This window comes from Pseudarthrobacter cellobiosi (genome assembly GCF_023913755.1).
Classification (GTDB): domain Bacteria; phylum Actinomycetota; class Actinomycetes; order Actinomycetales; family Micrococcaceae; genus Arthrobacter; species Arthrobacter cellobiosi.
Genome location: NZ_JAMXBJ010000048.1, coordinates 230687 through 281969 on the forward strand (window position 1 = coordinate 230687; position 51283 = coordinate 281969).

The window sequence follows — 51283 nt, forward strand, 5'->3', positions numbered from 1 at the left end:
CTGAACGCCTCTCCCGTACCGTCCCGGGCCGAGATGCGCGCCATTGTGGCCGACACGGCCCGCCAGATGGGAGTTAACCCCTCCCTGGCCCTCGCCTTCGCGCACCAGGAGTCGGGCTTTGACCAGCGTGCGGTTTCACCCGCCAACGCGATCGGCACCATGCAGGTCATACCGTCCTCCGGGCAGTGGGCCTCAGACCTCGTAGGGCGGAAGCTGAACCTGCTGGACCCCTACGACAACGCAACGGCCGGCGTGGCGATCATCAAGCGGCTTATCGCCACCAGCAAGGACCTGGACACAGCAATTGCGGGGTACTACCAGGGCCAGTACTCTGTCAGCAAATATGGCATGTACGACGACACCAAGGCCTACGTAGCTGCCATCAAGGCGCACCAGAAGAACTTCGGCTAAAGCCGCCGCGCCATGATTCCCCGGGCCTGCTGAAGCCGGCCCAAGGGGGTAACGATAAGGGTCCGGACCGCACGTCGGTTCGGACCCTTTTCCATGCGGGATTAGGATCGTAGGGTGCAGGAACAAGTGTCAGACCGTCTCGTTGGAACGCTGGTGGACAACCGCTACGCCGTTCGCTCCAAACTCGCGCGCGGCGGCATGTCCACCGTATATCTGGCAACCGATCTCCGGCTGGAGCGCGATGTTGCCCTCAAGGTCCTCCATCCCCATCTCGCCACCGACGAGACGTTCCTGGACAGGCTGGGCCGCGAGGCGAAAGCCGCCGCGAAGCTGTCCCACGCCCACGTTGTGGGGGTCCTGGACCAGGGTAACGACGGCCAGACGGCCTATCTGGTGATGGAACACATCAAGGGTCACACCCTCCGGGACGTCATCAGATCCAAAGGTGCGCTGCCTCCCCGCCTGGCCCTAGCCCTGATTGATCCGGTAGTGCAGGGCCTCGGCGCGGCCCATGCCGCGGGGCTGATCCACCGGGACGTGAAACCGGAGAACGTCCTGATCGCCGACGACGGCCGGATCAAGATCGGCGACTTTGGACTGGCCCGTGCGGTAACGACGTCCACGAGCACCGGGACGCTGATCGGTACGGTGGGATACCTTTCCCCCGAGCTTGTGCTGGGAAAGCAGGCTGACACCCGGAGTGATATCTATTCGGTGGGCATCATGCTCTATGAGATGCTGACCGGCCAGCAGCCGTACGACGGAGAGGTCCCCATCCAGGTTGCGTACAAGCACGTGAATGAATCGGTCGGTCCGCCGTCGGCCTTGGTGCCTGGCCTCGCCGCCGAGGTCGATGAACTCGTCCAGTGGTGCACCGCAAACGATCCCGAGAACCGCCCGGTGGACGGCAACGCCCTGCTGCAGGAACTGCGCCACATCCGGACCAACCTCACGGACGCCGAGCTGGACCTCAGGCCGCCTGCCGCGGCCCCGGCAGGGCAGCAGAACCCCACCGAGATCATCGCCCGCACCAACAACCCCACCGCCGTGATGTCGTCCTTCTCCCGGCCGCAGCCACCGCACCCACCGCACGCTCCGCATGCCCTGTATCCGCCCGACGCCGACTACCGGCCAGGCGAACAGTTCCGGCCGGAAGCGCACTACAGGCCATATGCTCAGGACGCCGTCCCGGCAGCGATACCCCTCAGCAAACGCGCCCGCCGCAAGCTCGACAGGGAGGACGAGAAGGCAAGGTCCCGGGCTGCGGCGACACCGGTCCGGAGCCTGCGGGAGGGGAACCCGCGGCGCCGCGGCGCCCTCTGGGTGGTGGTCCTGGTCATCATCGCGTTGCTTGCCACGGGAGCCGGCTGGTTCTTCGGCATGGGTCCCGGGTCGCCGGGCACCATTCCGGCGGTCGCCAACAAGCCGGTGGCCCAGGCCCAGCAACTGTTGAGCGAGGCGGGGTTCCAGTCGCGTACCAACGATGTCTTTGACGACGACGTTCCCTCCGGCCTCGTAGTGGGCTCCGACCCGACTGCCGGCACCGAGACCAGGAAGTTCCAGCTCGTGTCCCTGTTTGTTTCCAAGGGCCCGCAACTGTTCGAACTCCCGAAACTGACCGGCGGAACGCTCGACGATGCGAAAAATGCACTGAACCAGGCCGAAATGGCACTGGGTACCGTCACTGAACAATTTGACGACGCCGTTGCCGCCGGAGTTGTGCTCTCCCAAGACCCGGCCGCCGCGACTCCCGCACGCCACGGCACACCGGTGAATCTCCTGGTCTCCAAGGGGCCGCAGCCGATCCCGGCTCCGTCAGTGGTGGGACTGGCGGAGGACGCCGCCGTCGACGCCATTGAGGCGGCCGGCCTCAAGGCTGATATCGCGAAGGACAAAGTCAACGATCCCAAGGTGCCCAAGGGGTCAGTTGCCGCGCAGTCGCCCGCGACAGGCACCCTGACCAAGGGCGGCACGGTGACGCTGACCATTTCCGACGGACCCAAGCTCGTTGAAGTCCCCAGCTTCATCGGCAAACAAGCCAAAGAAGCCGAAGAAGCGCTGCGTGCGCTGGGCTTCGAGGTACGGGTGAACAATATCCTCGGCGGCTTCTTCGGCACGGTACGGGATCAGGACCCGGTGAAGAAGAAGGTGCCTGAAGGCTCCGTCGTTACCCTCACGGTGGTGTAGCCGGCGGACTGCCGGCCACACCACCGCCGCGGAAGTCCGACTCCGCGTAGAGCGGTCAGTGCTTGGCCAGTGCTCCGGCCACCAGGAACGCCATTTCCAGGGACTGCATGTGGTTCAGGCGCGGATCGCAGACCGACTCGTACTTGTCGAGGAACGCTTCCTGGTCCACAGGATCGGCACCGCCCAGGCATTCGGCGACGTCGTCACCGGTCATCTCCACGTGAAGGCCACCGGGAACCGTGCCCAGGGCCTGGTGGACTTCGAAGAACCCGCGTACTTCGTCAATGACGTCGTCGAAGTTCCGGGTCTTGTAGCCGTTGGGCGAGGTGACGGTGTTGCCGTGCATCGGATCGGTGACCCAGAGAACCTTTGCGCCGGAGGCAGTCACCTTCTCCACAATGGCGGGAAGCTTCTCGCGGATATTGCCCGCGCCCATACGCGTGATGAACGTCAGCCTGCCCGGCTCCCGCTCGGGATCCAGCTTGTCGATGAGGCGGAGGGCGTCGTCGCCGGTTGTCGACGGGCCCAGCTTCACGCCAATGGGGTTCCGGACGCGTGAGAGGAAGTCAACGTGCGCGTGGTCAAGTTCGCGCGTACGCTCCCCGATCCACAGGAAGTGCGCCGAGGTGTCGTACGGGAAACCGGTCCGCGAATCGATGCGGGTCAGTGCACGCTCGTAGTCCAGCAGCAGGGCCTCGTGGCTGGCGAAGAATTCCACCCGCTTGAGTGCTTCGAAATCAGCGCCGCAGGACGCCATGAACTTGATGGCGCGGTCGATGTCACGGGCCAGGGATTCGTAACGGGCGTGCGCCGGGTTTTCGGTGAAGCCCTTGTTCCACTGGTGCACGGAGCGCAAGTCCGCGAAGCCGCCCTGTGTGAAGGCCCTGATGAGGTTCAGGGTGGAGGCGGACGTGTGGTAGGCCTTGAGCATCCGGGCGGCGTCATGGCCACGGGACTCGGGAGTGAACTCGTAGCCGTTGACAATGTCGCCGCGGTACGCCGGGAGGGTCACGCCGTCGCGGGTCTCGTCGTTGGAAGAGCGGGGCTTGGCGAACTGGCCGGCCATCCGGCCCATCTTGATGACTGGCATCGCTGCACCGTAAGTGAGCACCACTGCCATCTGGAGGATGGTCTTGACCCGGGCGCTGATCTTATCCGCCGTTGCGGCTTCAAAGGTCTCAGCACAGTCGCCACCTTGCAGCAGGAAGGCTTTGCCATCCGCCGCAGCAGCCAGCCGTTCACGGAGAACGTCCACTTCGCCGGCGAAAACCAGCGGCGGGAGCACGGAAAGTTCCCCGACAGATGCGTCGAAAACGTCCTGGTCCTGCCAGCTGGGCTGCTGGGAAACGGGAAGGTCACGCCAATCATCAAGGCCAGGATAATTGGCTGCTCCGCTCTGGGCGGTGCTGGACAGCGAAAAGGCAGGTTTTGCAGATAGCTCAGTCACTATCTAAGACTAATGTGCGCGGCTGGCTTCAGGACACCTGACCGTCACGCGTACCGAGAGCGGCGTCACAGTCAGCCCGCTGCCGGGTCCTTGCCGTCGGAATCAGTGCCCTCAGCGCCGCCGTCAGGATCGGCGCGTTTCGCGGTGGCGCCCCCAGCCTCGGTGGCTGCTGCGCTCGTAAGGCGGAGCTTCACCACGGCAGCGTACTCGTCCACGTACTCCTGGCCGGAGAGCCGCATCAGCTCAAACATGATTTCGTCGGTGACCTTGCGCTGGACCAGCCGGTCCTCCGCCTGGTCTGCGTACTGGCTGAAATCCAAGGGCGCACCGAAAATCATGCCGATGCGCCGGATATTCGGCATCCGCTTGCCGATAGGCTGAACCTTGTCCGTGCCGATCATGGCCACTGGAATCACGGGCACACCGGCCTGCAGGGCCAGCCTGGCGACGCCCACTTTGCCCCGGTAGAGGCGAGCGTCGGGGCTGCGGGTCCCTTCAGGGTAGATGCCCAGCAGTCCTCCGCTTGTCAGGACATCCATGCCGGCGTTGAGCGAAACAGCCGATGCCGCCCCGCCTGACCTATCCATGGGCAGCTGGTTAGTGAGCCTGAAGAACATGGCCGTCAGCCTGCCTTTGATTCCGGTGCCGGTGAAGTACTCGGACTTGGCCAGGAAAACAACCGGCCTGCGGACCATCAGCGGCATAAAGATGGAGTCGGAGAAAGACAGATGGTTTGAGGCGATAATTGCCGCGCCCTGCGCCGGAACATTGTCCAGGCCCTTGACCCAGGGGCGGAAAAGAAGCCGCAGCACCGGCCCCAGGAAGATCCTCTTCATGACCCAATAGAACACGTGACGAACCTCTCCGGAAGCCGGCCAGCCGGCCCTTCGTCGGGCCGGGCGGGCACTCCAGTGCAACCCTACTCTAGTGAGATCTGTCGAGAACAATGACACGATGGTGTTATGACAGAAAGCAGCATCGCGCCGCGGCCTGCCGCTTTCAGCTACCCCGGCCACGGACCCAATGCCACTACCGGGATTGCCATCTGCCATGGCTTCACCGGCAGCCCGCTCAGCGTCCTGCCCTGGGCAGAGGACCTCGCCGCCCAAGGATTCGCCGTGTCGGTGCCGCTCCTGCCCGGCCACGGTACGGATTGGCGGCAGCTCGCCCGCTCGAACTGGCGTGACTGGTACGGGACTTTCGAATCGGCGTATCTGGAGCTGAGCGCCCGGACAGAGCAGTGTTTTGTGGCCGGCCTCTCGATGGGCGGCGCCATTGCGCTGCTGACTGCCGGCAGGCATCCCGTGGCTGGCGTCTCTTTGGTGAATCCCGGCCTCAGCTTCTACGACCGCCGCGTGCGGGTCATCGGAGTGCTCAAGTATTTCCAGCGCACCACGCTGCCCATCCAGGAGGAACAGCCGACGGCGGGAGTCACCAATGACGGCGACTATTCGCGGACTCCGTTGGCAGCAGTGCACGAGCTCAAGAAGCTTTTCGGCATAGCCACCCGCGGGCTACACCGGGTCACCGCCCCGGTGCAGGTGTTCAAATCCCAGTCGGACGTCGTTGTGCCGGCCACCTCACTCCTGATGTTGCGGCAGCGTTTGGGCCCACGGCTGGTGGAGGTAGTGAACCTGCACAACAGCGGTCACGTGGCCACCCTGGATGTTGATGCGCCCGAGATTTTTGCCCGTTCCAGCGCCTTCTTCCTTGCCCATACACCCAGCACTGCACCGTCAGCCCGAACTGCGGCCCCACCTCACACCACCTCGGAGACTTCATGACCGGCGTACCGGACCACAGCCCTTTCAGCAGCACCGTCAACGGCGACGGAGCCCGGATCGGGGTGGTCCTCTCACACGGATTCACGGGCAGTCCGCACGGGCTGCGCGCGTGGGCCCAGTCGCTCGCCGACGCCGGCTTCGCCGTACGCATGCCGCTGCTGCCCGGGCACGGCACCAGTTGGCAGGACCTTGCGCGCACGCGCTGGCCGCAGTGGCACGGCGCCCTGGACGACGCCTACCTGGAGCTGGACTCCCACTGCGACCACGTCTTCGTCGCCGGGCTGAGCATGGGCGGTGCCCTGGCCCTGAGAATTGCCGCCACCCGGCCCGTCGCCGGGGTGATCGTGGTGAACCCCGGACTGGTGATCGATGATCCCCGCGCTCCACTGGCCGGCATCCTGAAACTGGTCCTGAAGAGCACCCCGGCCATTGCCAACGATATCCTCAAGCACGGGATGGACGAGGGCGCCTACCCGCGAACGCCCGTAGCTGCGGCCCATGAGCTGAACAAGCTGTTCAAAGACACCACCCGGCTACTCCCCCGCATCACCGCGCCTGTACGGGTCTTCCGGTCCACCGTGGACCACGTGGTTTCAGACACGAGTGTGGCAGCGCTGCGCCGCGGCCTGACCAACGCCCCGCTGACACTGACCACCCTGGAGAACAGCTACCACGTGGCAACACTGGATAACGACGCCGAGGAGATCTTCCGAGGGTCCGCCGACTTCATCCGGGCGGTGGTTGCCGGCACGGCAGCAGCCCAGGTCCAGGAGGGCACCGCCCATGAATAGGCCCGACTCCGGCTCACCGGACCAGAGCGCAAACCAGGACGATGCTGTGTGGCTGGACCTTGTGGCACGGCTCGAAGAGAAACCTGCCACCCCTACCGGCACAGCGGACCCTGGCATCGCCGCCTCCCCAGGCCCTGACGCCACGGGCATTGACCCTGAAACTCCTGGTCCGGCCGGCCCGGAGGCCGTGGCCGGGTCCGGCCGGTCCGCGACGTTCCGCGACTTTGATCCGCTGGGTCTGGCGGGAACAGCCCCCACCGAACTGTCCGCAGCCGAACGGCAGGCGGCGACGCCGGGCGCCGGTGACGGCGGGCAGGTCGACGCCGGCGAGGGGACCGGCGGTTACGGCCAGGGCGGCACCGCCGCCTTCGGCCCGCGTGACTATGCCGTGGAGGACGACGCCGGGGACTTCGTTCCGGAAGAACCGCCAAGCCTTGCCGGGACGGATCCCCTGACCATGCTTGCCTGGCTGGGCGCAATTGGTGCGCCCATTGCCTTGCTGCTGGCCGTCATGTTCTGGCGGTCCGCGCCGCTGCTGGCGATTGTGGGCATGGTGGCGGTGTTCATCCTTGCCGTGGTTTACCTCATCATGAAGCTGCCCCAGGAAAAAGACGAGAACGACGACGGCGCCCGCGTCTGAGGAGCGTCCGTCACCGCATGCGGCTGCTGACGCGGGACAGGTCAGCTGCCCCGATGAGCCCCGCGTTGGGTCCGAGCGCTGCCAGCTCGATGCCGGCCGCCGGACGGAAGCCGCGGCCGGTAAGGTTCCGCGCGAATGCTTTACGGGCAGGCTCCACCAGCAGGTCCCCTGCCGAGCAGAGTCCCCCGCCGATCACAAACAGCCCCGGATCCAACGAGGCCGCCAGGTTCGCCAATCCCAGGCCCAGCCATTCGCCCACTTCATCCAGGAGTTCGCGGCAGGCCGCATCGCCGGCGAGTGCCAGCTCGGTAACAATCGCCCCGGTGATCTGCTCCGCGTCGCCGCCGACGGCTGCCAGCAGTTCCTGGGCAACTGGCGAATTGGCGCGCGCCAGAATCCTCGCTTCCCGGCCCAGGGCGTTGCCTGACGCGTACTGCTCCCAGCAACCCCGGTTGCCGCACTCGCAACGCTGCCCGCCGGGCATGATGATCTGGTGGCCGAATTCGCCGGCTACACCAAACCGGCCGCGCTCCACCCGGCCGTCCATCACCATGGCACCGCCGATGCCGGTACCGAGGGTGATGCACACCAGCCTGTCCTCGCCCTGCCCCGCACCAAAGCGCCATTCCGCCCAGGCCGCGGCGTCGGCGTCGTTCGTCAGCAGCACAGGCCGGCGCAGCAGTCGCTGCAGGTTTGCGCGCAACGGCTCGTTGCGCCAGGCGAGGTGCGGACTGAAAAGCACGGTTCCGCCGTCCAGATCCATCCAACCGGCCGCACCGATGCCTACTGACCAGACCCTGTGGCCGGCTCCGAGTTCGTCCACGAGCTCTACGATGACCTGCTCTACCGCACGCGGGTCGCTGCCGGGGGTGGACCGCCGGGCCTCGCTCAGGATCCTTCCGTCGGCGTCCACCACGCCGGCGGCGACCTTGGTGCCGCCGATATCGATGCCGATTGCCAGCCCCTTGCGCCCGAGCCGCAGGTGCTCGCGGAACGTTTCCACCTGCCGGGGCCGGGCCCTCAAGGCCAGCGGCCGCCGTCGCCAGGGGGCCGGACGTCGGGGCGGGGCGGCTGGCTCGCCGGGGGGCGTTTCGTACATAGTGCTTCATTCTAGGGCGCGCCGGGCGGAGGCCGGGCCCAGGGCTTCCCCACTCCTCTTTGACTCATATGTTACTGGCCAGTAGGTTTGTTTCTGCACGGCCAAGTTGCAGGCGTATTAGTCTTTAGGCATACCCTGTGCGGGTCTATGGATATCAAAGGAGCTATAGTGCGCGAATTCAGTGTTCCGCCCCTGGTTGTTGTCCCACCGGAAACCAACATCACCGATCTTGTTCTTCGGCAGGCAGCCAAGCCCAGCAACCCGGCGCTCTTCTCGCGGCTGGACTCCGCAGGCGCCTGGCGGGACGTCACCGCCACAGACTTCCTGGCGGACGTCTCAGCCCTTGCGAAGGGCCTGATGGCCAGCGGCGTGGGAGCCGGCGACCGGGTGGGCATCATGTCCCGCACACGCTACGAGTGGGCCCTCATCGACTTCGCCATCTGGTTCGCCGGCGCCGTCTCAGTGCCCATCTACGAAACCTCATCGCCGTCGCAGGTTGCCTGGAACCTCGGTGACTCCGGTGCAGTGGCCGCCTTCGGCGAGGCCGCCCACCACGAGGACATCATCCGGCAGGCGGCCACCTCGGAAGGCCTCACCGCCCTCCAGCACGTCTGGCAGCTCGAAGGTGGCGGACTGGACGCCGTCCGTGAGGCCGGCCGGGACGTCAGCGACGCCGACCTTGAGGCCCGCCGCTCATCGGCGCGGCTCAGTGACGTTGCTACCCTGATCTACACCTCCGGCACCACCGGCCGACCCAAGGGCTGCGAGCTGACCCACGGCAACTTCGTTGAGCTGTCCGACAACGCCCTGGCACTGCTTGGCGACGTGGTTAACGAGCAGGCCAAAACCATCATGTTCCTGCCTTTGGCGCACGTCTTTGCCCGGTTCATTTCGGTGTTGGCCGTGGCCGCCGGGGCCACTGTGGCGCACACCCCCGACATCAAGAACCTGCTGGCTGACCTGCAGAGCTATCAGCCCACGTTCATCCTGGCCGTGCCGCGCGTCTTCGAAAAGGTGTACAACTCGGCCCTGACAAAGGCAGAGGACGGCGGCAAGGGGGCCATCTTCCACAAGGCCACGGAGACCGCCATCGCGTTCTCCAAAGCCCGCCAGGCCGGGCACGTTGGCCTGGGGCTGAAACTCAAGCACACCGTGTTCGACAAACTCGTTTACGGCAAGCTGCGCGCTGCGATGGGCGGGAACGTGGCCCATGCTGTGTCCGGCGGCGGTCCGCTCGGCGAACGGCTGGGCCACTTCTTCCAGGGCATCGGCCTGCAGATCCTTGAAGGGTATGGCCTGACCGAGACCACCGCCCCGATTTCCGTCAACACGCCGGCCCTGATCAAGATCGGTTCCGTGGGCAAGCCCCTGCCGGGCAACTCCGTCAGGATCGCCGAAGACGGCGAGATCCTGGCCAAGGGCGTCTGTGTGATGCGCGGCTACTACAAGCGCGATGACCTGATGGCGGATACGTTTGCCGATGGCTGGTTCCGCACCGGCGACATCGGACGGCTCGACGATAGCGGCTTCCTGTGGATCACCGGCCGGAAGAAGGAAATCATTGTCACGGCCGGCGGTAAGAACGTGGTTCCGGCCCTGCTGGAGGACCAGATCCGGGCGGATTCGCTGGTCTCCCAGGTCCTGGTGGTGGGCGACAACCGGCCGTTCATCGGCGCGTTGGTGACCCTGGACCAGGAGGCCCTGCCGGGCTGGCTCCAGCGGCACGGACTGCCGGCCGCCACCACGCTCGACGAAGCCGTCGGGAACCCGGTGGTCAAGGCCGCCGTGCAGGACCTCATCACGCAGGCCAACGCCTCGGTGTCGCAGGCGGAGGCCATCAAGTCATTCCGGATCGTCGCTTCGGACTTCACGGAAGCGTCCGGCCATCTGACGCCGTCCATGAAGGTGAAGCGGGCCCAGGTGATGAAGGACTTCGAGACAGTCATCGAGGAAATGTACGGCGCGCCGCGCGGCTAAGCGGCAACGCAAAACGAAGGGCCCTCCCGACGGAAGCAATCTTCCAAGCCGGGAGGGCCCTTCCTTTTGTCTGGACTGCTTAGCCCTGCTCTACGACCAGCAGGAGGTCCCCGCCCTGGACCTGCTCCACCGCTGAAATGGCGAGCCGTGAGACTTTGCCTGCCGCCGGCGTCGTAATGGAGGCTTCCATCTTCATCGCTTCGATGGTGGCCACCGTGTCACCGGCGTTGACCGTGTCGCCGGCCTTGACGGTCACGGTGACGGCGCCGGCGAACGGCGCGGCGACGTGGCCCGGCTGGGCCGGGTCTGCCTTCTCGGCGGCCTTGACGTTGCTCACCACGGAGCGGTCACGGACCACAACGGGGCGGGACTGGCCGTTCAGGGTGCACATGACCGTCCGCATGCCCTTTTCGTCGGGCTCGGAAACAGCTTCCAGCGAGGCGATCAGCCGGACACCCTTCTCCAGCTGGATCTCGTGCTCGGCGCCGCGCTGAAGGCCGTAGAGGTAGTCGCGGGTGTCGAGGACGGAAATGTTGCCGTAGGTCTCGACGCTCTTGAGGTAATCCTTGGTGGGGCCTTCGAAGAGCAGGCGGTTCAGCGTGCTCTGGCGGGTCTTGGAATCGCCCTGGAGCGCGGCGCTGTCCTCGGGGCTGAGGTCAACGTCGCGGACCTTGATGCTGCGGCCCTGGAGCGCCTTGGTGCGGAAGGGTTCCGGCCATCCTCCGGGCGGGTCACCGAGTTCGCCGGACAGGAAGCCGATGACGGAGTCCGGGATGTCGTAGTTCTGAGGGTTTTCGTTGAAGTCCGCCGGATCTGCGTTGAGGCCCACGAGGTGCAGGGCGAGGTCGCCCACCACCTTGGACGACGGCGTGACCTTCACCAGGCGGCCCAGGATCCGGTCCGCCGCGGTGTACATGTCCTCGATCGCCTCGAAGCGCTCCCCCAGACCCAGCGCCATGGCCTGCTGGCGCAGGTTGGACAGCTGGCCGCCCGGGATTTCGTGCTGGTAGACACGGCCGGTGGGGCCTGGCAGGCCTGATTCGAACGGCGCGTAGACGCGGCGCACGGCTTCCCAGTACGGCTCAAGGGAGCTGACTGCGGCAAGGCTCAAGCCGGTGTCCCGCGGGGTGTGCGCCAGCGCCGCCACCAGGGCGGAGGCGGACGGCTGGCTGGTGGTCCCGGCCAGCGAGGCGGAGGCAACGTCAACAGCGTCCACGCCGGCGTCAACTGCCGCCATCAGGGTGGCCAGCTGGCCGCCTGCCGTGTCATGCGTGTGGAGGTGGACCGGGAGGTCGAAGCGTTCGCGCAGTGCGGCCACGAGCTTGGCGGCCGCTGCCGGGCGGAGCAGTCCGGCCATGTCCTTGATGGCCAGGATGTGCGCGCCGGCGTCCACAATCCGCTGGGCCAGTTCCAGGTAGTAGTCCAGCGTGTACAGCTTCTCGTCCGGGTTCAGCATGTCGCCGGTGTAGCACAGTGCTACCTCGGCTACTGCGGTGCCGGTGGCACGGACGGCGCGGATGGCCGGGGCCATCTGGTTCACGTCGTTCAGGGCATCGAAGATGCGGAAAATGTCGATACCCGTGGCAGCGGCCTCGTTGACGAAAGCCACCGTCACCTCTTCCGGGTACGGCGTGTAGCCCACCGTGTTCCGGCCACGCAGCAACATCTGCAGGCAGATGTTGGGCAGCGCCTTACGCAGGGCGGCCAGGCGGTCCCAGGGGTCCTCGCCGAGGAAGCGCAGGGCCACATCGTAGGTGGCGCCGCCCCAGGCCTCAACGGACAGGAGTTCCGGCAGGAGAGCTGTGACCGCGGGACCGGCGGCCACGAGGTCGCGGGTACGCACGCGGGTGGCCAGCAGGGACTGGTGGGCGTCGCGGAAGGTGGTGTCGGTGACGGCCACGGCGGTCTGCTCACGCAGGGCCTTGGCGAAGCCTTCGGGGCCAAGCTCCAGGAGGCGCTGGCGCGATCCCGGCGCTGCCTGCTGGTCCCCAACGGCCGGGAGTTTGGCGGCCGGATCCGAGTGCACGGTCAGCTCGCCGTTGGGCTTGTTGACCGTGACTTCGGCCAGCCAGGTCAGGAGCTTGGTGCCGCGGTCGGCGGAGACCCGGGCCTTCAGCAGCTGGGGACGCTCGTCGATGAAGTTGGTGGCGACGTTGCCGGCGATGAAGTCAGCATCGTCGAGCACGGCCTGGAGGAAGGAAATATTGGTGGACACACCCCGGATGCGGAACTCCGCGAGTGCCCGGCGTGCCCGGGCCACGGCGGCCGGGTAGTCGCGGCCGCGGCAGCTCAGCTTCACGAGCAGGGAGTCGAAGTGAGGACTGATTTCGGCACCCGAGTACACGGTGCCGCCGTCGAGCCTTACACCGGCGCCGCCGGCAGAGCGGTAGCCGGTGATCTTCCCGACGTCGGGCCGGAACCCGTTGGCCGGGTCCTCGGTGGTGATGCGGCACTGCAGCGCTGCGCCCTTAAGCTGGACCGTTTCCTGGGAGAGGCCAAGGTCCGCGAGGGTCTCGCCGGAAGCGATCCGAAGCTGTGCCTGCACCAGGTCAACGTCCGTCACTTCCTCAGTGACGGTGTGTTCGACCTGGATGCGGGGGTTCATTTCGATGAAGACGTGCTGTCCGGCGCGTTCGCCGACGGTGTCCACCAGGAACTCTACGGTTCCGGCGTTGACATAGTTCAGGGCCTTGGCGAACTTCACCGCGTCACGGTAAAGAGCCTGGCGGATGCCTTCGTCCAGGTTGGGCGCGGGGGCGATCTCAATGACCTTCTGGTGACGGCGCTGGATGGAGCAGTCACGTTCGAAGAGGTGGATGACGTTACCCTCGGCGTCGGCCAGGATCTGCACCTCGATGTGGCGCGGGCGGAGCACGGCCTGCTCCAGGAACATGGTGGGGTCACCGAATGCCGCATCGGCTTCGCGCATGGCGGCCTGCAGGGCCTCGGGAAGGGCTTCCCTCGTGTCGACGCGGCGCATGCCACGTCCGCCGCCGCCGGCGACGGCCTTGGCGAAGATGGGGAAACCGATCTCGTCGGCTGCCGCGATCAGCTCATCCATGTCCTTCGAGGGTTCACTCGATTTCAGGACCGGAACACCGGCCTCACGGGCAGCCTTAAGCGCTGCCACCTTGTTGCCGGCCAGCTCAAGCACTTCAGCCGGCGGGCCAACGAAGGTGATGCCCGCTTCTTGCGCAGCGCGGGCCAGATCGGGGTTTTCCGAAAGGAAGCCGTAGCCGGGGTAGATGGCGTCGGCGCCCGACTCCTTGGCGACGCGGACCACTTCGGCAACATCCAGGTAGGCCCGAACCGGATGCCCCACTTCGCCGATCAGATATGCCTCATCGGCCTTCTGGCGGTGGATCGAGTTTCGGTCCTCATTGGGGAAGACAGCAACGGTCTTAGCGCCCAGCTCGTAGCCGGCACGGAAGGCCCTGATCGCGATTTCGCCGCGGTTGGCCACCAGAATCTTGGAAAACATAATTCTCCTGCATCATTGCGGGTGTATCGGTAAGTGGTCACAGTGTCTAAGACCCGCGCTTAGAAATACAAATCATTGTGGCCACAGTCACAGAAGCTTCCGTCATGTCCCGCGTGCATCGACGGAGGCTGGCAGAACCAGCCACCCATACCATCGCCGTGCCATGCCGCGTCCCCATAAGACGGGATTCACCGGCGCAGCCACATATGATGAGTAAGGCGGCTCGAGCCGCTGGCTTCGGCAGTGCCGGAGCAAACATTACCCCCAACACGGCAGCCGGCGTTAGGTTTTGGTCTCACAAGTGCAAGTAGTCAGCATCAGCAGCCTCAAGGGCGGAGTCGGCAAGACGTCCGTCACCACAGGATTGGCGTCTGCGGCGCTTGCCGCGGGCATCCCCACACTGGTGGTGGACCTCGATCCCCATGCGGACGCGACCACTGCTTTGGGCGTCCAGGCCGGCGACCAGCTGGACATCGGCAGGATGCTCAAGAGCCCCCGCCGGGCCAAGCTAGCAGACAATGTCGCGGGAAGCTCCTGGACGGCACGGGCGCATCCCAACGGATCCGGACCGGCCGTCCTGGACGTCGCCGTGGGTTCGGCGTACACCGGCATCTACGACCGCCCCGACCTTGGCCGCCGGGACCTTCGCAGACTTTCCGCAGTCCTGGCTGGCGCCGACCGCTACGAGCTGGTCCTCATTGACTGCCCGCCGTCGCTGAACGGGCTGACCCGGATGGCCTGGTCCGCGAGTGACAAGGTGGCGCTCGTGGCCGAGCCGGGACTTTTCTCGGTGGCAGGAACGGAACGGACTATGCGGGCCATCCAGCTGTTCAAGCAGGAATTCGCGCCGAACCTTTCCCCCGCAGGCATCGTGGCCAACCGCGTGCGCACGGGCTCCTCCGAACACACGTACCGGCTCGCGGAAATGGAATCGATGTTCGGTGACCTGCTGCTGAGCCCGCGCATCCCTGAACAGGCGAACTGGCAACAGATCCAGGGCGCGGCGCACCCGGTGCACCACTGGCCCGGCGAATCCGCGAAGACATCCGCTGCATTGTTCGACGCCCTCCTTGTCAACCTCCTGGCGACCGGAAACGGCCTGCGAAACCGAACCCAGCGTTAACCCTTTGGCTGCAGCCCCGCTGCAGCCAAAGGGTTCCGCGGACAAAAAGAAGAGGCCACCCCGCCGGGGATGGCCTCTTCTTGTTGGTGTTGTGTCAGCCCGTTGTCAGCCGATCTTGCGGGCAGTGCGCCGCTTGCTCAGTTCGTCGTCGGGAAAGGACTGTTCGGCAGCGTGTTCGCTCGGCAGGGAAGCCAGGCTGCCCTCGACTTCGCGCCAGACCCGGCCCACGGCGATGCCGAAAACGCCTTGGCCACCCTGGACAAGATCGATGACCTCGTCTGCGGAGGTGCATTCGTAAACGCTCGCGCCGTCGCTCATGAGCGTGATCTGTGCCAGATCCTCCACGCCGCGTTCGCGCAGGTGTTCCACTGCCGTGCGGATCTGCTGAAGGGAAACACCGGTGTCCAGAAGCCGCTTGACTACCTTGAGGACGAGAATGTCCCGGAAGCCGTAGAGTCGCTGCGAGCCGGAGCCTGCGGCGCCGCGGACTGCGGGCTCAACCAGCCCGGTGCGTGCCCAGTAGTCCAGTTGGCGATACGTGATGCCGGCCGCCTTGCAGGCCGTGGGGCCGCGGTAGCCGGCGTCCTCATCCAGGACGGGAAGGTCTTCGGTAAACAGGAGGCCCTGGGCACCGCTCGCGGGCACAGCCACACCAGCCGTTGTGGGCTGTTTCAGCCCGCCTGCTTCGCCTTTGGGACTCACCTGGATCCTCCTTGTCATAAGCTCCCGGGGACCACTGCATCAGCCGGTGCACGCATGAAGTCCATGCATGTAATTTCGCGGGGGTCGTACTTTTACAGTGTGACTTGCGCGGCTGCTGTAAGCAATGGGAGCTTGTACCTTCGACGTTAGGCCCGCTGCGCCCCAAGGTCAAAGATCTAGGCCGCTTGGCACAGGCGTGTCGGAACATTCAGGCTCAACTTTAACCTTAACGTGACCTCAGCCGTCGAAGTCTTCGGGCTCCACATCGTCCAGGAACTCACGGAAGCGCCGCAGTTCGCGCTCCTCGTCCACGGTGGGGCCCGGGTCAGTGTCCTCCCCCTCGTCATGCTCGGTAATACGGACTCCGGCTTCATCCATTACCGAGTCGGCACACCAGATGCGGCATTTGGCCCGCAATGCGATCGCGAGGGCGTCCGATGCCCGCGAGCTGACGGTGGTGCCGTTCTCGAACTGGAGCTGGCCATAAAAGATGTTGTCCTCAACGGCCACAATGTTGACGCTGACAACCGAATGGCCCAGGGACTCCACCACGTCCACCAGGAGGTCGTGGGTCATCGGGCGCGGAGGCACTACCCCTTGCTGGGCCAGGGCGATGGCACTTGCCTCTGGAGTCCCGATCCAGATGGGCACGTGACGTTCGCCGTGGATCTCGCGCAGCAGCACGAGCGGCTGGTTGGACGGCAGTTCGATGCGAACGCCTACGATCTCCACTTCGATCATCAGATGTCCATACGTGAGATACGGTCCTGGACCAGTGCCCGGTGCAGGACCAGGCAGAGGTCGCTGATTTCGCGGGCCGCTTCCGCAGCCCGCGCCTGTGACGCGGAATCGCGCCGGGACGCGAGCGGCGCAACTGCGCGCTCCACGAGTCCGAATTCACGTTCCGCGGCGGCCTGGAACGGCCGCAGGTGGCGCGGCTCAAGGCCGTGGCTCTCCAGTTGCACGCAGGCACGGGCCACCTGGAGGGCGTGCTCGTCGAACTTGCCGTTGCTGTGGCTGATCAGCCCGAAGCTCAGCAGCGATTGGAGTAACGGAACGCTGGCGCCGGACTCGGCCCGCAGCTGTTCCTCGCTGAATTTCCGGCCGCGGTTCTGAAGCTCTACGGCCAATTCATCCGAAACGATCCTCGGCGAAACCACGACGCCGGGCGGCAGGTTCTCGGGCCGCTCTCCCCTGTCGATCGCATCAAGGTAGTCCTTGATGACTTTCAGTGGAAGGTACTGGTCCCGCTGCAGCGCCAGCACAAAACGGAGACGTTCGACGTCACTGTCCGAGTACTGCCGGTATCCGGCCGGAGTGCGGCGCGGATTAATCAGTCCCTTTTCCTCGAGGAACCTGATTTTCGACGCGGTCATACCCGGAAAGTCGCCGCTAAGTTGCGCGAGGACTTCCCCGATGTTCAGAACTTGGGGCCCCCGGCGTTCCGGTTGTGCCATTGCCACGGGCAAGTGTCCCGAGATCAGGCGCGGCCTGCTGCGCGGGCAGGGCTCAGGTAGAAGGTGAGTCGGAACTTGCCGATCTGGACTTCGTTCCCGGACTTTAGCTCAACACTGTCCACGCGGTCGTGGTTGACGTAAGTGCCGTTGAGGCTGCCGGTATCCACCACTTCAAAGCTCCGCGCCGTGCGGCGGAACTCGACGTGGCGCCGCGAGACGGTGACGTCATCCAGGAAGATGTCGGCGTCAGGATGACGGCCGGCCGTGGTGGTGTCCGTGTCAAGCAGGAAGCGGGCACCCGCGTTCGGGCCGCTGTGGGCCACCAGGAGCGCGGAACCGGCCGGCAGCGCCTCCACGGATGAACGCTCGTCCGTGGACAGCATGGGGGCGATGGTGGGCTCGTCGGAGACGGGGGTGAGATGGATCGAGGTGGTCTCCGAAGCCCGGGCCGCACCTGTGCCGTACTCGCCTTCGGCAGGGTCCTGTTCGTGGCCAACCATGGATTCCTCCTCTTTCGCTGCAGCTCTCACGCCTGCAATCAACTTTTGCCCTGACGGATCCGCCTCGCGGATCCGATGCCGGGCTCCGATCCGGCCACTGACGTGCGAAGACGCCCGTTGGCCGGACCGGATGAACCCGTTAGCTTCAGCCTACCTGCTGTTCGTACTCGGATGCACTGAGCAAGGATTCCACAGCGTCCGCTTCTGCTAGCCGGATCTCGATCAGCCAGCCGTCGCCGTACGGATCGGAGTTGATCAAGGCCGAATCGGTATCGAGGGATTCGTTGCGTGCCACGACTTCGCCGCTGACCGGAGCATAGATATCGCTGACGCTCTTGGTGGATTCGACCTCGCCCACGACTTCGTTCGCGGTGACTTTGGTGCCGGCTTCCGGCATCTGGGCATAGACAACATCTCCGAGTGCGTCCTGCGCGAAGTCGGTGATGCCCACCCGGACCACGCCGTCGGCGCTCGGTGCGGATACCCACTCGTGCTCGGCGGTGTAGGACAGGTCTTCGGGAATGTTGCTCATCAGGGGCCTTTCATCGGGTCAATCACCAATGTCAACGGGGCCTGGAAAAGAAGCCGCCGCTGAAAGTATAGGCACAACTCCACGGGCGTTCGAGGAGGATTCTGACATGATGAGACGCATGAGAACACACTCAGAGGAATCGCCCGCGAAAAAGGCGAACTGGGCTGCGCGGATCATCCTCGTTGTGGTGGCGTTGGTGGTCCTCGCTATCGCTTACTTTGCCTTTGCGGCCATCCTCCCGGTCTGGTGGGCGAATGTTATCCGCAACCAGGTCGAGGGCAATCTTGGGGCGGGCATCCTGGTGGGGATGTTTTACGGGTTCGTTTTCACGTTCGTCCCCCTCCTGGTGGCCTGGCAGGCGACGCGCAAATCCGTGAACTGGCCCTGGAAGCTGACCATCGTCCTCGCCGCTGTGGCTCTCGCGTCCCCTAATCTGCTGACCGCCGGGATCATGTTCGGCAGCTCGCAGGCCGCCCACAACGGACAGCGGATCCTTGGCACCGAGGCAACCTGGTTCCCGCTGTGGACACAGATCTCAGCCATCGCAGCCGCCGTCATCTTTGTGGTTGGCGTGATCCTATGGAGGGTCTGGCGGCAGCGCGGGAAGAAGATGAAGGTGCTCAAGAAGGCAGATGCCGAGCGTTCCCTGGCTGCGAAGGCAGCCAAGGACTCCGCCGCCAGCTCACCTGCCCCTGAGGCGCAGTCCGCAACCGACAGCCAGGCTGACCGCAGGTAAACCATGCCGGAGCTTCCCGAGGTTGCAGGCCTGGCCGGTTTCCTGGACGAGCACCTGCGCGGAGCGGTGGTGCGGAAGGTCCAGATCGTTTCTTTTGCCGTTCTGAAGACAGCGGATCCGCCGTTCACAGCGCTGGAGAACTGCACCGTCGCCGGCGTGCGGCGGTTCGGAAAGTTTGTCAGCATTGACACCGACGGGCCGTCGTTTGTCTTCCACCTCGCCCGGGCGGGCTGGGTCCGCTTCACGGACGCCCCCACAGACACCCAGCTCCGGATGGGAAAGGGCCACATCGCCATGCGGCTGGCGTTCACCGGGCCGGACGGTGCCCATGGCATGGATCTCACCGAGGCGGGGACCAAAAAGAGCCTTGCCGTGTACGTGGTGCGCGACCCCCACGACGTGCCGGGCATCGCGGCGCTCGGGCCGGACCCGTTCAGCGCAGCGTTCGACGCCGACATGCTGGCGGATATTCTCGGCTCCACTTCCCAGCAGATCAAGGGCGTCCTACGGAGCCAGAGCGTGATCGCGGGGATAGGGAACGCCTACAGCGACGAGATCCTGCATGCTGCGAGGATCTCCCCCTTTGCCACCGCCAAGTCCTTGGACCGCGGCATGGTGCAGGTGCTGTACGACGCCATCCACAGCGTGCTCGGAACAGCCCTGGCCGAAGCCGAGGGCAAGCCACCAAGCGAGCTCAAGGACGTCAAACGCAGCCACATGCGGGTCCATGCCCGCACCGGCGAGGCTTGCCCGGTGTGTGGTGACACAGTCCGGGAGGTGTCCTTCGCGGATACTTCCTTGCAGTACTGTCCCACGTGCCAGACCAAGGGAAAGATCCTGGCGGACCGCAGGACATCGAAGTTCCTGAAATAGGCCAGGCCGCTAAACATCCGAAAAGGACGGCACAAAACAGAAGCGTCCCGGAGAAAATTCTCCGGGACGCTTCTGTTTTGGTCGGGCTGACAGGATTTGAACCTGCGACCCCTTGACCCCCAGTCAAGTGCGCTACCAAGCTGCGCTACAGCCCGTTAGTTCCGCCGTTCTCCGCTGCGTTTACTCCTGATGTTAGCCAGGATTTCAACTCAGCAGTCCGGCCGAACCACCTTGAAAAGCTTACACGATCCCGGAGGGTGCAAGTGACACTTTGCCGCCTGCACACCCCCCGCGTGTCCTAATTAACGCTTCTTGCCGCGCTTTTCACGGACGCGCATGTTGACCTCGATGGGCGTGCCCTCAAAACCGAACGTTTCGCGGAGCCTGCGGGTGATGAAGCGGCGGTAGCCCGGGTCCAGGAATCCGGTGGTGAACAGCACAAACTTCGGCGGCCGGCTGGACGCCTGCGTGCCGTACAGGATGCGCGGCTGCTTTCCGCCGCGGACCGGGTGCGGGTGCGCCGCCACAAGCTCACCGAGGAAGGCATTGAGCTTGCCGGTGGGGATGCGCCTGTCCCAGTTCTCCAGCGCCAGGTCCAGGGCGGGAACCAGGCGGTCCTTGTGCCAGCCGGTCAGCGCGGAAATGTTGACCCGGGGCGCCCAGGCCACGTGGGCCAGGTCCTGCTCGATTTCGCGCTCCAGGTAGGTGCGGCGTTCGTCGTCGAGCAGGTCCCACTTGTTGAAGGCCAGCACCAGCGCGCGGCCGGACTCGATGGCCAGCTGCAGGATGCGGACGTCCTGCTCGCTGAGGACCTCATCCACCGCGAGAAGAACGACGGCGACCTCCGCCTTTTCGAGCGCGGCCTGCGTCCGGAGGGAGGCGTAGTAGTCGGCACCCTGCGCCATGTGCTGACGGCGGCGGATGCCTGCCGTGTCCACAAAGCGCCAGGTGCGGTCGCCGAGTTCAATGAACTCATCCACCGGATCACGCGTGGTGCCGGCGGTGTTGTCCACTACGACACGTTCGGACCCTGCCAGCTTGTTCAGCAGCGAGGACTTGCCCACGTTCGGGCGGCCGATCAGTGCGATGCGGCGCGGGCCGCCCGAACGTTCCAGGCCCTCAATCGTGGAGAACTCCGGCAGTGTGTCCATCACGTGGTCCAGGAGGTCGGCCACGCCGCGCCCGTGCAGGGCGGAGACGGGGTAGGGTTCACCGAAGCCGAGGCCCCACAGGCTGGCGGAGTCCGCCTCCTGGGCGAAGTCGTCCACCTTGTTGGCCACCATGATGACCGGCTTCTTGCTGCGGCGGAGCATCTTCATGACGCCTTCGTCCGTTGCGGTGGCGCCCACCGCGGAGTCGACGACGAAGAGCACGGCGTCAGCCAGTTCCACGGCCATTTCGGCCTGTTCTGCCACCCGGGCGTGGATGCCGCGGGCATCGTGCTCCCAGCCGCCGGTGTCCACCACGGTGAAGTTGCGCCCGTTCCAATGTGCCGAGTACATGACCCGGTCCCGCGTCACGCCGGGAGTATCCTCGACCACGGCTTCGCGGCGGCCCAGGATGCGGTTCACAAGGGTGGATTTACCCACGTTGGGACGGCCGATGATGGCAAGCACGGGATCGAGCTTGACCGGACCGTCAAAGTCCTCGTCCTCGTAGTCCCCGCTCAGAAGGGCGGCGTCTTCCTCGTCGAGTTCGTAGTCGGCCAGGCCGGCGCGGAGCGATGCGGCACGCATCTCCGCTTCGTCGTCGTCCATGGCGGCCAGCCGCTCGGCCACCTGGTCCGTGCCGGTGGGCGTGTATTCGTCTTCGCCGGCGCCGAAGTGGCCGGAGGTTTGAGTCGTATCGCTCATTGCACTTTCCTTAGTGGTCATCTGCCGGCGTCCCGGCTACTGCTGTGAAGTTCGTGCGGAAATCCGCGTGGGGCAAAGGCTGCCCACTGTGTTGGATGGTCTCCTGGACGTGCCCAGCAAGCGCAGCGCGGATTTCCATTCCCGCCCTGTCCATTGAAGCACGGCCCGTTTCGCCGGGGTTGCGGCTGAGGGTCAGTGCGTTGCCGAAGCTGACGTGGAACCGCCGCCCCGGCCTGGGTACCGTGTCGAGGTGTTCGTTGCCCGTCCGGGTGCCGAGGATCGCCACGGGAACCACGGGGGCTCCCGAGTTCAGCGCCAGCCAGGCCACCCCGTTGTTGATGTCTGTTGCCTGGCCGCTCCCCCGCGTACCTTCCGGAAGAATCCCGATGCAGCGGCCGGCGTCGAGCATGTTCTTGCCCAAAAGCAGCGCAGCACGGTCCCCGGAGCGATCCACCGGCAGCTGGCCGGAAGCCCGAAGGACCCGACCCAGCAAGCCCTTGAACATCTCCTTCTTGACCAGGATGTGCATGGGACGCGGCGACGCGCCGAACATCACCGGCCCGTCCAGGAAACTGATGTGGTTGCCGGCAAAAATCACCGGCCCGCCTGTAGGCACATTGTCCCGGCCAGTGACGGATGTCCGGTACACCACGTGGTCCAGGAGCCAGCCGACGGGCCGGCTCCAGGTCATGGTCAGGCCGGAGGGAAGCCGCACGCCGCGGTCAGTCACGGTTAAGCACCTTCGTGACGATCACGAGCGCCGCGTCCACGGTCTCGGCGAAGTCCAGATCGGAAGAATCCAGGGTGACAACACCGTCGGCAGCCTGGGTGAAGTTCACCACCGTGGAATCCTTGGCGTCGCGCTGGGTGACCTGGGCGGCGAGCTGCTCCGCATTCTGCGTGCCGCCCAGCTGGATGCCGCGGCGGCGAAGCCGGGCCTCCTCACTGGCAGTCAGCAGCATGCGGACTTCCGCACCCGGGGCCACGACAGTAGTGATGTCCCGGCCCTCCACCACGATGCGGCGGTGGTGCTTTTCAATGAGCTCACGCTGCCGGCGGATCAGTTCGGTCCGGGCACCAAGGGTGGTGGCCACCGCACTGACCGCCGAAGAAATTGCCGGTTCACGAATGGCGTCCGTGACGTCGGCGCCGTTCACGCGGACGTATTCCTCCCGCGGCGTGGTGCTCAGTTCCAGGACCAGATCCCGGGAAGCCTGCTCTACGGCGGCGGCGTCGCTGAGGTCAATTCCGCTGGTGACGCAGAACCAGGTCAGGGCCCGGTACATGGCACCGGTGTCCAGGTAAGCAAGGTGCAGCCGGCGGGCCACTTCCTTGCTCACGCTGGACTTGCCGGAGCCTGACGGCCCGTCGATGGCAACCACCAGGGGCCTGCCGACGCGCAAGGCCGGAAGAGTGTCAAGAAGTTCTTGTGTCATTACTGCAATACCCGCCATCCGCGGTCGTTGAGTGCTTCGATCAGATGGTCATGCTTGTTCGGCAGCACCGACAGTTCCACCATGCCCACGTTCTGGCCCGATGAATGGTCCAGCCGAAGGTCCTCCACGTTCACGCCGATCTCACCGATTTCGGTGAGGAGCTGCGCGATCTGTCCCGGCCGGTCATCCACGAGGACCGTCAGCCAGGAGTAGGCCTGCGGCGGGCCACCATGCTTGCCCGGAATACGGGCCTGCCCGGCATTGCCTTCGCTGATCAGCTGGGCCAGGTCAAGCCTGGCGCCCGGCGCAAGCGGTTCCTCGAGCGTGCCGATGAGCCGGTTCAGGTCCTCGCGGACTCCGTAAAGGATCTCCACGACCTTCCCCGCGTTGCCGCCCAGGATCTGGACCCACAGCGTGGGATCGCTGGCGGCGATCCGCGTGACGTCCCGCAGCCCGTTGCCGGCGAGGGACAGCGCGTGAAGCGGCGTCCCCTGCAGCCGGCTGGCCAGCAGGGAGGACATGATCTGGGGCAGGTGCGATACCAAGGCCACGGCTTCGTCGTGTTCGTCGGCAGTGAACTGGGAGACCACAGCTCCCAGGTCCGATGCCAGGGAGCGCGCAGTCTGCACGGCAGCCGCGGATGACTCCGGGCCCGGACAAACCACCCACGGCATGGACGTGAAGAGCTCGCCGCGGGCCGCAACCGGCCCGGACTTTTCGCGCCCTGCCATCGGGTGGGTGCCCACATAGCGGGTGAGGTCCGCGCCGCGGCCGCCCAACTCCGCCAGGATGGCGGCTTTGACGCTGGCGATGTCAACCACCCCGGAATCCGGGTAGTCGGCAAGCGCACGGGCCACGACGTCGGCAGTCACGTCCGGCGGTGCTGCCACCACCACAAGCTCCGGCGCCTCGTCCCCGAGCTGGTCCAGGGGCTGGCCGGCACCGATGTCGACGGCCACCGCCTGGTTGGTCGGCGACGGGTCAGACAGGAACACGGGCACGCCGCGCCCACGCAGGCCCAGCCCGATGCTGGCACCGAGCAGGCCGGTGCCAATCACCACGACCGGCCCATTGAGGTGTCCCCGCCCGCGGGAGCGAAATGCGGACATGCCTCAGAGTCCTACGGATGCCAGCAGGTGGCCGACTTCCTGCTTGCCAAGGTTGCGGATGCTGCCCTGGCGCTGGTCGCCCAGGCCAATGGGACCGACCTTGACGCGCACCAGGCGCAGGACCGGGAACCCAACGGCGTCGAACAGGCGACGGACAATCCGGTTCTTGCCCGAGTGCAGGATCACTTCGATCAGCACGTGGCCCGGAGTGGAGTCCACCAGCTTGAAGGAGTCAACGGAGGCAAAGCCATCCTCGAGTTCCACACCTTCCCGGAGCTGGGCGCCGACTCCCTGCGGGAACGGGCCGCGGACCTGGACCAGGTAGGTCTTCGGGACCTCGTAGGACGGGTGTGTCAGCCGGTTGGCGAGTTCGCCGTCGTTCGTCAGCAGCAGCAGACCTTCGGTGGCGACGTCCAGCCGGCCTACGTGGAACAGGCGTTCGCCCTGGTGGGTCTTCCGCACGAAATCGCTGATGCAGGGGCGGCCGTCGGGGTCCTCCATGGTGGACACCACGCCCTTGGGCTTGTTGAAGACCATGTACACGAGGTTTTCATCCAGCTGGATGCGCAGGCCATCAACGTGGATGACTGCCGTCTTGGGGTCCACGCGGACACCAAGCTCGGTGACAACCTGGCCGTCGACCTCTACCCGGCCTTCGGCGATCATCTCTTCGCAGACGCGGCGCGAAGCCACGCCGGCCTGGGCCATGACCTTCTGCAGGCGCGTGCCGTCGGCGTCGTGCATTTCCGACTGCGGAACGTCACCGCGGGGTCCACGCTTGCGGGCAGGCTTCCGCACAGGGCCAAGGTTCTGGCCAAACCGTTCGCTGCCGAAGGCGCGTGACGCCGCCGCCCCGGGCCTGCCGGTGCGCGGCTTGGGCTTGAGTGCGCCCGGGGTGCCGGGAGCCTTATTGGCGCCCGGCTTGCGGGCAGCAGGCTTGCGCGCCGAGGGGCTGGCGGCCGGCTTCCAGTCGGAGGCACCGCGGCCGGCCGGTGGCGACGCCGGGACGTCGCCGGGATCCACAAATGGCTCCTCGCGAGGCCTCGGGGCCTTGTACGGCCGGTCGCCGCCGCCGAATCCGGCGTTGCGCTTGCCTGCGCCGGCGCGGAATCCGCCGCCCGCCGCGCTGGGGCGGCCGCTGCTGCCCTGTGCAGGGTTACGGCTGGCGCCGCCCTGCGCCGAATTACGGCTGGCGCCGCCCTGTCCGGCATTGCGTTCTGAACTGTTACGTCCCGAACTGTTACGTGGTGAACCCTGGCGTCCCGCCTGTGTCATGACCCGTCCTTCGTTATTTGGCCCGCTGGTTGTCCAAGAACAACCCTAGCCAGCCATGCAGAAATTATCTGCCCTTATGAATATTCGTGTGCGCACGCGGGATTTCCCGCCTACATTCTGTCGGCGTCGTAGAACTCCGCGATGCCCTCAAGCCCCGGAAGATGGGGTGAGAGCTGAGGCAGTTCCGCTGCGGAGCCGATTCCCATCCGTTCCAGGAAATACGACGTGGTCCGGTAGAGGATGGCACCCGACTCAGGATCGTGTCCCGAATCTTCGATCAGCCCGCGCTGGGTCAATGTCCGTACGACAGAATCGACATTGACTCCTCGAATTGCAGACACCCTGGCCCTGGAGACAGGCTGGCGGTACGCGATGACAGCCAGTGTTTCCAAAGCCGCCTGTGTGAGCCTGGCCGTCTGACCCTCAAGCACAAACCGTCCGACGATCTCGGCGAAGTCTGCGCGGGAGTAGATCCGCCAGCCACCGGCGATGTTCCGCAATTCAAAACCCCGGGGGCTGGCGCTGAAACCAGCATCGCTGGCACGGTCCATGTCCGGGGCTTTAACAGTATAGCCGCTATACTCCCGCTTCAGTTCCGCGAGTAACTGCTCGACGACGGCGACGGTCAGGTTAAGCCCGGCGGCCAGCTCAGTAGCGCTGGCCGGTTGGTCCAGGACCATCAGGACCGCCTCGAGTGCAGCCTTCGCACCGCCGGGCAGGTCCCGGACGTCCATGCCTGGCTCCGCCCCAGTCTCGGGAAGTTCTTGGCTCACGACAGTTCCTCGTATTCTTCGCTTAGGTTTTTTGTTGACCAGTCCCGGCCGTCCACCGTCCAGTGCACGGTGAGATCGCCCAGCGGCGACACCTGGTCGAAGGAGACTGCCCTGTCCCGGAACATCTCCAGCAAGGCCAGGAACCTGGCCACCACCACCAGCGTGGAATCGGCGTCGGCGATCAACGCGCGGAAAGTCAGGGGCTTCCCCAACTGGAGCCGGAGCCCCAGGATCTCGGCCTGTTCCTTCACGCTGACGGCACTGCCGTGCAGGTGGGCAAGGCCCACTTCCGTGGGCCTTGGCGTTTTGGGCTTCAGGGCAGACTCGGCCAGGCGGGCGAACTGGTCCGGTGTGTGCTTCCACACGAGTTCCGGAAGCATGGCGGCAAAATGCTCCTCCAAGGCAACCTGGCGCGGAAACCGGCTGGCTTCCTGTTCCAGGGTTCCAGCCATCAGGGCTGCCACCTGCTTGAACGCCTTGTACTGGAGGAGCCTCGCAAAAAGGAGGTCCCGCGCTTCCAGCAGGGCGATGTCTTCGTCGTCCTCGACTTCGCCGGCGGGCAGGAGCCTCGCCGCCTTGAGGTCCAGGAGGGTGGCGGCGATGACCAGGAATTCGCTGGCTTCATCCAGCGCCCATTCCTCGCCGAGCTTCTGGAGCTTCCTGATGTACTTGATGAACTCATCAGTGACGGTGGCAATGGCCACCTCGGTAATGTCCAGCTGGTGCTTGGCGATCAGGCCCAGAAGGAGGTCGAACGGGCCGGTGAAGTTGGCCAGCCGCACCTCAAAGCCGGGTTTGGACTCGACCACGGCTTATTTAGGGTGCGCCGCCGCGCGAAATCAGCTCTTTGGCCAGGCGGCGGTAGGCATCGGCGCCGATGTGGCTGCCAGCGTAGCTGGTGATCGGCTCTGCCGCGACGGTGGCGTCCGCGAACTTGATGGAGCGTTTGATGACGGTCTCGAAGACTTTGTCACCGAAGGCTTCCACCAGGCGGGTGATGACTTCGCGGCTGTGGAGCGTACGGGCGTCGTACATAGTGGCCAGGACACCATCAACCTGCAGGCCGGGGTTCAGCCGGTCCTGGACCTTGTCGATGGTTTCCACCAGGAGGGCTACCGCACGGAGGGCGAAAAATTCGCAGATCAGCGGGATGATCACGCCGTGGGCGGCGGTCAGGGCGTTGACCGTCAGCAGGCCCAGTGAGGGCTGGCAGTCAATCAGGACGACGTCGTAATCGTCTTCGACTTTTTTCAGCGCCCGGTCCAGGACTTGCTCACGGGCTACTTCATTGACCAGCTGCACTTCTGCGGCGGAGAGGTCGATGTTTGCCGGCAGCAGGTCTACGTTTTCGACGCCGGTCTGGTGGATGGCGTCGCGGATGTCCACCTTGCGGTCCATGAGGACGTTGTAGACCGTCAGGTCCAGTTCGTGGGGGTTGATGCCGAGGCCCGCGGACAGTGCGCCCTGCGGGTCGAAGTCAACCAGCAGCACCCTGCGGCCGTATTCAGCAAGGGCGGCTGCCAGGTTGATGGTGGACGTGGTCTTGCCAACGCCGCCCTTTTGGTTGACCATGGCAATCACGCGCGCGGGACCGTGGGACGACAGCGGTGCGGGTTCCGGAAATTCGCGGTAAGGGCGCCCTGTGGGACCCATCACGGCGTCTTCCAGATCGAGTTCCGTGCCTTCCAGAGTTGCCGAACCCTGTTCGCTGCTCACGTATCTCTCCACACTTTCGATGACGGTGATTGTTCTGCCGCTGACTGACCAGCGCCCATGCTTGTTTCCACCCAAGGCTACAACGACCGACACGGCATTCTGTGGAACTTGACTTTTGATGGTGTTTGAGCCTTGACCTTTTACCTGAGGTCGAAGGTTGACCAGTCCCGACGCAAAACCGCCCGCACAGGTTGTCTGTGCGGGCGGTTTTCCGCGCCTGGCGCTTGTCCCTTAAGGACTTGTCCTCTATGGACTAGGCGTTTGCCGGAACTGGCTGCGCCGGGGTTTCGTGTACCTCGTGGTGGCCGGCGATCATGGTCTGCTCGTCGAAGGGCTCTTCGCCGGACAGGACGCGCTGGACCTGCTCGCCGTCGATCTCCTTGACCCAGGTCCCGATCAGGAGCGTGGCCACAGCGTTGCCCGTGAAGTTGGTCAATGCGCGGGCTTCGGACATGAAGCGGTCGATCCCGACGATCATGCCTACGCCGCCGAGGAGTTCGGGCTTGTGTGCCTGGAGGCCAGCGGCCAGTGTGGCGAGGCCTGCACCTGTGACACCGGCTGCACCCTTCGAGGCGATGATCATGAAGATGAGCAGGGATACCTGGGCGCCGAGATCCAGAGGGGTTCCCATGGCGTTGGCCACGAACAGCGATGCCATGGTCAGGTAGATGGCCGTGCCGTCGAGGTTGAAGGAGTAACCGGTGGGCACGGTGACGCCGACGACCGGCTTGGACACGCCCAGGTGCTCCATCTTGGCGATCAGACGGGGCAGTGCGGCCTCGGAGGAGGAGGTGGAGAAGATCAGGAGGTATTCGCGGGCCAGGTACTTCATCAGCTTGAAGATGTTCACGCCGGTCACCACCTGGAGCAGACCGCCGAGGATCACGACTATGAAGAGGGCGCAGGTGATGTAGAAGGCCACCATGAGGGTGGCCATGCTCACGATTGCCGCGACACCAGTGGCACCGACGACGGCGGCGATGGCACCGAAGGCGCCCACCGGAGCAAGCCACATGATCATGATCAGGATCCTGAACACCACTACCTGGCCGTGGCCGATGGCCTTCAGGACAGGAGCGCCCTGCGCACCCATCTTCTGGAGGGCGAAGCCTACGAGGATGGCAGCGAAGAGTGTTGGCAGAACGGGAATGTCGCCCGGAATGATGCCCAGGAGGAAGGCAACGGTGCTGTCTACTTCTGCCTTCTTACTGGGGTCGTACGCCGCCAGCTTCAAACCTTCACCCGGGTGGATCAGGTTGCCTACCACAAGGCCGATGCCCAGCGCGAACGTGGACATAACCATAAAGTAGCCCAAGGCCAGGCCGCCCACCTTGCCTACGGTGGCTGCCTTGGCTATGGAGCCAATGCCCAGGACGATGGTGCAGAAGATGATCGGCGCGATCATCATCTTGATGAGCTTGATGAAGCCGTCGCCGAGCGGTTTCAGCGATTTGCCGACCTCGGGAAACAGGAGGCCGACGACGGCGCCCGCGATCACGGCGACAATGACGGCGATGTAAAGGTAATGGGATTTGTCCAGCCCCTTGCGGGCGGCCTTTGCAGGCGCTGCTGACTCTCCTCGTTGAGAGGTCATGATATGTGTCTCCTTCATGGGTAATCTGGTAGACGCTGCGGCGCACACTCTGGGCTCGTTGCGTCGGTGTGGTGTGATATCCATCATTAGGTACACCGTGACTTGGCTCACCCTTGCGTTCATATTGGTCATGGGAGGTACTGATGATCCACCGCTGGAGTATCGCCCGCAGGCTGTTTGTGGCGAATCTGTTGATTGTCCTGGCCTTAACGGCGATCGTCGGATCCGCGACGTTTATTGATGCCCGGGACCGCGCCTATGACGAGGCCGGGCGGCGCATGGCCGGGGTGGCTGCCGCGGTTGCCGCCAACCCCCTGGTCCTCCAGGCCGCGGACGAAACAGATCCGACGGCGCTGCTGCAGCCTTACGCGCTGGATGTCATGGCCGGATCTGGAGCGGATTTCATCACCATCATGGCGCCGGACAGGACCCGGTGGACGCATCCGCGCAGCGAGGAAATAGGCAAGCCGTACATCGGCTCCATCGAGGCGTCGCTGCGTGGCGAGGTGTTCACCGAGGTCACGGCGGGAACGCTGGGACCGTCGGTGCGGACGGTTGTTCCGGTCAAGGACGCGGCAGGGAACGTCAAGGCGCTGGTTGCGGCCGGCGTCACGGTCCGGACGGTGGACGTGGCGCTTTCCGGCCGGCTGCCCGCACTGCTGGCCCTCGGCCTGGCCCTGCTCGTGGGCGGATCCTTGGCGTCCTGGCTGTTGGGCCGCTACCTGCGCCGGGTGACCAGGGGGTGGGGGCCCGAGCAGCTGGCTCAGCTGTTCGCGTATTACGAATCGGTCCTGCATTCCGTGCGTGAGGGGCTGATCCTGATCGACACCAAGGGCAGGGTGGTGATGTACAACGATCAGGCCGCTGAGCTGCTGGGCCTGGAGCCCCGCGATTCGGACGGTGATCCGTCCCGGCCGCCCCTCCTGACGGACCTCCCGCTGGCCCTCAGCCTGAAGGAACTCTTTGAATCCGGCCGCACCGCCCACGATGAAATTCATCTCACGGGTCCGCGGATTGTGGTGGTGAACCAGGGCCCGGCCGTGGGTCCCGACTCCCCCGGCCTCCGCCGGCCGGCGGTGTTCGGCACCGTGGCCACGATCCGCGACCGGACGGAAATCGAGTCGTTGGGCAGTGAACTGGAAACAATGCGGACGCTGTCCGACGCTCTCCGCGCCCAGACCCACGAGCACGCCAACCGGCTGCACACCATGGTTTCCCTGCTGGAGCTGGGGCGGACCCGGGAGGCCCTGGAATTCGCCACCAAGGATCTCGAACTGAGCCAGCAGCTGACCGACGAGATGGTGAGTTCCGTGGACGAGCCTGTCCTGAGCGCCCTGATCATGGGCAAAGCTGCGGAAGCGAATGAGCGCGGAGTGAAGCTGACGCTGTCCACGGAGGGCTCCGCATCCGTTGCGGGCCTGGCCGTCCAGGACCTTGTCACCATCCTGGGAAACCTCCTGGACAACGCGATCGACGCCGCCGCAGATGGAGCGGCTCCCAGAACTGTGGAACTGACCGTGGAGTCCGACGCCGAGGGGCTGGACATCACGGTGGAGGATTCCGGACCGGGCGTGGACCCTGCAGCGGTGGAGGATATTTTCCGGCACGGCTTCAGCACCAAGGCGTCCGGCCCGTTCGGACGCGGCATTGGCCTGGCCCTCGTCCGCCAGGCCGTGCAGCGCCTGGACGGTACGATGACCATCACAGGCACGGACGGCGCACGCTTCCAGGTCTTCCTGCCGGCCATGTCCGCCGGAACCGACAAAGAGGAGCAGTTCCAGTGAGCGATATCCGCGTCCTCGTGGTGGAAGACGAGCCGGTGGCGTCGGCCGCGCACGCAGCCTACGTCGGCAGGATGGCAGGATTCATGCTGGCCGGGACGGCCCCTGACGGCCAGTCAGCGCTCAGGCTGCTGGGGGAACTCGCGGCTGCCGGCGAGCCGGCGGAACTGGTCCTGCTCGACATGAACCTTCCGGACCTGCATGGCCTGGACATCGCCCGCCGGATGCGTGCGTCAGGAATCCTGGCGGACATTATTGCCATCACCGCGGTCCGGGAAGTGGCGATTGTCCGGAGCGCCGTGGCCATCGGCGTGGTCCAGTACCTGATCAAGCCCTTCACCTTTGCCACGTTCGAGGACAAGCTCTCCAGCTACCGGCTGTTCCGGCAGCAACTGGCCTCCCCCGGGTCCGGAGCCGGGAGGTCCGGCGCATCCCAGAGCGAAGTTGACCAGGCCTTCGCAAGCCTCCGGGCGCCGTCGGAAATGCCCCTCCCGAAAGGCCTTTCCGTCTCCACACTGGACTCGGTCCGGCACTACCTGAAACAGCATTCGGGATCCGTTTCGGCCACAGAGGTCATGGCGGCGCTGGGAATGTCCCGCGTGACGGCCCGCCGCTACCTCGAATACCTCGCCGACGCCGGCATCGCCTCCCGGGCACCCCGCTACGGCACGCCCGGCCGGCCGGAGAATGAATACGGCTGGAAGCGGCCCTGATACTACAGCAGTGTTTCCCCGAGAATCCTTGGCTAGGCAGAGGCGATGGCTTCCTTGAGAGCCCCCAGCGCCAGGGTCACTGACGCGGCGCTTGCGTTGGGTCCCATCATTCCGATCCGCCAGATGCTGGAAGCGTACTTGCCCGCCCCTGAGCCAATCTCGATGCTGAAGTGCTCCAGAAGATGGCGGCGTACGGCCGCGGAGTCGATACCGTCTGGGACCTTGACAGTGGTAAGGCTGGGCAGCCGGTGGCCCTCGGCCGCGAACAGCTCAAGTCCCATCTCCTGGAGCCCCGCCTGCAACGCGGCCCCTGCCGCGCGGTGGCGCGCCTGGACCGCGTCCAGTCCTTCGGCCAGGATTCGTTGCAAGCCCGCCTCGAGACCGGCGATCATGGTGACTGGCGGCGTGTGATGGTAGGTTCGACCGCTGCCGCTGGCGGCCCCGACGTAACCGCCCAGCAGACCAACGTCCAGGTACCAGGAGCGGGGATTCTCGATCCTTCGCTCGAAGGCCCTACCCGACGTGGTGAAGGGCGATAGCCCTGGCGGCACGCCGAGGCATTTCTGAGTGCCGGCATAGCCGACGTCGATTCCCCAGTCGTCTGCAAGGAGTTCCAGCCCGCCGATGGACGTCACGGCGTCGACAATGAACAGCGCATCGCCCTTGTTCTGCCCGAGCGATGCGACGTCGGACAGCACACCGGTCGACGTTTCGGCGTGGACCGCCGCAATCACCTTCGGTCGCGGGTGGGCCGTCAGAACGCGTTCGACGTCGATGGGCGCGCCCCATTCGTGGTCTACACGAACCACGGTCGCGCCGCAGCGGCGGGCCACCTCACACATACGCTCACCGAAGAGGCCGTTGACGGCGATCACTGCCACATCGCCGTCGTCCACGGTGTTCACAAAAGCCGCTTCCATGCCGCCGGAACCGGTGACGCTCAATGGCAGTGTGCGGGCATTCTGAGTCCCCCAGACCGTGCGGAGGCCTTCGCAGGTGTTGTCGAGCCGTTCAATGAAGACCGGATCCAAGTGCCCAATCACCGGATGCGCCAACGCGGCGGTCACTTCCGGGTAGCAGTTGCTCGGTCCCGGACCGAACAGGAACCGCGAGGTCAAAGCCTGTGGCATTGGAACTCCTCCGTTGGGGGACTCTTTGCCCCTGTCGGGCCGGTCAGTGCTTCGGTGCGACGGCGATATCCTCGCCGTCGACGGCGTGGAACGGCGTACGGCGATCCATGATCAGCAGGTAGGTGACGGCGGCCAGGATCGCGCCGACGAACCAGGAGAAGCCGGAGATATACGTGAACGCAGGGACGAGAGCAAGCACCAGCGCGACGATCGCAGCCGGTGTGCCCGCGATGACAGCCTTCCGGTTGACGCCACGGGTGTAGGCATACTCCCCGTCGGGAGAATCCGAGTACAAATCCGGAATGTTGACCCTGCCCTTACGGACCAGCCAGTAGTCGGCCATGATGACGCCGAACAGTGGTCCCAGGAGGGCGCCCAGCCCGCCGAGGAAGTAGACGATGACCACGGGCGAGTTGTACAGGTTCCACGGCAGGATCACCAGGCCGATCACCGCGGAGATAATGGCTGCGCGGCGGAAGTTCAGCGTCCGCGGGAAAAGGTGGGCCAGCGTATATATGGGCGCCACGAAGTTGGCCATGAGGTTCACGGCCACCGTCAGGATGATCAGGGCCAAGCAGGCCAGCACCAGCAGGAGCGTGTTCGGGATGGCGTTGACGACGTCGGTGGGCGACTCGATGACCGTGCCGTCGATCTTGTACTGGGCGCCGGCGAGAACAACGACGATGGCGGCGAAGAAGAGCATGTTGATGGGGATGCCGAAGAAGTTGCCCCGCACCACCGACCGTCTGGAGGGCGCGCCCCGCGTGAAGTCGCAGAAGTTCAGTACGAACGTCCCGTAAACGACCACCCATAGCGCGGCCGACTGGAAAATCCGCACCCACATCACGGGGCCCGTCAGCGAGTCGACGGTGGACCAGGCGATGGTCCCGCCGGCTTCCACCAACATCCAGACGGCCAGCGTGAGCATGGTGACCAGGATGATGGGGCCTGCGAAGGCCTCGTACTTGCGGATCATCTCCATGCCGAAGCTCACGATCACCGTCTGCATCGCCCACAGCCCAACGAACGAGATCCAGCCCAGGGTCGAGAGCCCGAGGAATGAGTCTGAGTCGAGCGGTGCCAGGGACGGTGCGAGGGCTAAGATCAGCACCCGGAGCACCACCGAGGCCAGATAGGTCTGGATGCCGAACCAGGCCACGGCCACGGCGCCGCGGATGATGGCGGGGATATTGGAGCCCCGGATGCCGAACGCGATCCTGCTCATGACCGGGAACGGTACGCCGGTACGCTCGCCCATGAACCCCGAAAGGTTCAGGAGAAGGAACAGCAGGACCGCGCCGAGTAGGAAGGCGAGCATGATCTGCCAGGCGCCCAATCCCAGGGCGAACAGTCCGATGGCAAACACGTAATTGCCCAGCGAGTGCACGTCGTTCGCCCAGAGCGTGAAGATGCTGTAGGCGTGCCATGTGCGCCCCTTGCGCGTGGTGGGCGCCAGGTCCTCGTTGTAGAGCCGGGGGCTCACGCCCGCGGGCACCTGGACCCGAGTGGCTGGCTCCCCCCTCACGATTTCCTCGACCGCGGGGTCACCGGTGCCCCACGGCTCAGGGTCAATCAGATGCGGATGCCCGTGCTCGTCATGCGCGCCGGGATCGTTTTGGTGGGACATGATGCAGACCTCCGTAGGACGGAAACGGCATTGCCGGCAAAAAAATCGGACTTTCCGCTTATTTCTTGATCTCGTAGCGCAGAAGTACCACGCCGTTTTCGAACCCGGTGGCCTCGACCAGCAACAGGTCCTGCCGATCCTCGAAGATGCGCGTTCCCTTGCCGCGTGACGCCGGGCAGACCAGCATCCGGACTTCGTCGACGATGCCCGCGTCCAGAAGGGAGTGCATGAGCTTCAAGCTCCCCCAACAGCCAGGTGTCCTTGCCGCTCTGCTCCTTGAGCTCCCGGATGGTAGCGGCCGGGTCGCGCGTCACGGTCGCGGCGGGAAAGTCGCCCCAGGGGGCGTCATCCAGCGTCGACGAGGCAACGAACGTGGTGAGGTTGTTGAGCTTCTCGCCGTACTCGCCCTGCTCTTCGGCGTACGGCCAGTAGTCCTTGGACTGGGCGTAGGTATTCGCGCCGAGAATCATCGTGTCGACCGAGTCGATGAACCCCCTCACGCTTGCCTTGAACGCCTTGTTGGTGGTCTCGGAAAAGGGCTCCCCAGACACGAAGCTAAGCCCGCCGTCCTCTTCCGCGGCGATGTTGTCGACGGTAACCCACTGCTGGACGATGAGTTTTCGCATGGCGCCAACTGTAGTCCGCTGGCGCGCGGTCAACGAGCCCCATCTCGTAGCGCTGGTCCGGGCTGGACGAGGGACCAAAGGTATTTGTATACACGAAGCACGTGATAGCGTCGGTTTTCGCTAATTTGCTGGGCTAAATGGCAATTCGTGTATACACTGATGCTAAGCAACGGATTGAAGGGAGGGACCATGCGGGCCAGCGACAAAGCTTACGCAACGCTGCGCGAAGACATTATTGAATGGCGGCTGCTCCCCGGAACGGTCCTTGCCGAGGTGGAGCAGTCCGAACGGCTGGGCATCTCGCGCACGCCCCTTCGGGAGGCGCTGAGCCGGCTCACGGCGGAAGGGCTGACGACGGCGGCGGGCGGCCGCGGCGTCGTCGTCACCGATATCTCGCTGGAGGACATCGACGAACTCTTCGAGCTCCGCGAAACGCTCGAAGGTCGGGCCGCTGCCCTGGCCGCCGAACGGGGCGATCCCGCCACTTTCCTGCAGCTCCAGGACGAACTGCTGGGAGCGCCCGCCCTGATCAACGGCACGGACCCGGCCCGTCACGACTACTACCATTTGGTGGGACGCCTCGACGCGGCAATCGACGCAGCCATCACCAATTCCTACCTGGCCCAGGCCATGCGCAGCCTCCGCGTGCACCTCGTGCGGGTCCGCAGGCTCGCCGCCGACGACGCCGCCCGCCTGACCGCCGCCGCCGCCGAACACGCGGCCATCGCCGAAGCGATCGCCGCAGGCAACCCGCGCCTGGCGGAAGCCGCCACCACTGTCCACCTGCACCGCAGTCTTTCCCACGTCAAAGCTACCCACCCACAGCACTAAGAAGGAGCACCATGGTTAAGGAACACCACGTCCGCGTCTACAAGAGCGACGAGAACCTCGCCCGTGAAGACCAGCTCGCACACAAGATCGCCACCGTCGCCGCCGACCCCGTCGAGGTCACGCCCGAGGTCACCGAGATGGTCATCAACCGCATCATCGACAATGCCTCCGTGGCCATCGCTTCCCTGAACCGCGGCCCGATCGTGGCTGCCCGCGCCCAGGCGCTGACCCACGCACCGACCACCGGAGGCAAGGGCGCCGGCGTCTTCGGCATCACGGACCGCGTCTCCCCCGAGTGGGCAGCCTGGGCCAACGGTGTGGCCGTCCGCGAGCTCGACTACCACGACACGTTCCTGGCGGCTGACTACTCCCACCCGGGCGACAACATCCCGCCGATCCTCGCCGTTGGCCAGCACGTCGGCGCCAGCGGCAAGGACCTGATCCGCGGCATCGCCACCGGCTATGAGATCCAGGTCAACCTGGTCAAGGCGATCTGCCTGCACAAACACAAGATCGACCACGTGGCCCACCTCGGCCCGTCCGCGGCCGCCGGAATCGGCACACTCCTGGGCCTGGACGTCGAGACGATCTTCCAGTCCGTCGGCCAGGCGCTGCACACCACCACCGCCACCCGCCAGTCCCGCAAGGGCGAAATCTCCACCTGGAAGGCCCACGCGCCGGCGTTCGCAGGCAAGATGGCTGTCGAAGCCGTGGACCGGTCCATGCGCGGCCAGACCTCCCCCGTGCCGATCTACGAAGGCGAAGACGGCGTGATCGCCTGGATGCTGGACGGCCCGGACGCCTCCTACGAGGTCCCCCTGCCCGAGGCCGGCGAAGCCAAGCGCGCCATCATGGACACCTACACCAAGGAACACTCCGCCGAATACCAGGCGCAGGCCTGGATCGACCTCGCCCGCAAGCTCCACACCGAGCACCCCGAGGCAACGGACCCGGCCAACGTGACCTCGGTCCTGATCAAGACCAGCCACCACACGCACTACGTCATCGGCTCGGGCGCCAACGATCCCCAGAAGTACAGCCCCACGGCCAGCCGGGAAACCCTGGACCACTCCATCCCGTATATCTTCACCGTGGCACTCCAGGACGGCTCCTGGCACCACGTTGACTCCTACAGTCCTGAGCGTGCCGGCCGCGCCGACACGGTGGAGCTGTGGAACAAGGTCAGCACCGTCGAAGACCCCGAATGGACCCGCCGCTACCACTCCCTGGACATCGCCGAGAAGGCCTTCGGCGGTTCCGTGGAGATCACCCTGAAGGACGGCACGGTCATCACCGACCAGATCGCCGTGGCCGACGCCCACCCGCTCGGCGCCCGCCCCTTCGCCCGCCAGCAGTACATCAACAAGTTCCGCAGCCTGGCAGCCGGCCTGGTCGCCGAGGAGGAAATCGAGCGTTTCCTCGCGGCCGCCGAAAGCCTCCCGGAACTCGGCGCCGGCGAACTGGACCAGCTGAACATCACCGCGGCCCCGGGCGTCATCGACCTCAGCAACGCACCAGCCGGCCTCTTCTAAGCTCTGCCTACCCACCCCGCACAGGAGAATCAGATGCTGTATTCCAAGACCACCCCGGAACAGAAGCGGATCGCGCTGCGCGACATGCTCGCGTCCGGCACCATCCAACAGTTCCCGGGCGCCTTCAACCCGCTCTCGGCGCGGCTGATCGAGGAAAAGGGCTTCGCCGGTGTCTACGTCTCCGGTGCCGTGCTGGCCAATGACCTTGGCCTGCCGGACATCGGACTGACCACCCTCACCGAGGTGGCCACGCGGGCCGGGCAGATCGCCCGCATGACCGACCTGCCCACGCTGGTGGACGCGGACACCGGCTTCGGCGAGCCCATGAACGTGGCCCGCAGCATCCAGGAACTCGAGAACGCCGGCTTGGCCGGCTGCCACATCGAAGACCAGTTCAACCCCAAGCGCTGCGGGCACCTCGACGGCAAGAACGTCGTGGACCTGGACACGGCCACCAAGCGCATCCGCGCCGCGGCTGATGCCCGCCGGGATCCGAACTTCCTCATCATGGCCCGGACCGACATCCGCGCCGTGGAGGGAATCGAAGCGGCCAAGGACAGGGCACGGGCCCTCGTGGATGCCGGTGCGGACGCCATCTTCCCGGAGGCCATGAAGGACCTGTCCGAGTTCCAGGCCATCCGTGACGCCGTAGACGTGCCCATCCTGGCAAACATGACCGAGTTCGGCCAGAGCGAGCTGTTCACCGTGGACCAGTTGCAGGGCGTCGGCGTCAACATGGTCATATATCCGGTCACGCTGCTGCGCATTGCCATGGGCGCAGCAGAGCGTACTCTGGAATCGATCAAGGCCACAGGGTCGCAGGAAGCACAAGTGGAGAACATGCTCACCCGTGCACGGCTTTATGACCTTGTGGACTACGAGGCCTACAACCACTTCGATACCGGCGTTTTCAACTTCCAAATTCCCGGCGTCCGCTAGGACCCGGGAGCCACCAAGGATACTGCAAGCATTCCGGCACATCCGTGCTTGCCCAATGAACGAAGGAGGACAGCATGGTTGCTGTCGATATCAAGAAGGGCCTGGCCGGCGTCGTGGTGGACTACACCGCGGTTTCGAAGGTCAACCCGGACACCAATTCGCTGCTGTACCGCGGCTACCCCGTCCAGGAGCTCGCCGCCAAATGCAGCTTCGAGGAAGTGGCCTTCCTGTTGTGGAACGGCGAACTGCCCACCCCCGATGAGCTGTCCGCATTCTCTGCCCGCGAGCGCGCCGGCCGCGCCCTCGATCCTGTGGTGAAGCAGATCGTCGACACGATTCCCACCACCGCCCACCCCATGGATGTCTGCCGGACCGCGGCCTCAGTCATGGGCGCCCGCCACCCACTGGCCGAAGACTCGTCGCCCGAGGCCAACATGGCAAAGGCCGTGGATCTCTTCGCTGCGATGCCCGCCGTTGTTGCCTACGACCAGCGGCGCCGGCGCGGCCAGGAAGTCGTTGAGCCCCGGGATGACCTGGGCTACTCGGAAAACTTCCTGTGGATGTCATTCGGTGACGACCAAGTCCCGGAAGTCGTGGATGCCTTCAATGTTTCGATGATCCTGTACGCCGAGCACTCCTTCAACGCCTCCACGTTCACCGCCCGGGTCATCACCTCCAGCCTGTCTGACCTGCACTCGGCCGTGACCGGCGCGATCGGCGCACTCAAAGGCCCGCTCCATGGCGGCGCCAACGAAGCCGTGATGCACACCTTCGACGAGATCGGGATCCGGCCGGAGGAATCACTGGACGAAGCCGCCACCCGTGCCAAAGCCTGGATGGAGGACGCGCTGGCCCAGAAGAAAAAGGTCATGGGCTTCGGCCACCGCGTCTACAAGCACGGCGACTCCCGCGTCCCCACCATGAAGGCCGCGCTGGACAAGATGATCGCCCACTACGGCCGCCCCGAACTCCTGGGCCTCTACAACGGGCTCGAAGCCGCGATGGACGAGGCCAAGGCCATCAAACCGAACCTCGACTACCCGGCCGGCCCCACCTACCACCTGATGGGATTCGACACCGCTACGTTCACTCCCCTGTTCGTGGCCAGCCGCATCACCGGCTGGACCGCCCACATCATGGAACAGGCAGCCAGCAACTCCCTGATCCGCCCGCTGAGCGAATACAACGGACCGGAAGAACGGCACGTTCCATAATCCCCGCCGGCTCCCAAACCTCGCAAGCTGGGTTCGCGTCCCTCGCCGGCGTGGGTCCACTGGACGCACGACGGCGGGCCGGGCACCTTTCGAGGTGACCGGCCCGCCGTCGGCCGTAACGCCAATGGCGAGAAGGCGCCGTCAGTCCAGCACTTCGCGGACGGTCTCATTGTCATCGTTCAGGACCACTGTCAGGCGCAAGAAAGACCCGGCAAGCGCGAGCGGCAGCCAGTGCGCTGCATCCTGCCACATCCGGTCCACCGGCAAGGCGCCGACGTCGAACCATTCCGGCCGGATCTCGGCACTTTCGGCCGGCTGCCCGGTCCAATTGGCTGCGACAAAGAGCCGCGAACTCATGTTCCACTCCGGGCGGGCAGGAAAATCGAAGGTCACCACGCCGGCGTCGCGCAGATCCTCCTGCCGGACCACAATCCCGGCTTCCTCGTGGACTTCGCGGCAGGCAGCCTCTTCATCCGTCTCCCCCGGCTCAACATGGCCGCCAAGTCCCACCACCTTGCCGCGGCCGAAGCCGGTCTTCTTCAAGCCAAGCAGGACCTGTGGCACACCGGCGGACTCACGGGTGAGAAAGCACAGGGTGACAGGGGTAAACGTCATGCCCCCAACCCTATAGCTTGGCTGCCGGCGTCAGCCCAGCGCCCGGGGGTGGGCTGCTGCGTAAATTTCCCTCAGTGTGTCAGCCGTAACCAGGGTGTAGACCTGCGTTGTGGTGACCGAGGCGTGCCCCAGGAGTTCCTGCACCACGCGGACATCGGCGCCGCCTTCGAGCAGGTGCGTCGCGAAGGAGTGCCGCAGTGTGTGCGGGGAAACATCCTTGGTGACGTTGGCTTTGTCCGCGGCCGCCTTCAGGATGGTCCAGGCGCTTTGCCGGCTGATCCTGCCGCCGCGGGCGTTCAGGAACAGGGCGGGCGTTCCCTTGCCCTTCGCCGCCAGCAGCGGACGGCCACGCACCAGGTACGCGTCCACAGCCCGCGCCCCATAGGATCCCAGCGGCACCAGCCGTTCCTTGGATCCCTTGCCGAACAGGCGGACCACGGCCGGCCCGGCTTCGGCCTCGTGCAGGGCGATGTCGTCAACGTCCAGGCCCACGGCCTCGCTGATCCTCGCCCCGGTGGAATAGAGAAATTCGAGCAGGGCGCGGTCCCTGAGCCCTGTGGCGGTGTCGGTGCCCGCGGCTTCAAGGATCCGGGTGACTTCGTCCACGCTGATGGCCTTGGGCAGCCTCTTTCCCGGCATGGGCGGGTGGACATCGCTGGCGGGGTCCGTCGTTGTGACCCCCTCCAGAGCCCAGAACTTGTGCAGTCCTCGGACGGCCACCACGGTCCTGGCAGCAGACCGGACGCCAAGCGCCGTGCCGCCGTCGGATCCGTCGTTGAGGGCCATGACGAAGCCCGTCACGTGGTGGCGGGTGATCTGGCCCGGGCCGTGGCAGCCTTCCGACGTCACGTAACGGGAGTACCGCGCCAGGTCACGGCGGTAGGCGGAGAGTGTGTTGGCGGCCAGGCCGCGTTCCACGCCCATATGTTGCAGATACTCGGTGATGGCGAGGTCGATGGCGGTCTGTGGCCGGACGGGCGGCGTCGGGGCTTTTGCCTCAGTACTCGCCGTCATCAACGCTGGCTGGGGTGCGCAGGCCAGGGTGCATCCGCTGGACGCAGTCCCGCAAAGCCCTCAGCTTTCGCCGCGGCGGCGGCCAGGATTCCGACGACGGCGGACGGGTTGTGCAGCCTGCCTTCCAGGACCGCGGCCACGGCGTCGTCCAAAGCGATCCAGTGGAATTCAATCTCGGCTTCCTCATCGGTCCGCTCATGGCGTTCGTGGTGAGGCACCTCCGTGAGGTCCCGGGCGAGGTAGATGCGGATGGCCTCGCTGGAGGAGCCCGGCGAGTTGAAGAAGTCCACCAGGACGTTCCATTCGCCGGCCGCGAGGTCCGCCTCCTCGGCGAGTTCGCGGGCAGCACCCGCCACAAAATCCTCGCCTTCCACATCCAGCAGGCCGGCTGGGATTTCCCAAAGGTCCATGCCCACGGGGTGCCGGTACTGCCTGATCAGCAGAACCTCGCCGGCATCGTTCATGGGTAGGACGGCCACTGCGCCAGGGTGGTCGATGTAGTCGCGGGTCAGGGACTCCCCCGTCTCGCTCAGCTGGAAGCTGTCGCTGACCACATCCCAGATCCGGCCTTCATAGACCTTCTCCGTAGACAGAAGACGGCGCGGGCTCGGCGCATCCGAAACCTGCCGTGCAGCTTGGGGGGTTTCAGGTGTGCCGGGCATCGCGCCGTCCTCTACTTATTCGGTTTTATTTTGCGGCAACCGTACGCAACGGCTTGGCTGCCGGCGCGTCCGGCGCGTCCTGTGCGTTCTGGTGGTCCAGGGCGGCCTTGATGAGCCCGGCGAAGAGCGGGTGCGGCCGCGTGGGCCGTGAGCTCAGTTCGGGGTGCGCCTGGGTTGCCACGTAGAACGGGTGGACCTCGCGGGGCAGCTCAACGAATTCCACGAGCTTGCCGTCCGGCGACGTTCCGGAGAACACCAGGCCCTCGGCAGCGATCTGGTCGCGGTACTTGTTGTTGACCTCGTAGCGGTGCCGGTGGCGTTCGCTGACAGTGGTCTTGCCGTAGGTCTCTGCAATGACCGAGCCGTCGTCGAGCTTTGCCTCGTACAGGCCAAGACGCATGGTGCCGCCAAGATCGCCCTTGCCGTCCACGATATCCAGCTGCTCTTCCATCGTGGCAATCACCGGGTATTTGGAGTCCGGTTCGAACTCGGACGAGGAAGCTCCTTCGAGGCCCACCACGTTGCGCGCATATTCGATCACCATGCACTGCAGGCCCAGGCACAGGCCCAGGACTGGCAGCTTGGTTTCGCGGGCGTACTTCAGGGCGCCCAGCTTGCCTTCGAGGCCGCGGATGCCGAAGCCACCGGGAACGCAGATGGCGTCCACGCCGTCCAGGGACGCCACGGCGCCCTCATGGGTTTCGCATTCATCCGACGGTACCCAGCGGATCTTGACCTTGGTGTCGTTGGCGAAGCCGCCGGCACGCAGGGCCTCGGTCACGGACAAGTAAGCATCAGGCAGGTCGATGTACTTGCCCACCAGCGCGATTTCCACGTGGTGCTTGGGGTTGTGGACTGCTTCGAGCAGCTTGTCCCAGCTGGTCCAGTCAACGTCCTTGAACGGCAGGTCCAGGGCGCGGACGATGTAGGAATCCAGTCCCTGCGTGTGCAGGGTCTTGGGGATGTCGTAGATGCTGGGGGCATCCGGGCAGCCGATGACGGCTTCGATATCGACGTCGCACATGCGGCCGATCTTGGCGCGCATGGGCTCGGGGACTTCGCGGTCCGAGCGGACCACGATTGCCTCAGGCTGGATACCGATGGAGCGCAGGGCTGCCACGGAGTGCTGCGTCGGTTTAGTCTTCAGTTCCTGCGAGGGTCCGATGTAGGGCACCAGGGAGACGTGGACGAAGAACACGTTGCCGCGGCCGATGTCCTGGCGGACCTGGCGGGCCGACTCGAGGAAGGGCTGCGACTCGATGTCGCCGACCGTGCCGCCGATTTCGGTGATGATGACGTCCGGCGCGTTCTTGCCTTCGGACGGTAGCCGCATACGCCGCTTGATCTCGTCGGTAATGTGCGGGATAACCTGGACGGTGTCGCCGAGGTATTCGCCGCGGCGTTCCTTGGCGATCACCGTTGAATAGACCTGGCCGGTGGTCACGTTGGCTGAGCCCTCGAGGTTTTCGTCGAGGAACCGCTCGTAGTGTCCGATGTCCAGGTCGGTCTCGGCGCCGTCGTCAGTGACGAAGACCTCGCCGTGCTGGAAGGGGTTCATCGTGCCCGGATCCACGTTCAGATAGGGATCGAGCTTCTGCATAGTTACAGACAGGCCGCGTGCCCGCAGGAGGTGACCGAGGCTCGAAGCCGTCAGTCCCTTACCGAGCGAGGACGCCACACCACCGGTTACGAAGATGTGTTTGGTCGTCTTGGACGAGCCCGGGAACCGGGAATTTACACGGGAATTTGATCGCTGCACCACGGAATTCGAGCCTATCATCAATTGAGCCTTTCCCGTTCAGGAACTGTCTCCCCAAATGATCCAGTGTGCAGGGCGAGGCCCCCTGCGATCAAGGGGTATCCGCCGTCAGGCCCGCTGGGGCAGCAGTTTTGCGTCGTCCAGCAGCTCCTGGGCGTGCGCCTGGGCCGATTCTGAATCCTCCTGGCCGGCCAGCATCCGGGCGAGCTCCCGCACGCGCTCAGGACCGTCGAGGAGGCGAACATCACTGGACGTGAACCCGGTGGCGGTGCCGCCGTCGGCCCCTCTGACGGATGTCTTGGTGACGGTGATGTGCTGGTCCGCGAAGGCTGCCACCTGCGGCAGGTGCGTGACCACCAGGACCTGCACATGCTGTGCCAGCATGGCCAGCCGGCGGCCAATTTCGACGGCGGCCCGCCCGCCGACCCCGGCGTCCACCTCATCGAACACAAACGTGGGCACCGGATCCACTGCGGCCAGCACCACCTCGATGGCCAGCATCACGCGTGACAGTTCGCCGCCGGAGGCGCCCTTGCCCAGCGGACGGGCCGGGGCTCCGGAGTGCGGCTGGAGCAGGAACGTGATCTCGTCCGCTCCATGCGGTGTCAACTGAGCGGCCGCCTCACGGGTGATCACCAGGGTGGCGTCCGCCATGGCAAGTGCCTTCAGCTCCGCGCTCACCCGGCCGGACAGGTCCTTGGCAGCCTTGGCCCGGATTTTGCTGACGGCGGCTGCCTGCGTCTGCAGTTCCGCTTCGGTCCGGACCACGTCCGCGTCCAGGGCTTCGATCCTGGTGGAGTCGTCCTGCAGCTCGTCGAAGCGGACCCGGGCGTTTTCCGCCCACACCAGGACTTCGTCAATGCTGGGGGCGTACTTGCGGACCAAGGTGGCCAGGGCGGCCCGCCGGTCCTCGATCTCGGCGAGCCGTTCCGGGCCCTCCGAGTCCAGGCCTGCCTGGTAGCTGGCCAGCTCCGTGGCGATGTCGTTGAGCAGGAAGCCCACTTCGGCCAGGCGCGCTGCGGCGGACCCGAGTTCGGCGTCGTGCTCGGCCACGTGCTCCAGGGTCCTTTTCGCGGCGTCCACGAGGGTGGTGGCGTCGCCCGCGTCACCGTAGTCCTCCGCGATGAGCGCCTGATGCGCCGTGTTCGCCGCAATCCTGAGCTCTTCCACGTTGGCCAGTTTCACAGCCTCCGCCTTGAGGGATTCGTCCTCCCCCGGCTGCGGATCCACGTTGCTGATTTCGGCCAGCGCGACTTCCAGCGACTCGGACTCGCGGAGCCTGTCGCGGGCGGCGCTGCGCAGGGTTTCCAGCTCCGCCTGGCTGGCCTTCCAGTGGCTGTAGAGCGCCTGGTAGGAGGCCAACGGGCCCGCTAGCGCATCGCCGGCAAATTTGTCCAGGGCGCCGCGCTGGGCGGCCGCCCCCTTCAGCCTGATCTGGTCCGACTGGCCGTGGACCACCACGAGGGTTTCACCGATCTCCGCGAGAACGCCCACCGGGGCGGCCCGCCCCCCCAGGAAGGCCCGGCTGCGCCCGTCCGCACCGAGGCGACGCGCAAGAATAAGCTCTGCGCCGCCGTCGAACTCCTCCACGTCGGCACCCGCTTCAACTGCCCGGGCAATCGCCGGATGCCCGGCGTCGAGCTTGAGGACGGCCTCCGCCGTGGCGCTCTTCGCGCCGCTCCGGACCGCCCCGGCGTCAGACCTCGCCCCCAGCAGGAGGCCGACGGCGGTGACCACCATCGTTTTGCCGGCTCCGGTTTCGCCGGTAACGACGCTCAGCCCGGGGCCCAGCGGCAGCGTGGCGTCGGTGATGACGCCCAGATCGCGGATTCTCAGTTCTTCAAGCATGGTTCACTTTGCGGTCGCGGGATCGGTATCGTCCTCCGGCTGGTCGCCGGAGGCAAGCTGGAGCGGCGGCCTGGGCCGCGGCGTCCGGACGATCGGGATGGGTCCGGTGTGGATGGTCTCCGACTGCGGCACGGGCCCGCGCCAGCCGTGAATGGGGAGTTCAAATTTGCGGACCAAACGCGCTGAAAAGGGCGTCTGGTGCGTCCTGGCCAGCCTGACCGGAGTGGCGGACTTGGTCACTTCAACCCGGGCGCCGGGCGGCAGGTCCACGGAGCGCCGGCCATCGCACCAGAGCACACCCTGGGCACCGGTGCGGGTGAGGACTTCCACGGCCAGCCGGGACCGGGGCGATACCACCAGCGGTTTGGCAAAGAGCGCGTGGGCGCTGATGGGAACTATCACCAGGGCCTCGACCTCCGGCCAAACGACGGGCCCGCCGGCGGAAAACGCGTACGCGGTGGAGCCTGTGGGGGTGGCCACCACCACGCCGTCGCAGCCGAAGGAGGTCAGCGGGCGCTCGTCCACTTCGGTCACCACCTCGATCATGCGTTCGCGGTTGCCTTTTTCGATTGCGGCCTCGTTCAGGGCCCAGGTGTGCCAGATCTTCTGGCCACGGACCCAGACCTGGACGTCGATGGTCATGCGCTCTTCAACCGTGTAGTCGCGGCGGGCAATCCATTCCACCGTTTGGGCCAGGTCCGCCCGCTCGCTCTCGGCCAAGAAGCCGACGTGGCCAAGGTTGACGCCCAGCAGGGGTACGTCCACCTCCCGCACCAGCTCCGCGGCGCGCAGGATGGTGCCGTCACCGCCCAGGACCATCACCAGCTCGACGTCCGGCAGCTGTACGTGGTCGTGTAGGATCTCCACCGGCTGCGTGAGCTGCCCGAAGAATCTTTCCATGTCACGCAGTTCAGACTCCTGCATGACGGGAACAATGCCGGAGTCATGCAGTTGGGCGCAGGCTTCCCAGGCGGCCTTCAGTGACTCCTCGCGGCCAGTGTGGGCAAGGACAAGTACTCGCCTGCTCATCGGGTTCCGCTTTCTAGTGGTTCGGCCAGATTCGGCCAAGCAATCCGTCAATGGCTGCGAGGCGCTCTTCGATCTTAGGCAGGTCTTGGGTCATCCTGCGCTTTATCCACAGGAAGTATTCGACGTTTCCGTCCTGGCCCGGCAGCGGGCTGGCCGCTAAGCCGCGTAAGTCCAGTCCGGCGTCGAGCGCCGCATTGGCAACTTTTTCCACGGCCATCCGGCGTTCGCGCTCGGAAGTGACCACGCCGGTGCGGCCCAGCCGGTCCTTGCCGATCTCGAACTGGGGCTTCACCATCAGCACCAAGTCGCCACCCGGCCGCGTGCACAGCGCCAGCGGCAGGACCACCAGGGTCAGCGAGATGAAGGAGAGGTCGGCCACCGTGAGTTCGGCTTGTCCGCCGATGTCCGCCGGCGCCATGTACCGCACGTTGAGGCCCTCGTACACGGATACGCGGTCATCGGCGCGGAGCTGCGGGACCAGCTGGCCATGACCGACGTCGACTGCCACCACGTGTGCCGCACCGCGCCGCAGGAGGACCTCGGTGAAGCCGCCGGTGGAGGCGCCGGCGTCCAGGCATCTCTTGCCGGCAACCGTGACCTCGGGGAAAATGTCCAGGGCGCCCGCCAGCTTGTGCCCGGCCCGGCTGACGTAGCTGTCCTCTTCGGTGTGCTCGACCGCTAGGTCCTTGCCGTCGTCGACCTGGAGGGACGCCTTTGACAGGATCTGGCCGGCCGAGCTCACCTTGCCCTCGGCAATCAACGATGCAGCGTGGGTCCGGGATCTGGCCAGGCCGCGGGCGACGAGCGTCTGGTCAAGTCGTGCCATGCTCAAGCTTCTCCTCCGCCGTCTGGGGCCTCTTCGTTCAACGCGTGCAGCAGGGCATCGTGGAGGTCGCTGTAAACAGCTTCATGCTCAGATACGGGCAACTGTTCGACGCCGTCCATCGCGGCCGTTAGGGCCGCAATGGACGGATCGGTCGTTGCCGGCGCAGCTGTGTCCGGCCATTCCGGCGTTGGCTGGGCTGCTTCCGGATGGTGCGCTTCGTTCAGCTCAGTCATTGGACCAGTCTAATGATTGCGCCACTCGAGTTTGGGCTCGGTGGGCAGGGCGGCGTCAGGGACCGCAGTCCACCAGGCGGCGCAGGCAGCCCGCCACGAATCCAGGTCACCTTCGCTGCCGCTGACCTGGATGGTGCCACCGCTGACCCGCGCGGTGGAGGCCCCGCAACGGTGCATTCCGTCAGTGTGGTCCACGGCCGGGTAGGGGCGGTGGAGGTCGCTGAGGGAATTAATGATGTAGTCCGGGCGTTCCGCCGTGCGTGCGGCCAAGATGGTAGCCGTGGTGTCGACACCGGTCAGCACGGCCACCGTGGCAAACCCGGCGTTGTTGCCGCCGAGGATGTCGGTGTCCAGGCGGTCGCCCACCACCAGCGGGCGGTCAGCCGCGAGCCGCTTGGCGGCGGCGTGGAAGAGCGGGGCTTCCGGCTTACCGGCGACCCGCGGAGTCTGTCCGGTGGCAGCGGCTACTGCTGCCACAAGGGTGCCGTTTCCCGGGGCTATTCCCCTTGCCTGCGGAATGGACATATCGGTGTTGGTGGCGATCCACAGTGCCCCGGCCGACACCACGTATGACGCCTCGGCCAGATCCTTCCAGCCGATACCGGGATTGAACCCCTGGACCACGGCTACCGGATCCTCATCCTGGCTGTAGACAGGAGTCAGTCCCACCAGTTCGATTTCCTGCGCCAGAGCGGGGCTGCCGGTGATCAGCACCCGCGCTCCGGGGGCAACGAGTGATGTCAGGAGCTCGGCCGCGGCTTGCGAGGAACTGACCACCTGGTCATCGTCCGCCGGCGCACCCAGTTCACGGAGATGCGCCGCTACCTGAGCCGGAGTGCGGGAGGCATTGTTGGTGACATACCCCAGGCCAATGCCCAAACCCTCCAGTTGCTGCAGCGAGTCAACGGCGCCGGGGATGGCGTGCTGTCCGGCATAGACCACGCCGTCCAGGTCCGCCAAAAGGGCGTCGAACAGAGAAATCAGTGGAACTTCAGTCATGGCGGGCTAGCTGTCCCGTCCTTCAGAGTGGCCATCGAAGCCGTTGGTGTTGTCGCCTGCTTCGCTGTGCTCTTCTTCACCGTGCTCGGCGTCGCCGGCCTCCAGTTCGTCTGCTTCGACGGAATCCTCGTCAGACTCGGCGTCATCGGACTCGAAGAAATCCGATTCGACGTCGTCGATGTCTGCATCAACGGCAGCGGCCTCCACGGCAGTCTTGTCCGCGGCTACCTCGGTCCGGGCAGCAGGCGTGGATGCAGCGGCTTCGGGGCCTGCGGCAGCACGCTCCAGCAGACGCCGGCGCTGAGCTTCCTCGCGGGCTTCCTCTTCCTCGTCCCAGCCAAGGTCCACGATGTCGGGTTCCTCATCGGCGCCGAGACCCAAGGCATTTTCAGCCACAACGGCCTGCTTCTGCCATTTAGCCGCCTCATCTTCTCGACCAACGGCGGACAGGGCGTTAGCGTAGGCCCTGAACAGCCTTGGACTGTAGGAGAACGCACGGTTCAAGTCCAGCTGGGAAATTTCAAGTTCAGCCACGGCAGCGTCCAACTGGCCGAGGTCAGACCGGGCACCGGCCGCCACGATGGCCAACTCGACTTTGCCGGGAGCGTCAAGGTCATTCGCTTCCTCGGACCGCACCACGTCAAGGGCACGGTCAGGCCGGCCCAGTCCGCGTTCGCAATCTGCCATCACGGGTAGGTGGACGTTCGAACCGCTAATGCGGCGGTAGGTCCGGAATTCGCGCAGCGCTTCGCCGTAGTGTCCTGCCGCGTAAGCGGTGAGTCCGACGGCTTCACGGACGGCAGCCAGCCGGCCACCACGCCGGCTCGCGGCGAGGGCATGCTGGAAAGCCAGCTCGGGCTCTTCGTCGATCAGGCGTCCGGCCATTACCAGGTGGCGGGCAACCCACTCTGCGCTCTTGTCTTCCAGAGTCTTGATCTGGTGCTGCGTAGCGCGGTCAAGCTCCTTGCCCGTGACATCCTCATCGATTTCCGGGGAACGTTCGCGGTCCGGACGGTTGGCACTGCGAAGGTCACGCGCGTTGGGTACACGGACCGGGCGGTCTTCCGCACGGTCCCTGCCGAACTGGCGGGGGCCGGAATCACCGCGGTCGAAGCTCCGGGGGGCACGGTCCTGGCGGTCACCGAACGGCTTGCGGTTGTCGCCGCCGGAGAATCCACGACGCTCACCGTCGCCTTCCCGGCGCGGACGATCACCGAAGGACTTGTTGTCCCGGTCACCGAACGGCTTCCGGTCGCCGCCACCTGTGAACGGCTTGCGGTTGTCGCCGCCGAAGCTGCGACGTTCACCGTCGCCTTCCCGGCGCGGACGATCACCGAAGGACTTGTTGTCCCGGTCACCGAACGGCTTCCGGTCGCCGCCACCTGTGAACGGTTTCCGGTCCCCGCCGCCGAAGCTGCGACGTTCACCGTCGCCTTCCCGGCGCGGACGATCACCGAAGGACTTGTTGTCCCGGTCACCGAACGGCTTCCGGTCGCCGCCACCTGTGAACGGTTTCCGGTCCCCGCCGCCGAAGCTGCGACGTTCACCGTCGCCTTCCCGGCGCGGACGATCACCGAAGGACTTGTTGTCCCGGTCACTATAGGGTTTGCGTTCGCCGCCACCTGTGAACGGTTTCCGGTCCCCGCCGCTGCTCAAGGGCTTGCGCTCTCCACCGCCGAAGGTACGATGTTCACCGTCACCTTCTCGACGAGGACGACCACCATTAGGCTTGTTGTCACGGTCACCATACGGCTTCCGTTCACCGCCGCCTGTGAACGGCTTGCGTTCTCCACCACCGAAGGCACGACGCTCGCCATCGCCCTCGCGGCGCGGACGATCACCAAAAGGCTTACGTTCACCGGAACCAGGCGCGCGCTTCGGAGCCTCGGAGTTAGGGTCTTCGCGGGAACGGAATCCCCGCGGGTCGCCGCCAGAATTGTTGTTGCCGCGGAAAGGACCGCGGTCGTTGCCGCCGCGGTTGCCGCCGTTGTGCTCAGCCATGGGGATTCCTCCTGTTATGAGCCGACCACTGGCGCAATCGCAGCCGCTCGTTCCGTGTTTCGTTATCCTACGCAACCCGAAATCAAGCGCTTCGAAGTCCGTACATCTCAGTCAATTCTAGGCGAGACCTCACCGACAGATGACATGGATCCGTCTCCAGGCCGCCGTCGTGGGAATGTTCACACTCCCCAGGTGACGCTCTCGCAGTTTCTGCAGCGGACGCTCCTGCAGTTCCTGCAGTGTTCCGGCGGACGCTCTATCATTTCCTGCAGCGTTCAGCCGGACGCTCTGCCAGTTCGCGTAGTGGGTTGTGTGGTGTACGACGGCGGCGGGTTGGGGCCGGTGCCGCTTCTTCGGCTGTGCGCGGGGCGAGGCGGGTGCGCGGCTTTGAGGTGCAACGCAGTCCAT

46 protein-coding genes, 1 tRNA gene and 1 pseudogene (1 of these 48 only partly in view) are annotated in these 51283 nt (G+C 65.5%); 16 read left to right on the forward strand and 32 right to left on the reverse strand.

All coding sequences use genetic code 11. The features are described 5' to 3' along the window. Nucleotides 1-411: the end of a lytic transglycosylase domain-containing protein gene (locus NG696_RS15640; protein ID WP_252576098.1), read on the forward strand. The gene continues 993 nt to the left of window position 1, outside the view; 411 of the gene's 1404 nt are visible here — the last part of the coding sequence; its start codon lies off the left edge, out of view; its stop codon occupies nt 409-411. Between the two features lie 114 nt (nt 412-525). After that, nucleotides 526-2598 carry a Stk1 family PASTA domain-containing Ser/Thr kinase gene (gene pknB, locus NG696_RS15645; RefSeq protein WP_252569332.1) on the forward strand — a complete coding sequence of 691 codons (2073 nt, stop codon included), beginning with the start codon at nt 526-528 and terminating at the stop codon, nt 2596-2598. A 55-nt stretch (nt 2599-2653) separates the two neighbouring features. On the opposite strand, the gene NG696_RS15650 is transcribed toward pknB, so the two are convergent. Both NG696_RS15650 and NG696_RS15655 read right to left on the reverse strand, forming a co-directional pair. Next, nucleotides 2654-4045 carry a class II 3-deoxy-7-phosphoheptulonate synthase gene (locus tag NG696_RS15650; RefSeq protein WP_252569334.1) on the reverse strand — a complete coding sequence of 464 codons (1392 nt, stop codon included), beginning with the start codon at nt 4043-4045 and terminating at the stop codon, nt 2654-2656. A gap of 71 nt (nt 4046-4116) precedes the next feature. Then, nucleotides 4117-4896, reverse strand: a complete 780-nt coding sequence (locus NG696_RS15655) for a lysophospholipid acyltransferase family protein (RefSeq protein WP_252569336.1) — start codon at nt 4894-4896, stop codon at nt 4117-4119. Between the two features lie 111 nt (nt 4897-5007). On the opposite strand from NG696_RS15655, the gene NG696_RS15660 reads away from it, so the two are divergent. Genes NG696_RS15660 through NG696_RS15670 form a run of 3 tightly spaced genes read left to right on the forward strand, consistent with a single transcriptional unit; the run spans nt 5008 to nt 7260 of the window. Then, complete coding sequence (locus tag NG696_RS15660) at nt 5008-5829, forward strand: alpha/beta hydrolase (RefSeq protein WP_252569337.1); 822 nt, start codon at nt 5008-5010, stop codon at nt 5827-5829. Further along, entirely contained in the window at nt 5826-6620 is a 795-nt protein-coding gene (locus tag NG696_RS15665; protein WP_252576099.1) for an alpha/beta hydrolase, read from the forward strand. Before NG696_RS15660 ends, NG696_RS15665 begins: the two co-directional genes overlap by 4 nt. Next, nucleotides 6613-7260 (forward strand): hypothetical protein, encoded by a 648-nt coding sequence (locus NG696_RS15670; RefSeq protein WP_252569341.1) that lies wholly within the window; start codon nt 6613-6615, stop codon nt 7258-7260. The genes NG696_RS15665 and NG696_RS15670 overlap by 8 nt, the downstream gene beginning before the upstream one ends. A 10-nt stretch (nt 7261-7270) precedes the next feature. Here NG696_RS15670 and NG696_RS15675 read toward each other — a convergent pair whose 3' ends face one another. Beyond that, a complete protein-coding gene (locus NG696_RS15675) occupies nt 7271-8359 on the reverse strand; it encodes an ROK family glucokinase (protein WP_252576100.1) in 1089 nt (362 codons plus the stop codon). A gap of 168 nt (nt 8360-8527) precedes the next feature. On the opposite strand from NG696_RS15675, the gene NG696_RS15680 reads away from it, so the two are divergent. Continuing rightward, the gene (locus tag NG696_RS15680; RefSeq protein ID WP_252569346.1) at nt 8528-10336 is read left to right on the forward strand and encodes an AMP-dependent synthetase/ligase; all 1809 of its coding nucleotides are present in this window, start codon (nt 8528-8530) and stop codon (nt 10334-10336) included. Nucleotides 10337-10415: 79 nt separating this feature from the next. Here NG696_RS15680 and NG696_RS15685 read toward each other — a convergent pair whose 3' ends face one another. Continuing rightward, nucleotides 10416-13817 carry a pyruvate carboxylase gene (locus NG696_RS15685; protein ID WP_252569348.1) on the reverse strand — a complete coding sequence of 1134 codons (3402 nt, stop codon included), beginning with the start codon at nt 13815-13817 and terminating at the stop codon, nt 10416-10418. A 301-nt stretch (nt 13818-14118) separates the two neighbouring features. Here NG696_RS15685 and NG696_RS15690 point away from each other — a divergent pair, with 301 nt between their 5' ends. Beyond that, nucleotides 14119-14940: a ParA family protein gene (locus NG696_RS15690; RefSeq protein ID WP_252569351.1), complete on the forward strand. Its 822-nt coding sequence runs from the start codon at nt 14119-14121 to the stop codon at nt 14938-14940. A 105-nt stretch (nt 14941-15045) separates the two neighbouring features. Here NG696_RS15690 and NG696_RS15695 read toward each other — a convergent pair whose 3' ends face one another. The 5 genes from NG696_RS15695 to gcvH form a co-directional block, all read right to left on the reverse strand. Next, complete coding sequence (locus NG696_RS15695) at nt 15046-15642, reverse strand: MerR family transcriptional regulator (RefSeq protein ID WP_252569354.1); 597 nt, start codon at nt 15640-15642, stop codon at nt 15046-15048. 237 nt (nt 15643-15879) lie between these two features. Beyond that, on the reverse strand, nt 15880-16383 hold the full coding sequence (locus NG696_RS15700; RefSeq protein ID WP_056342311.1) for a bifunctional nuclease family protein: 504 nt from the start codon (nt 16381-16383) through the stop codon (nt 15880-15882). Next, nucleotides 16383-17099: a transcriptional regulator FtsR gene (gene ftsR, locus NG696_RS15705; protein WP_252569480.1), complete on the reverse strand. Its 717-nt coding sequence runs from the start codon at nt 17097-17099 to the stop codon at nt 16383-16385. The genes NG696_RS15700 and ftsR overlap by 1 nt, the downstream gene beginning before the upstream one ends. Nucleotides 17100-17122: 23 nt before the next feature. Further along, nucleotides 17123-17599, reverse strand: a complete 477-nt coding sequence (locus NG696_RS15710) for an FHA domain-containing protein (RefSeq protein WP_252569356.1) — start codon at nt 17597-17599, stop codon at nt 17123-17125. Between the two features lie 145 nt (nt 17600-17744). After that, complete coding sequence (gene gcvH / locus NG696_RS15715) at nt 17745-18131, reverse strand: glycine cleavage system protein GcvH (RefSeq protein WP_056342321.1); 387 nt, start codon at nt 18129-18131, stop codon at nt 17745-17747. A 118-nt stretch (nt 18132-18249) separates the two neighbouring features. Between gcvH and NG696_RS15720 the strand changes: the two genes are divergently transcribed. Then, nucleotides 18250-18867 carry a hypothetical protein gene (locus NG696_RS15720; protein WP_252576101.1) on the forward strand — a complete coding sequence of 206 codons (618 nt, stop codon included), beginning with the start codon at nt 18250-18252 and terminating at the stop codon, nt 18865-18867. A 3-nt stretch (nt 18868-18870) separates the two neighbouring features. After that, nucleotides 18871-19740 carry an Fpg/Nei family DNA glycosylase gene (locus NG696_RS15725; protein ID WP_252569360.1) on the forward strand — a complete coding sequence of 290 codons (870 nt, stop codon included), beginning with the start codon at nt 18871-18873 and terminating at the stop codon, nt 19738-19740. 78 nt (nt 19741-19818) lie between these two features. On the opposite strand, the gene NG696_RS15730 is transcribed toward NG696_RS15725, so the two are convergent. The 10 genes from NG696_RS15730 to NG696_RS15775 all read right to left on the reverse strand — a co-directional run bounded on the left by NG696_RS15730 (nt 19819) and on the right by NG696_RS15775 (nt 29496). After that, nucleotides 19819-19895, reverse strand: a tRNA-Pro gene (locus NG696_RS15730). 147 nt (nt 19896-20042) lie between these two features. Next, on the reverse strand, nt 20043-21593 hold the full coding sequence (gene der, locus NG696_RS15735; RefSeq protein ID WP_252569363.1) for a ribosome biogenesis GTPase Der: 1551 nt from the start codon (nt 21591-21593) through the stop codon (nt 20043-20045). Between the two features lie 10 nt (nt 21594-21603). Then, a complete protein-coding gene (locus NG696_RS15740) occupies nt 21604-22284 on the reverse strand; it encodes a lysophospholipid acyltransferase family protein (protein ID WP_058932703.1) in 681 nt (226 codons plus the stop codon). A gap of 31 nt (nt 22285-22315) precedes the next feature. Further along, a complete protein-coding gene (gene cmk, locus NG696_RS15745; protein WP_252569366.1) occupies nt 22316-23029 on the reverse strand; it encodes a (d)CMP kinase in 714 nt (237 codons plus the stop codon). After that, nucleotides 23029-24138 carry a prephenate dehydrogenase gene (locus NG696_RS15750; protein ID WP_252576102.1) on the reverse strand — a complete coding sequence of 370 codons (1110 nt, stop codon included), beginning with the start codon at nt 24136-24138 and terminating at the stop codon, nt 23029-23031. The genes cmk and NG696_RS15750 overlap by 1 nt, the downstream gene beginning before the upstream one ends. Before the next feature lie 3 nt (nt 24139-24141). Then, complete coding sequence (locus NG696_RS15755; protein WP_252576103.1) at nt 24142-25413, reverse strand: pseudouridine synthase; 1272 nt, start codon at nt 25411-25413, stop codon at nt 24142-24144. Between the two features lie 110 nt (nt 25414-25523). After that, nucleotides 25524-26147, reverse strand: a complete 624-nt coding sequence (scpB, locus tag NG696_RS15760) for an SMC-Scp complex subunit ScpB (RefSeq protein ID WP_252576122.1) — start codon at nt 26145-26147, stop codon at nt 25524-25526. A gap of 35 nt (nt 26148-26182) precedes the next feature. Then, complete coding sequence (locus NG696_RS15765) at nt 26183-26995, reverse strand: segregation and condensation protein A (RefSeq protein ID WP_252576104.1); 813 nt, start codon at nt 26993-26995, stop codon at nt 26183-26185. A gap of 7 nt (nt 26996-27002) precedes the next feature. Then, nucleotides 27003-27902, reverse strand: a complete 900-nt coding sequence (locus tag NG696_RS15770) for a ParA family protein (RefSeq protein ID WP_252576105.1) — start codon at nt 27900-27902, stop codon at nt 27003-27005. Nucleotides 27903-28155: 253 nt separating this feature from the next. After that, on the reverse strand, nt 28156-29496 hold the full coding sequence (locus NG696_RS15775) for a cation:dicarboxylate symporter family transporter (RefSeq protein WP_252569376.1): 1341 nt from the start codon (nt 29494-29496) through the stop codon (nt 28156-28158). Nucleotides 29497-29639: 143 nt separating this feature from the next. Here NG696_RS15775 and NG696_RS15780 point away from each other — a divergent pair, with 143 nt between their 5' ends. Both NG696_RS15780 and NG696_RS15785 read left to right on the forward strand, forming a co-directional pair. Next, on the forward strand, nt 29640-31280 hold the full coding sequence (locus tag NG696_RS15780) for a sensor histidine kinase (RefSeq protein WP_252576106.1): 1641 nt from the start codon (nt 29640-29642) through the stop codon (nt 31278-31280). Then, a complete protein-coding gene (locus NG696_RS15785; protein WP_252576107.1) occupies nt 31277-31990 on the forward strand; it encodes a response regulator in 714 nt (237 codons plus the stop codon). Before NG696_RS15780 ends, NG696_RS15785 begins: the two co-directional genes overlap by 4 nt. A gap of 32 nt (nt 31991-32022) precedes the next feature. On the opposite strand, the gene NG696_RS15790 is transcribed toward NG696_RS15785, so the two are convergent. The 3 genes from NG696_RS15790 to NG696_RS21200 are packed head-to-tail and all read right to left on the reverse strand — an operon-like array spanning nt 32023 to nt 35373. Further along, nucleotides 32023-33120, reverse strand: a complete 1098-nt coding sequence (locus NG696_RS15790) for a pyridoxal-phosphate-dependent aminotransferase family protein (protein WP_252576108.1) — start codon at nt 33118-33120, stop codon at nt 32023-32025. A 43-nt stretch (nt 33121-33163) separates the two neighbouring features. After that, a complete protein-coding gene (locus NG696_RS15795; RefSeq protein ID WP_252569384.1) occupies nt 33164-34747 on the reverse strand; it encodes an NCS1 family nucleobase:cation symporter-1 in 1584 nt (527 codons plus the stop codon). Then, nucleotides 34693-35373 (reverse strand): dihydrofolate reductase family protein, encoded by a 681-nt coding sequence (locus tag NG696_RS21200; RefSeq protein ID WP_445260429.1) that lies wholly within the window; start codon nt 35371-35373, stop codon nt 34693-34695. Before NG696_RS21200 ends, NG696_RS15795 begins: the two co-directional genes overlap by 55 nt. A gap of 189 nt (nt 35374-35562) precedes the next feature. On the opposite strand from NG696_RS21200, the pseudogene NG696_RS15805 reads away from it, so the two are divergent. The 4 genes and pseudogenes from NG696_RS15805 to NG696_RS15820 all read left to right on the forward strand — a co-directional run bounded on the left by NG696_RS15805 (nt 35563) and on the right by NG696_RS15820 (nt 39889). After that, a pseudogene (locus NG696_RS15805) lies at nt 35563-36223 on the forward strand (GntR family transcriptional regulator). Continuing rightward, nucleotides 36216-37736, forward strand: a complete 1521-nt coding sequence (locus tag NG696_RS15810) for an MmgE/PrpD family protein (RefSeq protein ID WP_252576110.1) — start codon at nt 36216-36218, stop codon at nt 37734-37736. Before NG696_RS15805 ends, NG696_RS15810 begins: the two are co-directional and overlap by 8 nt. Nucleotides 37737-37769: 33 nt before the next feature. Next, nucleotides 37770-38675, forward strand: coding sequence for a methylisocitrate lyase (prpB, locus tag NG696_RS15815; RefSeq protein ID WP_252569391.1), 906 nt, complete (start codon nt 37770-37772; stop codon nt 38673-38675). A gap of 74 nt (nt 38676-38749) precedes the next feature. Beyond that, nucleotides 38750-39889 carry a bifunctional 2-methylcitrate synthase/citrate synthase gene (locus NG696_RS15820; RefSeq protein ID WP_252576111.1) on the forward strand — a complete coding sequence of 380 codons (1140 nt, stop codon included), beginning with the start codon at nt 38750-38752 and terminating at the stop codon, nt 39887-39889. A 141-nt stretch (nt 39890-40030) separates the two neighbouring features. Here the strand turns inward: NG696_RS15820 and NG696_RS15825 are convergent, their stop codons facing one another. The 10 genes from NG696_RS15825 to NG696_RS15870 form a co-directional block, all read right to left on the reverse strand. Next, complete coding sequence (locus NG696_RS15825) at nt 40031-40504, reverse strand: 8-oxo-dGTP diphosphatase (RefSeq protein WP_252569396.1); 474 nt, start codon at nt 40502-40504, stop codon at nt 40031-40033. A 30-nt stretch (nt 40505-40534) separates the two neighbouring features. Beyond that, nucleotides 40535-41518: a site-specific tyrosine recombinase XerD gene (gene xerD / locus NG696_RS15830; protein WP_252576112.1), complete on the reverse strand. Its 984-nt coding sequence runs from the start codon at nt 41516-41518 to the stop codon at nt 40535-40537. Continuing rightward, the gene (locus NG696_RS15835; RefSeq protein ID WP_252576113.1) at nt 41518-42180 is read right to left on the reverse strand and encodes an NUDIX domain-containing protein; all 663 of its coding nucleotides are present in this window, start codon (nt 42178-42180) and stop codon (nt 41518-41520) included. Before NG696_RS15835 ends, xerD begins: the two co-directional genes overlap by 1 nt. Nucleotides 42181-42205: 25 nt before the next feature. After that, a complete protein-coding gene (pyrG, locus tag NG696_RS15840; RefSeq protein WP_252576114.1) occupies nt 42206-43960 on the reverse strand; it encodes a CTP synthase in 1755 nt (584 codons plus the stop codon). Nucleotides 43961-44047: 87 nt separating this feature from the next. Then, nucleotides 44048-45787, reverse strand: coding sequence for a DNA repair protein RecN (gene recN / locus NG696_RS15845; protein ID WP_252569413.1), 1740 nt, complete (start codon nt 45785-45787; stop codon nt 44048-44050). A gap of 3 nt (nt 45788-45790) precedes the next feature. After that, nucleotides 45791-46816: an NAD kinase gene (locus NG696_RS15850; protein WP_252569416.1), complete on the reverse strand. Its 1026-nt coding sequence runs from the start codon at nt 46814-46816 to the stop codon at nt 45791-45793. Between the two features lie 13 nt (nt 46817-46829). Then, nucleotides 46830-47642, reverse strand: a complete 813-nt coding sequence (locus NG696_RS15855; protein WP_252576115.1) for a TlyA family RNA methyltransferase — start codon at nt 47640-47642, stop codon at nt 46830-46832. 2 nt (nt 47643-47644) lie between these two features. After that, a complete protein-coding gene (locus NG696_RS15860) occupies nt 47645-47875 on the reverse strand; it encodes a hypothetical protein (RefSeq protein WP_252569422.1) in 231 nt (76 codons plus the stop codon). 9 nt (nt 47876-47884) lie between these two features. Further along, nucleotides 47885-48874 carry an HAD-IIA family hydrolase gene (locus NG696_RS15865; RefSeq protein WP_252569425.1) on the reverse strand — a complete coding sequence of 330 codons (990 nt, stop codon included), beginning with the start codon at nt 48872-48874 and terminating at the stop codon, nt 47885-47887. A gap of 6 nt (nt 48875-48880) precedes the next feature. Further along, nucleotides 48881-50530: a tetratricopeptide repeat protein gene (locus tag NG696_RS15870; protein WP_252576116.1), complete on the reverse strand. Its 1650-nt coding sequence runs from the start codon at nt 50528-50530 to the stop codon at nt 48881-48883. A gap of 30 nt (nt 50531-50560) precedes the next feature. Here NG696_RS15870 and NG696_RS21205 point away from each other — a divergent pair. Further along, the coding region (locus NG696_RS21205) for a hypothetical protein (RefSeq protein WP_252576117.1) at nt 50561-51283 on the forward strand (723 nt) is incomplete at its 3' end.

Bases quoted from the DNA above. Each gene is read 5' to 3' on its own strand.
- NG696_RS15660 (WP_252569337.1), top strand. From the start codon at position 5,008: ATGACAGAAAGCAGCATCGCGCCGCGGCCTGCCGCTTTCAGCTACCCC.
- NG696_RS15665 (WP_252576099.1), top strand. From the start codon at position 5,826: ATGACCGGCGTACCGGACCACAGCCCTTTCAGCAGCACCGTCAACGGC.
- NG696_RS15670 (WP_252569341.1), top strand. From the start codon at position 6,613: ATGAATAGGCCCGACTCCGGCTCACCGGACCAGAGCGCAAACCAGGAC.
- NG696_RS15675 (WP_252576100.1), bottom strand. From the start codon at position 8,359: ATGTACGAAACGCCCCCCGGCGAGCCAGCCGCCCCGCCCCGACGTCCG.
- NG696_RS15685 (WP_252569348.1), bottom strand. From the start codon at position 13,817: ATGTTTTCCAAGATTCTGGTGGCCAACCGCGGCGAAATCGCGATCAGG.
- NG696_RS15700 (WP_056342311.1), bottom strand. From the start codon at position 16,383: ATGATCGAAGTGGAGATCGTAGGCGTTCGCATCGAACTGCCGTCCAAC.
- ftsR (WP_252569480.1), bottom strand. From the start codon at position 17,099: ATGGCACAACCGGAACGCCGGGGGCCCCAAGTTCTGAACATCGGGGAA.
- NG696_RS15710 (WP_252569356.1), bottom strand. From the start codon at position 17,599: ATGGTTGGCCACGAACAGGACCCTGCCGAAGGCGAGTACGGCACAGGT.
- gcvH (WP_056342321.1), bottom strand. From the start codon at position 18,131: ATGAGCAACATTCCCGAAGACCTGTCCTACACCGCCGAGCACGAGTGG.
- NG696_RS15720 (WP_252576101.1), top strand. From the start codon at position 18,250: ATGAGAACACACTCAGAGGAATCGCCCGCGAAAAAGGCGAACTGGGCT.
- NG696_RS15725 (WP_252569360.1), top strand. From the start codon at position 18,871: ATGCCGGAGCTTCCCGAGGTTGCAGGCCTGGCCGGTTTCCTGGACGAG.
- der (WP_252569363.1), bottom strand. From the start codon at position 21,593: ATGAGCGATACGACTCAAACCTCCGGCCACTTCGGCGCCGGCGAAGAC.
- NG696_RS15740 (WP_058932703.1), bottom strand. From the start codon at position 22,284: ATGACCTGGAGCCGGCCCGTCGGCTGGCTCCTGGACCACGTGGTGTAC.
- cmk (WP_252569366.1), bottom strand. From the start codon at position 23,029: ATGACACAAGAACTTCTTGACACTCTTCCGGCCTTGCGCGTCGGCAGG.
- NG696_RS15750 (WP_252576102.1), bottom strand. From the start codon at position 24,138: ATGTCCGCATTTCGCTCCCGCGGGCGGGGACACCTCAATGGGCCGGTC.
- NG696_RS15755 (WP_252576103.1), bottom strand. From the start codon at position 25,413: ATGACACAGGCGGGACGCCAGGGTTCACCACGTAACAGTTCGGGACGT.
- scpB (WP_252576122.1), bottom strand. From the start codon at position 26,147: ATGGACGTCCGGGACCTGCCCGGCGGTGCGAAGGCTGCACTCGAGGCG.
- NG696_RS15775 (WP_252569376.1), bottom strand. From the start codon at position 29,496: ATGACCTCTCAACGAGGAGAGTCAGCAGCGCCTGCAAAGGCCGCCCGC.
- NG696_RS15780 (WP_252576106.1), top strand. From the start codon at position 29,640: ATGATCCACCGCTGGAGTATCGCCCGCAGGCTGTTTGTGGCGAATCTG.
- NG696_RS15790 (WP_252576108.1), bottom strand. From the start codon at position 33,120: ATGCCACAGGCTTTGACCTCGCGGTTCCTGTTCGGTCCGGGACCGAGC.
- NG696_RS15795 (WP_252569384.1), bottom strand. From the start codon at position 34,747: ATGTCCCACCAAAACGATCCCGGCGCGCATGACGAGCACGGGCATCCG.
- NG696_RS21200 (WP_445260429.1), bottom strand. From the start codon at position 35,373: ATGCGAAAACTCATCGTCCAGCAGTGGGTTACCGTCGACAACATCGCC.
- NG696_RS15810 (WP_252576110.1), top strand. From the start codon at position 36,216: ATGGTTAAGGAACACCACGTCCGCGTCTACAAGAGCGACGAGAACCTC.
- prpB (WP_252569391.1), top strand. From the start codon at position 37,770: ATGCTGTATTCCAAGACCACCCCGGAACAGAAGCGGATCGCGCTGCGC.
- NG696_RS15820 (WP_252576111.1), top strand. From the start codon at position 38,750: ATGGTTGCTGTCGATATCAAGAAGGGCCTGGCCGGCGTCGTGGTGGAC.
- NG696_RS15825 (WP_252569396.1), bottom strand. From the start codon at position 40,504: ATGACGTTTACCCCTGTCACCCTGTGCTTTCTCACCCGTGAGTCCGCC.
- xerD (WP_252576112.1), bottom strand. From the start codon at position 41,518: ATGACGGCGAGTACTGAGGCAAAAGCCCCGACGCCGCCCGTCCGGCCA.
- NG696_RS15835 (WP_252576113.1), bottom strand. From the start codon at position 42,180: ATGCCCGGCACACCTGAAACCCCCCAAGCTGCACGGCAGGTTTCGGAT.
- pyrG (WP_252576114.1), bottom strand. From the start codon at position 43,960: ATGATAGGCTCGAATTCCGTGGTGCAGCGATCAAATTCCCGTGTAAAT.
- recN (WP_252569413.1), bottom strand. From the start codon at position 45,787: ATGCTTGAAGAACTGAGAATCCGCGATCTGGGCGTCATCACCGACGCC.
- NG696_RS15850 (WP_252569416.1), bottom strand. From the start codon at position 46,816: ATGAGCAGGCGAGTACTTGTCCTTGCCCACACTGGCCGCGAGGAGTCA.
- NG696_RS15855 (WP_252576115.1), bottom strand. From the start codon at position 47,642: ATGGCACGACTTGACCAGACGCTCGTCGCCCGCGGCCTGGCCAGATCC.
- NG696_RS15860 (WP_252569422.1), bottom strand. From the start codon at position 47,875: ATGACTGAGCTGAACGAAGCGCACCATCCGGAAGCAGCCCAGCCAACG.
- NG696_RS15865 (WP_252569425.1), bottom strand. From the start codon at position 48,874: ATGACTGAAGTTCCACTGATTTCTCTGTTCGACGCCCTTTTGGCGGAC.